Origin of the sequence: Clostridium tunisiense TJ (assembly GCF_000300195.1) — a bacterium.
Classification (GTDB): Bacteria; Bacillota; Clostridia; order Clostridiales; family Clostridiaceae; genus Clostridium_J; species Clostridium_J tunisiense.
In genome coordinates, this window is sequence record NZ_AMQH01000012.1 from 230,686 (window position 1) to 288,356 (window position 57,671).

At 30.6% G+C, this 57,671-nt stretch carries 49 protein-coding genes, 3 pseudogenes and 1 other annotated feature (1 of these 53 running past the window's edge); of the genes and pseudogenes, 43 read left to right on the top strand and 9 right to left on the bottom strand.

Features of this window, described 5'->3' with window-relative positions; translation table 11 throughout:
* A protein-coding gene (locus C661_RS21845; RefSeq protein WP_017415735.1) for a DUF2953 domain-containing protein crosses the window boundary here: on the bottom strand, nt 1–186 show its 5' portion. It extends 405 nt beyond the left edge of the window; only the first 186 of its 591 coding nucleotides appear in the window; the start codon lies at nt 184–186; the stop codon falls past the left edge of the window.
* 105 nt (nt 187–291) lie between these two features.
* On the opposite strand from C661_RS21845, the gene C661_RS21850 reads away from it, so the two are divergent.
* The 3 genes and pseudogenes from C661_RS21850 to C661_RS0112870 all read left to right on the top strand — a co-directional run.
* On the top strand, nt 292–1,395 hold the full coding sequence (locus tag C661_RS21850) for a D-alanyl-D-alanine carboxypeptidase family protein (RefSeq protein WP_017415736.1): 1,104 nt from the start codon (nt 292–294) through the stop codon (nt 1,393–1,395).
* Nucleotides 1,396–2,246: 851 nt separating this feature from the next.
* Nucleotides 2,247–3,242: a sulfide/dihydroorotate dehydrogenase-like FAD/NAD-binding protein gene (locus C661_RS0112865; RefSeq protein WP_017415737.1), complete on the top strand. Its 996-nt coding sequence runs from the start codon at nt 2,247–2,249 to the stop codon at nt 3,240–3,242.
* A pseudogene (locus tag C661_RS0112870) lies at nt 3,239–3,496 on the top strand (FAD-dependent oxidoreductase); the annotation flags it as partial. The gene C661_RS0112865 and the pseudogene C661_RS0112870, both read left to right, overlap by 4 nt.
* Before the next feature lie 42 nt (nt 3,497–3,538).
* Here C661_RS0112870 and C661_RS0112875 read toward each other — a convergent pair.
* The 3 genes from C661_RS0112875 to C661_RS0112885 all read right to left on the bottom strand — a co-directional run bounded on the left by C661_RS0112875 (nt 3,539) and on the right by C661_RS0112885 (nt 6,282).
* Nucleotides 3,539–5,128, bottom strand: coding sequence for a recombinase family protein (locus C661_RS0112875; protein WP_017415739.1), 1,590 nt, complete (start codon nt 5,126–5,128; stop codon nt 3,539–3,541).
* 265 nt (nt 5,129–5,393) lie between these two features.
* Complete coding sequence (locus C661_RS0112880) at nt 5,394–5,819, bottom strand: ImmA/IrrE family metallo-endopeptidase (RefSeq protein ID WP_017415740.1); 426 nt, start codon at nt 5,817–5,819, stop codon at nt 5,394–5,396.
* 25 nt (nt 5,820–5,844) lie between these two features.
* Nucleotides 5,845–6,282 (bottom strand): helix-turn-helix domain-containing protein, encoded by a 438-nt coding sequence (locus C661_RS0112885; protein WP_017415741.1) that lies wholly within the window; start codon nt 6,280–6,282, stop codon nt 5,845–5,847.
* A gap of 557 nt (nt 6,283–6,839) precedes the next feature.
* On the opposite strand from C661_RS0112885, the gene C661_RS0112890 reads away from it, so the two are divergent.
* The 6 genes from C661_RS0112890 (at nt 6,840) to C661_RS21855 (ending at nt 10,110) form a co-directional block, all read left to right on the top strand.
* Nucleotides 6,840–7,040, top strand: coding sequence for a helix-turn-helix transcriptional regulator (locus C661_RS0112890; protein WP_017415742.1), 201 nt, complete (start codon nt 6,840–6,842; stop codon nt 7,038–7,040).
* Between the two features lie 192 nt (nt 7,041–7,232).
* Nucleotides 7,233–7,979 carry a phage antirepressor gene (locus C661_RS0112895; protein WP_017415743.1) on the top strand — a complete coding sequence of 249 codons (747 nt, stop codon included), beginning with the start codon at nt 7,233–7,235 and terminating at the stop codon, nt 7,977–7,979.
* A 45-nt stretch (nt 7,980–8,024) separates the two neighbouring features.
* Complete coding sequence (locus tag C661_RS23675) at nt 8,025–8,186, top strand: hypothetical protein (RefSeq protein ID WP_017415744.1); 162 nt, start codon at nt 8,025–8,027, stop codon at nt 8,184–8,186.
* Between the two features lie 345 nt (nt 8,187–8,531).
* Nucleotides 8,532–8,690, top strand: coding sequence for a hypothetical protein (locus tag C661_RS23680; RefSeq protein WP_017415745.1), 159 nt, complete (start codon nt 8,532–8,534; stop codon nt 8,688–8,690).
* Nucleotides 8,691–8,692: 2 nt separating this feature from the next.
* Nucleotides 8,693–9,637 (top strand): YqaJ viral recombinase family nuclease, encoded by a 945-nt coding sequence (locus C661_RS0112910; protein WP_017415746.1) that lies wholly within the window; start codon nt 8,693–8,695, stop codon nt 9,635–9,637.
* A 2-nt stretch (nt 9,638–9,639) separates the two neighbouring features.
* Complete coding sequence (locus C661_RS21855) at nt 9,640–10,110, top strand: recombinase RecT (RefSeq protein WP_017415747.1); 471 nt, start codon at nt 9,640–9,642, stop codon at nt 10,108–10,110.
* Here C661_RS21855 and C661_RS0112920 read toward each other — a convergent pair.
* Nucleotides 10,107–11,302 (bottom strand): IS3 family transposase gene (locus C661_RS0112920; RefSeq protein ID WP_085959904.1). Its coding sequence is split into 2 segments (ribosomal slippage): nt 10,107–11,002 and nt 11,002–11,302, totalling 1,197 coding nucleotides; the frame shifts between segments, so codons are not numbered across the junction. The genes C661_RS21855 and C661_RS0112920 overlap by 4 nt on opposite strands.
* Nucleotides 11,303–11,603: 301 nt before the next feature.
* On the opposite strand from C661_RS0112920, the gene C661_RS0112930 reads away from it, so the two are divergent.
* Entirely contained in the window at nt 11,604–11,846 is a 243-nt protein-coding gene (locus C661_RS0112930) for a hypothetical protein (RefSeq protein WP_017415750.1), read from the top strand.
* Between the two features lie 388 nt (nt 11,847–12,234).
* Entirely contained in the window at nt 12,235–12,459 is a 225-nt protein-coding gene (locus C661_RS21860) for a hypothetical protein (protein WP_192812665.1), read from the top strand.
* A gap of 942 nt (nt 12,460–13,401) precedes the next feature.
* On the opposite strand, the gene C661_RS0112945 is transcribed toward C661_RS21860, so the two are convergent.
* Both C661_RS0112945 and C661_RS0112950 read right to left on the bottom strand, forming a co-directional pair.
* Nucleotides 13,402–13,620 carry a DUF2922 domain-containing protein gene (locus C661_RS0112945; protein ID WP_017415753.1) on the bottom strand — a complete coding sequence of 73 codons (219 nt, stop codon included), beginning with the start codon at nt 13,618–13,620 and terminating at the stop codon, nt 13,402–13,404.
* 60 nt (nt 13,621–13,680) lie between these two features.
* A complete protein-coding gene (locus tag C661_RS0112950; protein WP_017415754.1) occupies nt 13,681–13,908 on the bottom strand; it encodes a DUF1659 domain-containing protein in 228 nt (75 codons plus the stop codon).
* Between the two features lie 1,640 nt (nt 13,909–15,548).
* On the opposite strand from C661_RS0112950, the gene C661_RS24250 reads away from it, so the two are divergent.
* From C661_RS24250 to C661_RS0112980, 3 genes are all read left to right on the top strand, one after another.
* Entirely contained in the window at nt 15,549–15,686 is a 138-nt protein-coding gene (locus tag C661_RS24250) for a hypothetical protein (RefSeq protein WP_242825998.1), read from the top strand.
* A gap of 437 nt (nt 15,687–16,123) precedes the next feature.
* Nucleotides 16,124–17,917 (top strand): hypothetical protein, encoded by a 1,794-nt coding sequence (locus tag C661_RS0112975; protein WP_017415759.1) that lies wholly within the window; start codon nt 16,124–16,126, stop codon nt 17,915–17,917.
* Nucleotides 17,918–18,291: 374 nt separating this feature from the next.
* Nucleotides 18,292–19,791, top strand: a complete 1,500-nt coding sequence (locus tag C661_RS0112980; protein WP_017415760.1) for a hypothetical protein — start codon at nt 18,292–18,294, stop codon at nt 19,789–19,791.
* A 240-nt stretch (nt 19,792–20,031) separates the two neighbouring features.
* Here C661_RS0112980 and C661_RS0112985 read toward each other — a convergent pair whose 3' ends face one another.
* Nucleotides 20,032–20,613 (bottom strand): sigma-70 family RNA polymerase sigma factor, encoded by a 582-nt coding sequence (locus tag C661_RS0112985; RefSeq protein WP_017415761.1) that lies wholly within the window; start codon nt 20,611–20,613, stop codon nt 20,032–20,034.
* A 68-nt stretch (nt 20,614–20,681) separates the two neighbouring features.
* Between C661_RS0112985 and C661_RS0112990 the strand changes: the two genes are divergently transcribed.
* From C661_RS0112990 to C661_RS0113010, 5 genes and pseudogenes are all read left to right on the top strand, one after another.
* Nucleotides 20,682–21,401, top strand: coding sequence for an N-acetylmuramoyl-L-alanine amidase (locus C661_RS0112990; protein ID WP_017415762.1), 720 nt, complete (start codon nt 20,682–20,684; stop codon nt 21,399–21,401).
* A gap of 986 nt (nt 21,402–22,387) precedes the next feature.
* Nucleotides 22,388–26,164 carry a YobI family P-loop NTPase gene (locus tag C661_RS0112995; RefSeq protein ID WP_017415763.1) on the top strand — a complete coding sequence of 1,259 codons (3,777 nt, stop codon included), beginning with the start codon at nt 22,388–22,390 and terminating at the stop codon, nt 26,162–26,164.
* Between the two features lie 302 nt (nt 26,165–26,466).
* A pseudogene (locus C661_RS21870) lies at nt 26,467–27,492 on the top strand (FAD-dependent oxidoreductase); the annotation flags it as partial.
* Between the two features lie 144 nt (nt 27,493–27,636).
* The gene (locus C661_RS21875) at nt 27,637–28,023 is read left to right on the top strand and encodes a hypothetical protein (RefSeq protein ID WP_017415765.1); all 387 of its coding nucleotides are present in this window, start codon (nt 27,637–27,639) and stop codon (nt 28,021–28,023) included.
* Nucleotides 28,024–28,446: 423 nt separating this feature from the next.
* Nucleotides 28,447–31,878 carry a GNAT family N-acetyltransferase gene (locus tag C661_RS0113010; protein WP_017415766.1) on the top strand — a complete coding sequence of 1,144 codons (3,432 nt, stop codon included), beginning with the start codon at nt 28,447–28,449 and terminating at the stop codon, nt 31,876–31,878.
* 39 nt (nt 31,879–31,917) lie between these two features.
* Here C661_RS0113010 and C661_RS23985 read toward each other — a convergent pair whose 3' ends face one another.
* Complete coding sequence (locus C661_RS23985; protein WP_192812666.1) at nt 31,918–32,106, bottom strand: hypothetical protein; 189 nt, start codon at nt 32,104–32,106, stop codon at nt 31,918–31,920.
* 856 nt (nt 32,107–32,962) lie between these two features.
* Nucleotides 32,963–33,237: a binding site (T-box leader), on the top strand.
* A gap of 192 nt (nt 33,238–33,429) precedes the next feature.
* On the opposite strand from C661_RS23985, the gene C661_RS0113015 reads away from it, so the two are divergent.
* From C661_RS0113015 to C661_RS0113130, 24 genes and pseudogenes are all read left to right on the top strand, one after another.
* Complete coding sequence (locus C661_RS0113015) at nt 33,430–33,648, top strand: hypothetical protein (RefSeq protein WP_017415767.1); 219 nt, start codon at nt 33,430–33,432, stop codon at nt 33,646–33,648.
* A 14-nt stretch (nt 33,649–33,662) separates the two neighbouring features.
* Nucleotides 33,663–34,655 carry a ketol-acid reductoisomerase gene (ilvC, locus tag C661_RS0113020; RefSeq protein ID WP_017415768.1) on the top strand — a complete coding sequence of 331 codons (993 nt, stop codon included), beginning with the start codon at nt 33,663–33,665 and terminating at the stop codon, nt 34,653–34,655.
* Between the two features lie 12 nt (nt 34,656–34,667).
* A complete protein-coding gene (gene ilvD / locus C661_RS0113025) occupies nt 34,668–36,323 on the top strand; it encodes a dihydroxy-acid dehydratase (protein WP_017415769.1) in 1,656 nt (551 codons plus the stop codon).
* 20 nt (nt 36,324–36,343) lie between these two features.
* Nucleotides 36,344–37,990, top strand: a complete 1,647-nt coding sequence (ilvB, locus tag C661_RS0113030) for a biosynthetic-type acetolactate synthase large subunit (RefSeq protein ID WP_017415770.1) — start codon at nt 36,344–36,346, stop codon at nt 37,988–37,990.
* A gap of 25 nt (nt 37,991–38,015) precedes the next feature.
* On the top strand, nt 38,016–38,837 hold the full coding sequence (locus C661_RS0113035; protein ID WP_017415771.1) for an aminotransferase class IV: 822 nt from the start codon (nt 38,016–38,018) through the stop codon (nt 38,835–38,837).
* Nucleotides 38,838–39,139: 302 nt separating this feature from the next.
* Nucleotides 39,140–40,354: a threonine ammonia-lyase gene (gene ilvA, locus C661_RS0113040; protein WP_017415772.1), complete on the top strand. Its 1,215-nt coding sequence runs from the start codon at nt 39,140–39,142 to the stop codon at nt 40,352–40,354.
* Nucleotides 40,355–40,534: 180 nt separating this feature from the next.
* On the top strand, nt 40,535–40,687 hold the full coding sequence (locus C661_RS23990; RefSeq protein ID WP_192812667.1) for a hypothetical protein: 153 nt from the start codon (nt 40,535–40,537) through the stop codon (nt 40,685–40,687).
* Nucleotides 40,681–41,307 (top strand): RHS repeat-associated core domain-containing protein, encoded by a 627-nt coding sequence (locus C661_RS23135; protein WP_017415774.1) that lies wholly within the window; start codon nt 40,681–40,683, stop codon nt 41,305–41,307. The genes C661_RS23990 and C661_RS23135 overlap by 7 nt, the downstream gene beginning before the upstream one ends.
* A 116-nt stretch (nt 41,308–41,423) precedes the next feature.
* Complete coding sequence (locus C661_RS0113055) at nt 41,424–41,636, top strand: hypothetical protein (protein WP_017415775.1); 213 nt, start codon at nt 41,424–41,426, stop codon at nt 41,634–41,636.
* 633 nt (nt 41,637–42,269) lie between these two features.
* Nucleotides 42,270–42,767 (top strand): hypothetical protein, encoded by a 498-nt coding sequence (locus C661_RS0113065; RefSeq protein ID WP_017415777.1) that lies wholly within the window; start codon nt 42,270–42,272, stop codon nt 42,765–42,767.
* A gap of 72 nt (nt 42,768–42,839) precedes the next feature.
* Entirely contained in the window at nt 42,840–43,382 is a 543-nt protein-coding gene (locus C661_RS0113070; protein WP_017415778.1) for a hypothetical protein, read from the top strand.
* On the top strand, nt 43,358–43,510 hold the full coding sequence (locus C661_RS23685) for a hypothetical protein (RefSeq protein WP_157785690.1): 153 nt from the start codon (nt 43,358–43,360) through the stop codon (nt 43,508–43,510). The genes C661_RS0113070 and C661_RS23685 overlap by 25 nt, the downstream gene beginning before the upstream one ends.
* Before the next feature lie 201 nt (nt 43,511–43,711).
* Entirely contained in the window at nt 43,712–43,900 is a 189-nt protein-coding gene (locus C661_RS0113075) for a hypothetical protein (protein WP_017415779.1), read from the top strand.
* 295 nt (nt 43,901–44,195) lie between these two features.
* A pseudogene (locus C661_RS21885) lies at nt 44,196–45,232 on the top strand (IS256 family transposase); the annotation flags it as partial.
* 845 nt (nt 45,233–46,077) lie between these two features.
* Nucleotides 46,078–52,026 (top strand): RHS repeat-associated core domain-containing protein, encoded by a 5,949-nt coding sequence (locus tag C661_RS24255; protein WP_017415781.1) that lies wholly within the window; start codon nt 46,078–46,080, stop codon nt 52,024–52,026.
* 50 nt (nt 52,027–52,076) lie between these two features.
* The gene (locus C661_RS23690; protein ID WP_017415782.1) at nt 52,077–52,247 is read left to right on the top strand and encodes a hypothetical protein; all 171 of its coding nucleotides are present in this window, start codon (nt 52,077–52,079) and stop codon (nt 52,245–52,247) included.
* A 302-nt stretch (nt 52,248–52,549) separates the two neighbouring features.
* Nucleotides 52,550–52,726, top strand: a complete 177-nt coding sequence (locus tag C661_RS24260; RefSeq protein WP_439328877.1) for an RHS repeat-associated core domain-containing protein — start codon at nt 52,550–52,552, stop codon at nt 52,724–52,726.
* A gap of 14 nt (nt 52,727–52,740) precedes the next feature.
* Complete coding sequence (locus C661_RS23385) at nt 52,741–53,241, top strand: hypothetical protein (RefSeq protein ID WP_157785691.1); 501 nt, start codon at nt 52,741–52,743, stop codon at nt 53,239–53,241.
* Nucleotides 53,242–53,299: 58 nt separating this feature from the next.
* Complete coding sequence (locus C661_RS23150) at nt 53,300–53,767, top strand: transposase (protein WP_017415785.1); 468 nt, start codon at nt 53,300–53,302, stop codon at nt 53,765–53,767.
* Nucleotides 53,768–53,826: 59 nt separating this feature from the next.
* Nucleotides 53,827–54,285, top strand: a complete 459-nt coding sequence (locus tag C661_RS0113110; protein WP_017415786.1) for a GNAT family N-acetyltransferase — start codon at nt 53,827–53,829, stop codon at nt 54,283–54,285.
* Between the two features lie 443 nt (nt 54,286–54,728).
* The gene (locus C661_RS0113115) at nt 54,729–55,445 is read left to right on the top strand and encodes a hypothetical protein (protein ID WP_017415787.1); all 717 of its coding nucleotides are present in this window, start codon (nt 54,729–54,731) and stop codon (nt 55,443–55,445) included.
* A gap of 209 nt (nt 55,446–55,654) precedes the next feature.
* Nucleotides 55,655–55,927 (top strand): hypothetical protein, encoded by a 273-nt coding sequence (locus C661_RS0113120; RefSeq protein WP_017415788.1) that lies wholly within the window; start codon nt 55,655–55,657, stop codon nt 55,925–55,927.
* A gap of 364 nt (nt 55,928–56,291) precedes the next feature.
* Entirely contained in the window at nt 56,292–56,747 is a 456-nt protein-coding gene (locus C661_RS0113125; protein WP_017415789.1) for a pyridoxamine 5'-phosphate oxidase family protein, read from the top strand.
* Between the two features lie 411 nt (nt 56,748–57,158).
* A complete protein-coding gene (locus C661_RS0113130; protein ID WP_017415790.1) occupies nt 57,159–57,620 on the top strand; it encodes a DUF3888 domain-containing protein in 462 nt (153 codons plus the stop codon).
* Nucleotides 57,621–57,671 lie beyond the last annotated feature (51 nt).

Consider the following 57,671-nt stretch of genomic DNA (forward strand, 5'->3'; position numbering starts at 1 on the left):
AATTTTTTCATTAGCTTTAATTGAAGCTTTTTTTATTTTTTTCTTCATTCTTCTAGTTACATTAATTTCTTTTCCATATATTTTTAAGTGAGCTTTTTTACCAGAATAATTCAGTGTTATTTTGAGAGGAATAGGTAACAATAATATTGTTAATATTATAAATAAAATTACAAACAAAGTTTTCAAAATTAGCCCTCCAAAAATTTTATATTTAATATTATATCCATTAAAGTATGGTGTATACAAAATTGGTAATTTTATCATGTTAAATTTGATGTAAGGAGTGAAATTATGAAAAATAAATTTTTAAAGTTTTACTCAGTGCTTATTATGGTTTTTTTATTAACTAGTTTTTCAACTGAAGTTTATAGTAAGCCTTTGCGAGTTAATGCAGTATCAGCTATTGCTATTGATGGTAATACTGGCATAGTTTTATTTGATCAAAATAGTCATAAGGTTATTCCTATGGCTAGTACCACAAAAATCATAACTTGTTTAGTAGCACTGAAATATGGAGATTTGGAACAGAAGTTTGAAATATCCAAAAATGCGGCTTCAATTAGAGGTTCCAAGGTGGGATACAAAAGCGGGGAAAAGATTTCTTTAAAAGAACTACTACACGGGCTAATGCTAAAATCAGGAAATGATTGTGCTATTGCAATTGCAGAAGGACTCAGTGGATCTATTGAGAATTTTTGCAAACTAATGAATGAATATGCACTTGAAATTGGTCTTATGGATAGCCATTTTGAATCACCTCATGGTCTGGATAGTATGTACCACTATTCCTCAGCTTATGATTTAGCTATCGCAACTATGAAGGCTAAAGAAATAAAAGAGTTTAATGATATTGTTTCAGCAAAATTAGTTGATGGTGTGGAAAATGGATTTACTAGAAGTTTTCAAAACATAAATAAAATCTTATATCAAGTCCCAGAAGCTAATGGCGTCAAGACTGGATATACAGGAAATGCAGGAAAGTGCTTGGTAAGTTCTATTAAATATGAAAATAGTGACATTATAATTGTAACTTTAAATTGTAATAATAGATGGGAAGAAACAAAAAGAATTTATGACTTTGTAAAGGAAAACTATAATTTTGAAAAAATAGTTTCTAAAGATGAAGTTTTAGGTCAAGTTTGTGTTAAAAACGAAAAAAATAAAGTGGATCTTATTAGCTCAAAAGATATTGTAGTTCCAGTTAGAAAAAATCAAGTTATAAATAAAGAGATACAAATTCCTAAACAGCCTTTAAAAAAGGCTATAAAAAAAGATGACAATATAGGTATGTTACTAGTTACTAGTGAAAAGGAAGTGCTTATGAAGTATCCCTTAAGGGCTAAAGATAGCTTTGAAAGTAAGAGCATGATTGAATATATTAAAGATGTTTTTTAATATAAAAATCTATAAGTTGTAACAGTATTCTTACATTACTTAATAAATTAAAAGCAAGTTGTATGAAAGAGAGTGCAAAAGTAGGGTTATTATTAGTGGAGTTTCTTTATTACATCCTATATATTAAATAATCAACAAGTTCATTCTGTTAACAACTTTGGAAGCAGATTTAAACTAAACAAATGGAGTGTGTGAACAAATATACATTTGTTACGCCAAAGTAACTTATCTAAACTGAGTAACTACCACTTTAGAAGGTGGAAGCTTTAAAGCTTCTAAAATGTTATTAAAATTTGTTTATCAAAGCAGTTTAAAGAATAGGTGTATACTTCAATAATTATAAATATGAAGGAAAAATAAGCTGTTAACAATCAATTGTTAGCAGCTTATTTTATTATATAGGAAACTCAATTTTTGTGTTAAAAAAGTGCCTCAAAGCCCTAGAAATACTAGGGTTCAACATGAGTAAAAATATGCAAGTAGTTGCTGGTTATTTAAAAGGTCATGTGAATACACGCTTTTGTTCTGTGAAATTTTAATGGCATAAATTTATAATATGTAAGAGTTTTAAAGAATTATATGGACTATTTTTAAAAAATATAAAACACTGGCCCTGGCTATAGAGTTAAATTCATAAGAGTTAATAAGAAATATAGGCTACTAGGAAGGGTTTTATTTAACTTGTTTCTAAAGCTTGGAGTTAATTCCAAGGTAGTTTTATGTAAAGGTTAAGATTTCATTTAGGGTACTAAAGCCCATAACTATAATAGCCTAGGTTAACTATTGGTTTGCAGTAACATTTATAAGGAACTTAAATATTCTAATAGTATAGTAAGCTAGGAGGGCTAAGCATGAGTTATGAACCATATAATTGCATAGATTGTGGCAGTGAATATTGTCCGTGTCATCTAGCTGAGTCAGGTAATTGTATTTTGTGCTCTCATTTAGATGGTAAGGACTTTTGTGACTGTTGTAATTGGAACGGAGTTTGCATCTATCAAGAGTTTGTTCAAAATAATTTCAAGGCGAAGGCAGGAAGAAAGTATCAATGCTGTAAAATCCTTAGTAAAGAAAAAATAGAAGACAAAATGTTAACTTTTAAAATAAAGGTTAGTGACAAGTTGATAAGTGATTTAGTAAATCCAGGTTCCTTTGTATTTGTAAGAAGACCAGATTGTGGATCTACCTTCGATACTCCTATATGCGTTATGAACTGTGATACCGCAGAGGAAACTATTACCCTAACTATGGAGATAAAAGGGGTAAAAACTAAGACCTTAGATGAATTAGAGGTTGGACAAAATATATTTGTGAAAGGTCCATTTTGGAACGGAATATTAGGACTTAAAGCCCTTTTAGAAACAAAGAACAAGGTTTGTTTACTTATTGCAAGGGGAATAGGTCAAGCTCCTATGGTACCAGTAATCGAAAGATTAAAACAAAATGGTAATGAAATAATAGTGATTGTTGATAAAAAGCCCTTTGAGAATATTTTTATTCAGGATATCTTGAAGCACAACGATTGTCAGGTATTAGAATGTAATACTTTACTTCAAGGTGGAATTTTAAGCCAGGAGTGTAGAAAACTTCTTTGGGAAATTATTTCAACTAAAGATATATCACTAGTTCACTGTGATGGAGCAGATATTCTTAATTATCAAGTAATGAAAATTGTAGAATCACTAAATAAAAAAATTCACTTTTCTTGCTGTAACAATGAGAAAATGTGCTGTGGTGAAGGAGTATGTGGGTGCTGCACAATTATGAACAATGATGAAAAGTTAAGAAGACTTTGTAAGATGCAAACTGACCCTAAATATGTATTTGAAGGGAGGCGACTATTTTGAAGGTAGTAGTAATTGGTGGAGGATGGGCTGGTTGTGGTGCAGCCATAACAGCTAGAAAAGCAGGGGCCGAAGTGATATTACTAGAAAAGACTGACTTATTACTTGGTGTAGGAAATGTAGGCGGAATCATGAGAAATAACGGTAGATACACTGCAGCTGAAGAACTTATAGCTCTTGGAGCAGGAGATTTAATAAATATTACAGATGCCACTACAAGACATAAAAATGTAGATTTTCCTGGACACGAACATGCTCGCCATGTAGTATTGATGCATTTATCCTAACCTATGCTAGGACTACTGTTTAGCCCCAGCGTAGGTTATATCTATTTTATTAGTATTACCATCCCAGGTTATTTTGGTTATTATGGTTTCGAGTAGTCTTCGCTTGTTATTTATATCGGGTATTTTATCGTAGTATTTTAGAAATTCGTCTAGAGCATTGGTTACTAGCTCTATGTTATTCTTTTGGGTTTCTCTTATTTGTTTCTCTATTTCTTTTTCCGATAGTTTAGTTTTTAGGGTTGATATATCCTTCGATAGTTCGTTTACTTTGTTCATTATAAATTCTGCAGCTGGACCAGTTGCGTTTGCGAGCTGCTCTAAGAGGTTACTCATTTGCTTTGTTTTTTGGTCTAGGTCAATTTGTATCTTTTGAGAGATATCTTCTTTTTTATTATCCTTCTTTAAATTCTTCATGTGTTCCCGTATTTTTTGCTTGCTGCTTGATTTTATATCATTTATCACTGCATTTTCTAGTAATTCACCTTTAACATTTGGGTTATCGCATCTAGTTTTGCCACTATGAGCTTTCATAGTACAGGTATAGTAATAGATTTTTGTTCCATCTTTTCTAGGTCTGTTGTAGACGATTCTCATAGGGGAGCCACAGTGAGCACATTTTAGCACACCAGTAAGTAGTGCTTTTTTAGATGTTCCCAGTCTTGGATTATCTTTTAATTTATTTTTATCTAGTGCCATTTGAACTTTCACCCAATCTGAGCCTTCAATGACTCCTTCATGTTTAGCAACGGCAGCTATCCAATCCTTTGTATCTCTTGTGGTGCCTTTAACATCTTTTTTATTGTAAGTTAAAATTCCAAAGCCATTGGGTTCACCGAGTACAAGCATTCCTAAGTCGCTGAGATAATCAAATACTTCCTCAGTAGATTTAACATAAACAGGGTTCCTTAGGATATCATTTATGCTCATGGAATGAAGTTGACCACCATTTTTACCTTTTATATAGTGCTCCAAGCAATACTGAAGAACTTTATGGATTGAAAAGTTCTCTAGATATAAGTTAAAGATGAGTCTCACCGTTTTGAGTTCTTTTTCATTGGGGATAAGAACAGTTAAGAATTTTTCATTAAGTTCATGGTCTAGGTAAGATACTCTTTCAGAATCAAAACCAAGAGGTAATTGGCCACCCAACCAACGACCGCCTTTTGCCAGCTCTAGCATGTTATCTCTAATTCTTTCAGCTATAGTTTCACGCTCAAGTTGGGCAAATACTGAGGCTATGTAAATCATAGCTCTACCCATGGGGGTTGATGTGTCAAATTGTTCCTTTATGCTTACAAAGTCAATGTTATATTTTTGTAAGGTTTCAAGGGTAGTAGAGAAGTCCGCTACATTTCTACTTATACGATCTAATCTATAACATATAAGTACATTGAATTTTTTAGACTTGGCATCTCTAAGAAGCTTTTGAAACATAGGCCTGTTAGTGTTACCGCCACTAAATCCTTCATCTTGGTAAATTGTAAAATCATCTAAACCTGGAAAGTGGCTTTTAGCATACTCCTTACATAATTGAATTTGATTTTCAATGGATTCTCCTGTATCCGTTAGCCGTGATTTCCTTGAATATATTGCTGCTTTCATAATCCACCTCATTTTTTAAATAGAATTAACTGGTCAAAAATATGCTTTCCATAATTTACGACATTTAACCAGAGTAATGGTTATTCAAAATTACCTTATAATGTAGAAGCCCTATTGAAAGTTACATATAGAAAAGCTCAATGTATGCTTATCTTGAAATTTAACATATAATTGTGCAATTAGAGCTATTAATCAAAATACTGCATTTCATCTAAAATTTTAAGTCTTATATATTTATTTTATGTAGGAGTGCTTGTCTATATTTTTAAGTAAGAAATTTGGTTATTAAGTCTTTAGCTCTAGTGGGAAGTAAAAGTTCGTTGATGTTATCTTTAGTTATGTTGTTATGAAGTGTAAAAATGTATGCAGCAAATAAATCAGCTTCATACTCTTCTTTTCTGCATTTAGTAGAAGGGCAGTTAAGGAGCATCTCGCCTTTATGGTTTAGAACGCAGTGACCAAGTTCATGATATAGTGTAAATTGCTTTTCATAGCCTTCTAAATCTTCATTAACTGCCATAATTCGCTTCTTCTCTGAAATAAATGTGTAAAAACCTTTAATGTTTTCACTAAGTGATTCATATTCAAAGGTTAGATTTTTTCTACTTTTTATAAGTTCTTCAGCATCAGTAGTTCCTTGCTGTCTTATTAGTTTATTGACCACATTTTTTATATAATTCTCAATATACAAGATAGCATCCCCTTTAACCCTTTGCTTATTTATCTTTATATTTTTTGGGAGTATATTTTTCTTTATTTTTCTTAGCCATTGTTTCAAGTAGATTTCTTGTGCTAATTAGTAATACTTCATAGTCCTTTTCACTAAGATACTCTTTGTTCTTTGAAAGAGACAGTTTTAAGTCATCAATCATCTTATTAGCATCCTTATCTAACTCTTCGGATTCCTTTGAAGTTAATGAGCTTGGGTTAGATTTTTTTTGAACTGTTCTAACATCGGTTCTTCCAAGAAGATAATCTACTGAAACTTGAAAAAAATTAGCACATTTATGTGTAAACTCATTCTTAGGTTCTCTAAGATTATTTTCATATCTACTTAAGGTTGCTTTAGTTGTCCCTAGTATTTCTGCCAATTTATCTAAAGTAAGATTTTTTTCGTTTCTGACTAATTTTAATCGTTCACCGAAAGTTGCCATAACTACACCTCCATATTAATAATTATAAAACAAGTTACCAAAAAGAAAACTTTAGTTACCAAAAATGCAATAAAATTTTCAAAAACAGTTGACTTGTTACCAAAAGTATAATAAAATAAAGTTACCAAATAGATAACAAAATACTTAAGTAACAATTCTAGCTAATAATAGCTGAGGATAAACTACTATATAACACTGAAGTTTAATAACTTGTAATTAGTTTAACCAAAGACTAAAGAAAGTTATAAGGAGCTAAAGAGAGTGTAAAAACATTGTGGTTTTTGTGAGAGAATTTTAACTTGTTCATTATAAATGAAATCTATATTCATAATGAATAAGGAAACTAGGTGAGGAACCATCCCTAAATTAAGTTTTAATTCTGGCTCATTAGACTAAGAAGTTGCTGAAAGTAACATAAAAAATATCATTTTAAAATTATTGCCAAAAGGTCTTTATAGATCTTGAAAGCAGTATTAAGGCCTTAGGGTTACTACTCTTACATTAATAAAAGTAAAAAACTTTTAATTTTTAATATAAAGAAGAAAGGGGGTGATGGAGTGAAAAATCCTAACTTTAGTCTTAAATCTTTAAGAGTGAAGCACCAGTATACTCAACAATATGTAGCAAAGATACTAGAAATAGCTGAGACCACTTATAACAGAAAAGAAAATGGAGTTACAGACTTTACTGTTGCTGAAGCAGAAAAACTTGCTAGGCTTTTTAAGGTATCACCAATGGATATTTTTTTTAACAACTAAGTTACCAAATAGATAACTAGTCTGTTTTATAGTTTAGCCAAGTTTCTTATTTTTATAAGGAAGGAGATTAAAATTTTCACTGGGTTACTTATTTTTTAAAATGTTGTGCTTATATGGAGGAGATATTGGGAGTTACTATGCTGAGGGTTTTATATTTTTGAAAGTAAAAAGTTTTTAAAGGGGGTAAGAAGGGTGAATAAAATAGAATCCTTTGATAATAAGGAGTTTGGGGAAATAAAAGTAATTATGAGAGAGGGAGAGCCGTGGTTTGTAGCTAAGGAAGTGGCAGAGATATTAAGTTACCAAAACACTCAAACCATGACAAGAAGGTTAGATGAAGATGAAAAGGATATGCAAATTTTGCATACCCTTGGTGGAAATCAAGAAATGACAGTTATAAATGAAAGTGGTTTATATAATGCAATAATTGGTTCCAAGCGCGTTGCAGCTAAAAGATTTAAAAAATGGGTTACCTCAGAGGTGTTACCAAGTATACGAAAACATGGACTTTACGCAACTGATGAACTTCTTGAGAATCCAGACCTTCTTATTTCTGTGGCTACAAAGCTTAAAGAAGAGAGAATAGCAAGACTGCTTGCAGAAAAGAAACTTGATAGTTTAAAGCCTAAAGTGGAAGCTTATGACACCATGCTTAGTGCTGGTAATTCTCAAACCATGTCAGAGGTTGCTAAGATTTTAGGAATTGGCAGAAATAAGTTGTTTGCTTTTTTAAGAGGTAAGAAAGTTTTAAGAAATAACAATGAGCCTTATCAACTTCATATTGATGCAGAAAGATTTGAAGTAAGGGAAGTAACAATAATTCATAGTGATTGGATTGAAAATAGAGCTCAAACCTTAGTTACACCTAAAGGAATTGATTACATCTATAAGCTTTTAAATAAGGGAGCTTTGGATGAAATAGCTGTAACTAAAAGTTAAGAGCTTTCATATTATGAAGGGAAGTAACAAAAAGGAGAGATCAGAGTGAGGGCAAAATCAAAGGAAATTACTGTGGTATCTCATTATCCAGAGGATATGGAAGCTTACTATGAATTACTAGCTGAGGCATCAGCAAGAGCATTACTGGTTTCTTTAACGGAAGAGGAAATTGCTGCAATTTTAGATGATTCGGAGTCAGAAGAATAGCTTACTAGAGGTTTTTATAAAGAAGGTTTAACAAAGGATGTAAAGTGAGAAATCTTATTTTTTTAAGGCTTTTTCTAAAAAAGAGCCATAAGTGTCCAATATATACTATGCTGCTACTTTAAAGAAAATGACTAAAATAGAAATTTTATTTCTAAGTGATTAAGGAAGTTATTTTCATTATTCAGGGTGAGGGTAAATTTAAGATGATAATGCAATTTGAAAGTTTTTAGGCTAGTTGTTATAAAAGGAAACTAAAAATAAGGTGATAATATCACTTTTAACACAAAAGCATAGAAGTTTGATTATTTAATATATAACTAAAAAATACAAAAGGAAGTGTTTAGTTTGTTTAACCCAAAAGAAATAGTAGAGGAACTTAAGTATATTACAAACCATCACAAGAACAAGATTTTTGATGCGGATAATCCAGAGTTTTATATTAGCGAGATTTATTGGTGTGATATTGATGGGTGTTTTAAGTTTAAAACACAGTGGGAGGATTAATTATGGATTGTGTAGTCTTTGCTAAAACAGGGGAAATGGAAAGAGAGCAGTGGCTTCAGGTTAGGAAAAATGGTATTGGGGGAAGTGATATACCTGCAATATGTGGGCTTAATAAGTATAAGTCTCCAGTGGATATTTACTTAGATAAAATTGGTGCCTTAGAGCAACCAGATGTGCAAAGTGAAGCAGCTTACTTTGGTAGCTTATTTGAAGATACTGTAGCTAAAGAGTTTGAAAAAAGAATAGGAAAGAAGGTGAGGAAGAGAAATGCTCTGCTTCAACATAAGGATTACCCTTTTATGCTAGCCAATGTGGATCGTTTAGTTATAGGGGAAAGAGCGGGGCTTGAATGCAAGACTGCTAGTGAATATAAGTTAAAGCATTGGGAAGAGGATAAGGTGCCACAGGAGTATATACTTCAATGCCAGTGGTATATGGCAGTAACAGGGCTTTCTAGATGGTATATTGCAGTGATAATTGGGGGCAATAAATTTATAACTAAAGAGATACACAGGGATGAAGAGATTATAGATTATCTCATAGAAATAGGGAGAAACTTTTGGGAAAATCATGTGATGAAAAATGTACCTCCACCTGTGGATGGAAGTGATGCTTGTACAGAGCTATTAAATAGCCTTTATCCAAGAAGCATAGAGGGAGCAGAAATTTCTCTAGATGAAGAAGCTTATAACCTAATAAGTAAAAGAGAACAATTAAAGTGCTTAAGTAAAGAGTTAGAAACTCAAATTAGTCAATGTGAAAACAAGATAAAAGATATGCTGAAAGACAATGAAATAGGGGTTGTGAAGGACAGAAAAGTTATATGGAAGTCTTGTGTTAGAACTTCAGTAGATAGCAAGGTTCTAAAGTCAAAATACCCAGAGATTTATGAGGAATGCATTAAAACTTCAAGTTATAGAAAATTCGATATTAAGGAGGAAAAATAATTATGACTACAAAAGCTAATGTAACATCAGTGAAAAATGCATTGAAGGAGCAAATACAAGTACAACAGGTGGCAGCTCAAACAGATACATCCTTTCAAGGAGTTTTAACAAAACAATTGCAGCATCAGTTTAAAGCAATTCAAAGTTTGGTACCAAAGCATGTAACTCCAGAAAGACTTTGCAGAATAGGGATTAATGCAGCAAGTAGAAATCCACAGCTTATGAATTGTACTCCTGAAACCATTGTTGGAGCCATAGTGAATTGTGCAACCTTAGGACTTGAGCCAAACTTGTTAGGTCATGCTTATATAGTGCCTTTTTATAATAATAAAACTGGAAAGATGGAAGCTCAATTTCAAGTAGGTTACAAGGGAGCCTTAGATTTAATTAGAAGAACTGGAGCAGTGTCTACTTTAAGTGCCCATGAAGTTTATGGACCTAGGTCAATATTTTGGACACAATATTTTTATTAATTAGCTGCTCTAGCTAAATCTTCTTTCATTTGAGGTGTAATGTACCCAATAGAGCCATGAATTCTCTTTCTGTTATACCATCCTTCAATAAATTTGAACATTGCCAATTTAGCACTATCAAAATCATAGTACCTTACGTTGTTTACTTCTTCTTTTTTTAACACGGAGTGAAAGGATTCAATACATGCATTATCATAGGGACATCCTTTCATACTGTATGATGGGCGTATATTATATTCTCTTAGACGTTTTGTAAACTCAACACTTGTATATTGAGTTCCTAAGTCTGAGTGAAATATAACTTGCCGATCAGGCAACTGTGTTCTATATGCATTATCTATAGCAGCTAGTACTATCTGATTATCCATAGACTTTGAAAAAGAGTAGCCTATTATTTTTCTTGAGTGTAAGTCCATAACTGAAGCTAAGTAGCACCATCCATGCTTTAATGTATGGATATATGTTATATCTCCAACCCATTTTTCATTTATAGTTTCAGTTTTAAAGTTTCTTTGAATAATATTTTTGCGTTGATATATTTCGCTATCGCTACGGTAAGGTTTAAATTTTTTGCATACAATAGATCTTATACCTAGCTTTTTCATAAGTCTTTGAACGCGCTTAATGCTTATGCTAACGCCATTATTAAGAAGGACTCTGTGGATTTTGGGCGCTCCATAACGTTTATTACTGTCTTCATATATAGAAAGTATCTGTTCTTCATAGCTTTTATTTTCTAGTGATCTATTAGACTGACTTAAATCATGTGCTTTATAGTAGGTGCTCCTTGGAATATTGAGTACTCTGCACATCATTATAATGGGGTATTTTGACTTGTTATCGTCTATGAATTGAATTATAGATTTTGATCCTTTGAGAATATGGCGATAGCTTTTTTTAATATTTCATTCTCCATTGAGATTCTCTCATTTTCTTTTTTTAGTCTTAGAATCTCATCCTTATCTGCATCTATACTTGTTTCTTTATCTTTAACCTTAGTCTCTTTTGGTACTTTAATTATAGGTTTCTCAGATACCTTGGCTTTTGGTTGAAGTTTATTTACCCAATTATTAACTGTTACATAAGTTACGCCATATTCTTCGCATATTTCTTTGATAGGTTTTCCAGTATTGTAGACTTCAACAATCATTTTTTTGAAATCATCGGTATACCTTTTACCTGTAACTCGCATGTGGACACTCCCTTTCACATATATTAATCTTAATATTTTATATCTGAATGTGTCCACAAAATTATACTAACACCACCATAAGTATTCTTAAGAATATATATTTTTATATTTAAAAAAACATATATTTTCATAGGAAAATACACTACTTAAGCATATATACTTATTGAAGATTCATGAGCTGAAGCTTTGTAAGTCAGCAAGTTCAAAGGTTTAAGGGATAAATAATTAAAGAGCTTAAATCCTAAGAGTAGATTAAGAGCGCATGAATTTATTCAGTAAATATAATGAATGAGGTGTTAATGTGATTGAAGATAAGATTTTAGTATCCAGTGATGAAGGGCAAAGTTTTGACAAGATGCAGATAGCTCTTGCTATTAGGAACTCAACTTATGAAGATAATTTAAGTTGTTTTTTATTAAAGAATGGGGTACTAAAGAGCTGTGAAAAGTGTAGCTTGCAATTTTTCTGTGAGAAACTAGAGGAACTAGCAGAGGAATATATAACTATGACTTCTACTGTGGTGAATACTTTTAGTTTTAAATAAAATAAGAGTGTAAAAGAATCTCATAATATTTAATTTAACAGGGCAGCCACTAAGAAAAGTATACAAGGAGCTAGGATGCTCTGGAGTAATTTTCTCAGTGGCTTATTTTTAGGTGTCTTAAAATATAAACTCAACCAATAGGTAGATAATTTCCAGCTAAAGCTCTGAACTCATTCAAGTATTAGTTGGAATTTGACATTGATTTTAATTTTATTGTAGCAGTGAAAAAATAGGTATATTATTACAGTTGTTATATGATAAAATGGTACTAATAGAGAAATGCAGAAGATTTTATTTAGGTCAAACTAGTAAAAGTTTGCGAATTGAAGATTATTTATATTTTAAAGTTATTGAAGTTAATAATTAAGTTAAAAATCAAAATTTTAAATTGGAGGTGCGCACTATGAAAAAGAAAGAAGATTTTTATGAAGAATCATGGACTGGTCCATGTGCAGATTGTAATGGTACTGGAATAGTCGAATGCGATGTATGTGAGGGAGAGGGTGAATATAATTCTGAAGTATGCACGGCTTGCAACGGTGATGGTGGAAAGAAATGTCCAGATTGCGGCGGTTCAGGTAAAGCCACATATCACATGGGGCAAAAAATATAATTCATGGTGGAATTATTGATTAACACACAGTATAAGCATTTTCAGTAGCAAAACTACTGCGTAACATTCTTAAGAAGCTGCTTAATTATAGTATTTGAATGTTTTTAAATTTAATATCCTTACTAAAAGATAAGGCCACTAAGAAAACATAAAGGAGCTATATGCTCTGGCGTAATTTTCTCAGTGGCTTATTCTCATTCCTCATAAAATCCAAACTCACCTAATCTGTAGACTATTTGGGATTAAAGCTTTCTCTACGTTCAAGTCTTAATCCTAAATAGTCCTTTAATTTATAATCCAAGTTGAAGTAAATACTTCCAAGGGTTTTATAAATCATTACAAAGGTGATTTTTTCAGAGAAATCCTTATCCTGCAATTTAATGAATTCTTTATAGATTTAATTATGGATGGAATAGGTAATATGGAATTTAAGGAAAACATGAATTAGCTGTTTATAAGAAAATACACAATACCAAAGTATATTTAGCCTTATCTTCCTTTCCACTAGGTTTCATTCCAGCTATGGCTAAAAATACTTTGAAACTAAAAGGAGATTTTAGACAAGCTGTTCAACTTAGAACTTAATAGCATTTAGAATCCAATATATACGTTCAAAAGCTTGTCTAAAATTAATTATTCCAAAAGCTACAAAGAACTTAAAGGTCCTTTGAAACTCCATGTCTCCATGCATTTATGTGCTTCTTTATAACCATCTTTCTATATATTAAGGATTACTAATCACCTGGAGAAACCCAATAACACCACCAGATATTTTTCACTCCGCCCACCCACCCCTATGAAAAATACCGACTGATGATTATTATAGGCCTTCTTAAATTTTCATATCTAAGAATAAGAAACTACAATGTTAGAAATAGCTAATAGTCGTTCACACCAATAAGTCCTTATAAAATAAAAAGAAGGTACCGAAGTACCTTCTAACTAAAACTGATCATATATAGTTTTATTTGTTTCAACTACTGCTGCAGATTCTTTCTTGGTAAGCTCGCCATTCTTGCCACTGAAGAGTTTGGAAGCTATAACTGCATCCATGGCTATTGCAATTTCATCCTGAGTTACAGGATCCTTAATATTCTTTAATATAAGATTAGACTTCTCACCACGAGGGTCAGAGAAGGTCATAACTAAATCCTTGGCCATAATAATTCCTCCTTATCTTATAATTTTTCTAGAACTTTCAATGGATAAATTACTTTTAAACTAAAAACTCTCAACTATACTGAAATCATCAGTTTTTCTCACTTCATGCAATGGGTAGGCTAATAGAGTTTCCATTGATTTTGACAAATTATTAATAGCTTCATCAGTTGCTGACTTATTAATTCTAGAGAACTTTTGAGAAGCAAATATATCTGATCCTTTCTGGTCTACTCCAATCTTGTAAGTTAAAACAAAGGCTGATGATTTTTTAATTGAACTAACTGCCATACTAACAACTCCTTTCATATATTAAATATGCCTATAGGAGATATTTTTATGGGGCTTATTATTAACAATTTATTAATAATTTATTAATAATTGCATTAAATATTAAGTTCAGAAACTAATTTTGCATTGGACAAATTGACTAACGCAAAATTAGTAATCTAATTCTAGTACCATTTTTGCACGCGACAAATTGACCTGTGTAAATTTCTTAGTATAAGTGCATCATGTAAAATCAAAGTATATATAGAGCTGCCTTTCACTACAGTTCCTTTCATTCCAGGAAGCTCTAAACATACTTTGATAAAGTCTAATAGGAAGATAATGTAAAGCTAAAACTTTCGCTATGCTGCAGTATTAGCTTTACATTATCCCTAAAAAATCAAATCATGAATTACAAACTTTCATCATTACTTAAATGACAGTAATAGAGATTGGAACAATAATAAAATGGTACTAAATGAAAATTTAACGGCAATACAGATTTAAACATTTATAGTAACATACTAATTAAAGTAACTAGTAAAGAATCCTAAAATAAGAAGATTCTATTAGCTGTAAGAGTGGAATGTACATTAATAGTTAGCATTTCTACAACCCTTTTTACTTGGGCACCAATTCCATCACCCAAAAAAGGACAGGTCATCAGTAACAGTTTCTAAGGCTCTAAAGGTCTTTCACTTCTTCAAGCCCTTTATAACCTAAGAAACTGCAAACATTAGACTAGTCCTTTCTTCGGGTACCCGATGGGGTGCATTAATCATAAAATTTGAACTTTAATAAAATATCTTTAGCATTTCAATTTGAAGATAAGAGACATAATCTTTGAACTTAAGTCCACGGGAGAATATAAAAGTATATTTAGCCCTGCCTTGACCTCCATTCCGCTTCGCTTCATGTCACTTCAGTCAGAACTAAGAATACTTATATATCTCAAAAGGAAATTTTAGACAAGCTGTTCAGCTAGGGGGACTTAAAATAAGAAAATCAATAAAAGTAGCTCAAAAGCTTGTCTAAAATATTTTATAAATTTCATTGAATAGATACATCTAGCAACAAATTTTTACATTACAAAACCTTTTCGATATCTTTCGTTCCTCCCACCCAACCCCCTTCGAAAGTCACCGAAAAGGGGACTACATTTTCTTGGCTCGATATTTTTCGAACCACCCACCTAAGCCCCTACGAAAAATAACGACCCGGGGTAATAAAAAAGTCTTTGAATAGGCTGGACAATGATTGACTTAATAAAAGATACATAAAATCAATAGAAGGACTATTAGATTTTAAATGGTCTTTTGAAAATATTGGAACTACACTTGAGTTTAAAGTATAATAGTAGCAAATCATTAGAACTATAGGGTCAGTATTTGACATGCAAAGTTGAAGGGAACGTAATCATGGACAAGAATTTTACAGTTTCTATATTTATAGTATATAAAGATAAAGTATTATTATATTTACATAAAAAGGCTAAAAAAATACTTCCTTTGGGGGCATATCGAATAGAATGAATTGCCTGAAAAGGCATGTATTAGAGAAGCACTAGAAGAAGCAGGCTTAAAAATAAACCTATACAATCCAATAAATAATCAACTAAAAGTTCATGCGAATTGGTAGGGGAAGAGTTGTTAACTAATCCCATGCATACAATCTACGCTGAAGTAAATCATGAACATTATCATATAGACTTAGTTTTTAAGCAACTACAAAAATCCTTTAATGCAATACCAGGGTGTGAAGAGTCTAATTTGCTTAAGTGGTATAATAAAGAAGATTAAAAAAATGCCTATGACATTCAAGGTAACATTTTGACAATGGCTAGTGAAGCGTTAGAATTATTAGGTGAAAGCTAGAATTGTGAGTAACTAAAGAACTTTATAATAGCTTTGTTATCATAAAGATAAATAGGAAGTTAACTGTAAAAATATAAATGAAATCCGAGAGCAGTATCTCGGATTTTCATAATTTTCTCTACAAATTATGCAGGATAACAACTATATGTAGAATTAAGATTTATTTAAGGAACTAATAGGAAATAGGTTATTATAGCTATAATGGGAATTAGATGGCCGGGGGAATCTTAAATTTTAAGTAATTTATAATATTGCAATATAAAACATGTAAGAGTAGAAAGTTTGAATTGCTAGTAATATAATGTTCATAGGATGTTTGCGTTAAAGTAACTAACAAATTTTAGATGGGATGGTAAGGAAATATGGAAAAGTGTATTATTTTAGGGAATGAATTTGTGTTAAGACAAGCAAAGAAGTTTGAATTAATGGATGGACTTGGGTGTGCAGAAGAAGATGTTGAAAGTGAGGTAGAAGAATATCCAAAAGTGGAATTGGTATATGCAGAGATTTGCTCCGGAATAGGAGGAGAAGAAATACAATTAACTAAAAACCCAGGAATATATTCTATTTTAGGTGAAGATGAACTAGTTGCCATATCAGGAAGACTTAGCGTGCATGGAGAAATATATGAAATCAGCGTTTTTGAAAAAAGTTATGGTGAAGTAAATGATATTAAAACAATAGAGATTGAACTGAATAAAGAACATGAAATCGATGTGTTTGATGAAGGTTTTTATGATATAAAAATTAAAATAAAGGAATGTATTAAAGACTATTATAAAGAAGTGTACTTTATTGAGGATACCCAAAATGAAAAGATATGTATTGAACTGTATAAGATGGTTTACAATAATGAGAATAAATTTAGAAGTATAATAAATAAATACATGGTTATCACATTTGGTGCTAATTGGTTTGATAAAATAATTGATAAAGCTTATAAGGATTCTGTTTTAAATCTAAATAAGTGGTATAGAGAACAGCGAGGAGCAGAATTTAAAAATGTTAAGGGTGAATTGTATAACTTGCTGATTGATGATTTAATTGAGATGTTGAGAGAGAGTCAAATAGATGGGGTAGCTATTAGCGAGAGAAAAAAATATAACGAATTTTTGAATTCATTTGGTTCGGACTCTAGGTTGAAGCGAATATTAGAAGGAGTAGATATAAATACAGAAACTGTTTGGGACGTAAGTTTTAGGAAGTATATAGATGAAAATTTCTATCAAAGCTGGAATGAGTACAAAAATATGAGGAATATGGTTGCTCATAATAAATTGATATGTAGAAATGTAAAAAATAAGATAATTGAGCATAGTTTGCAAATTTCAACAAAACTTAATGAACTTAGTCAACTTTTAGAACGAATATATAAGAATAATGAAAGGGCGTATGTAAAAGAGGTATATGCTCAAATAAACGAAGATTTTTATATAGAAGAAGCAGGTGGAGATAAATTACCAGATGAAGAAAATGTGCTTCTTGGCATAGAAGAAAATGATTGTTATGCTAACATGATGAATGAGATTGATGAAAAGTTAGTTGAACAAAAAAATAAATGGGAGGAAATTTCTTGGCAATTAGAACAAGTTGTAGGATATTATGAGGACGAAGATAATACTATTGAAAAATCAAAACTTTATAATCTTTATTTAATACTTGAAAAGTTTAGGGTGGAAGAAGATGACTTTAAAAGAGTATGTGTGAGTGAAATTAATGCGCAATGCGTTTTAAATAGATTTGTACCTGAAGTGATAGAAAACCTATATAAATTAATTGAGAGATTAAGGGACAATAGCTATTTCAAAGTGGATTCATTTGATATTGGTAAGTTAGTTGAATATAAGGATATATATGGGGAGGAAACAAGGTTAACTAGTACTGGAATGATTTCTCCGCGCAGAGGAGAAATAGATACTATAGAACTTAATATGCACGTTGAAGATAGGTTAGTTGAAAGTGGTATTATAGAAAAACAGTATTTTGATTATTGCATTCATGAAGATCAAGGGTATGCTATGCCTGAAATAGAAGATTATTTAGACGTTAAAGTAGATAATTTGAGTAGTGAAATACTAAATAAGTTTGAAGAGGAAATACAGGTATTAGACGAGGTGATTCAAATTCTTGAAGGGGAATTTGCTGAGTTTTTCTAGTAATGAATAACTTTTAAGGGGGATTTTGTAGAAGGCTAATTGTAGTATGTTTATGAATATTAATGCATAGGTCTTAAAAATATAGATATAAGTAACCAATGAGTATGCTTTTTATTAAGGCGGAGTTTCCTTTCATTCATGTAACCATTAGGCTAATAATGTGAATTTAAGGTTTATTTATATAAAATATTAATTTATTGAGTTGTTTATTATTAAATTATGAAGAAAATTTATAAAAATGAAATCTACAAATCAGAAATTGAAATATAGATTTTTTATAAAGTAACAAGCTAGTGACTTTTTTCTTATTTTAAAAAATCTTGGGATTATCTGAACAAATCTAATTATTTGTCGAATTAAGAAAGGAAAAAAATATGGGATATTTACGTGAAGTAGAGAGCTTTTTTGATTCTATTCAAAATAATAGTGCAAGAAGTTTAAGCTACGATCGACTAATCAAGAGCTTTCTTCAATACATGGGCCAAGAGTATGGGTATGGTGAAGAGTGCTATCGTAAAGATTTTAATGAAGAAAATTTAGACTATAAAGATTTTAATGAATATATTTATAAATATTATATGGGTCTTAATAGAGATTTACGGGGGGAATATGAAAATGTTGAGAGAGAAGCCAAGGAGCGCATTAAATTGTACGAAGAATGCGTCAATAATCTGAGTAATAAGGTGAAATCTATTTCATCAAGCGAAAAATACACAAGGGAAAAATATAAATTTTTTCTTAATATAAATGTAGAGTTGTTGGAAAAAGCAAAGAAAGCCAGAGAAAAAGCAAATATTTTTCAGAGGGCACTAACCAATTGTCGCGAAAAACCAGGTTGGGGTTGGAGCATTTGGTCCTATGATAATACTTTTAGCGATATTCAGCAATATGTTCATATTGATTGGAAATCAAAAATCAATTTTTTAGAAGCAAGTATCAAACAAGGAAGAGAACTTACAGAAAAAAAACATTCTGATTATGAACAATATTTAATTTTATTCAAAAACTATATTAATGAGCACAATATTTTGGAAAAACTTTTATGTATCTCATCGAGAAATTATTATTTACAAAACAGGCAAGAGATTATAAAGGAAGCTATCGATCTATTTGAAGCTGGGAATTATACTCCATTTGTGTATATGCTTGTTCCTCAAATAGAAGGATTGTTTGATGTCTATAAAACTGTATTGGGAATAAATAATGAAGAAATGCATAATGGTCTTGTAGACAAATTGAACGTAATTAATGATCAACAAAGACTCTGGGGATATGTATATTATGCATTCGAGTTTCCAGTATTACGCAATAATATTGCACATGGAAACATGGTGACTATCACGGCTGAAATGGCATACGATACGCTAATGGACATTTTCTACTTATTTCACGAGATAGAATCCAATGATAGAGAATACAAAATCATTCTAGATTTTTTAGAAACATTCACATGCAAACATTTCGATAAAGACAATGCTTATGTATTAAAGTATTTTAGTAGTGATTTGCAATGTGAAGAAAACTTAAGATGGTTAGAGAAATGTTTAGACGGAAACTATGATAGTATGCTAGCATGGTATAACCATGCAGATACTTTGAATAATCTCAAAGAACTTTTCAAATCTGATAAATTTAGAATTTCAATATATGATTATGAGCCTCTTGAAACAAGTGGTGAAGAAGAGTTAGAAGGAAAACAATATAGCAGTATAAGAATCAACAGAGAATTGGAGAATTATATTCCTCTTTTAAATCTTTTAAAAAACTATATAAATTTTCCTCAAAGATGGATGTCTGATGTCGAGCAAAGGATTCATGATATTAGTGAGAAAGATAAAGAGAGTGATCAATTAATAAGTAATTTGGGCTTGTAGAAAAGTATTCCAATTTGAGTTGTTAAATTGATTATAGCTAGCATAACAGGAGGCTCCACAAATTCCAATTTGTCTCAGAAATCAAGAATCGTAATTTGTTTTATAGTTTTCTCATAATGTTAATGAGCAATTATATAAATTATTTAAAGCATGTTAGCTTTAAAGAACTAACATGCTTTTTAAAGAAAAAAGTTATTCTTTAATGCATCTAAGTTTATATTTTTTCATATTAAAAATTAGTTATATAATACAATTTTCTTTAGTAATGGTCTCCTTTAATTTACTTAGCACAGTATTTTTCATATTAGTAGCTTTTACATAAGAAATACCTTTCAAGTCAGAATACAGTTTTAGTGAATGCGTTTTAAAATATACAAACTCTATAAGTTCTAGTTCATCTCTATTTAGATTTTTAAGCGCTACTTTTAATTTTTTATTAAGGGCAGATTTATATATTTCATCTTCAACAAAGTCCATATCATAGGATAGGACATGCTCTAAGTTGTCATTCAAAATTAAGGTCTTAGGACCTTCTCTATTATCTCTTCTTATAGAAATTCTAATTAAATTATTTATGGAATTCTTTATGGCATTGGTGGCATAGGCTACAAATCTATGTTTTTCGGGGGAGTATACTTTTACACATTTAAACAGGGTTTGGTAGCATTCATTTTTCAGGTCTTCAAATTCAAAGCCGTTGACATGGGATTTTTTACATAGGTTTAATATAAAGGGCTTAAATTCCTTTGCAAGTTCTTCTTTGGCTTTTTCGTTACCAACTTTTGAAAGTAGCACTAAGTTCTCAATTTTTGAAAAGTTCATTTTGATTCTCCTCTCAACATGAAATTTATGCTCTAGTGGCATATATCTTTTCAGAGGAGGTTGATAGTATGAGTAGCACAATAACATTAGCTATAGATATAGGCCATAATGCTCCTTATGATATTGGAGCAATGGGGATAGAGAGTGAGGATAAGTTAAATCTTGAAGTGGGTTCAAGACTTATTAGAAAATGTATCATAGCCGGAATAAGAGTTGTAGATTGCATGGCTAAAGGTGTCACTAGTCATGGAGAGTCATTAAGAAAGAGAGTTTTAGCAGCTAATAGTGAGGATGCAGACTATTTTATATCCATTCATCACAATGCTTGCCCAGGGGGATATGGTACTGAGGTACTTTGCTATCCAGAGGAAAGAGCTGAAAACTTCGCGAAGGCTATTCTACCTGAGATTGTGGAACTTGGCTTTAGAAATAGGGGAGTTAAGCATAGACCAGATTTATATGTGCTTAAGAAAACCAAAATGCCTGCAATATTAGTTGAATGTGCCTTTTGTGATAGTGAAATTGATATGAAAAACTATAATACAGAAGCCATGGCTGAAGCAATTTTTAGGGGGATTTGCAAGTTCTTCAATATTAGTATGGAATATAAAGAAGAGAATCCTAAGCAACAAGTTATTGATAACAGTATTTATCACACAGTAGTTTCTGGAGACACCCTATGGGCATTAACTAGAAAATATGGAGTTACCCTTTGTAGCATTATAGAATTAAACAATATTAAGAATGTAGACCTCATCTATCCAGGGCAAAAGCTAAGAATAAAATAATATATGGTACTTTATTGTAAGTAGCAAATGGTAAGTTTCGATTATGTAGTAATAAGCATTAATTTGTTTAATGTCATGTAGAATGGTTAGGTAAGTAGTAAAACTACATTTGGTTTTTCAAATATAAAACTTCATAAAAAAGCTTTCTGTAAAGTCAATGGAGGATTGCTCTTGGGTAGAGCATATTGACTTTACAGAATTTCCCCTATAAGGTGGGTAGCAGGCGATAGAAGAAATAGTTAAATTTAAACTTTCTTCATCGCCTTGTTTATTTTATAGGGAAAAGCGCTAAGGAGGCCCTTGGACATAGGCTCCTGAAGAAATTGAAGTAGGATGCAGCTTTAATTATATGAGGATAATTATTTGGATTTCTATACTATAATTATAGAGTAAATATATGGAAAATTCAAACTAATGTTTGCATTTTTCTATGATATTTAGGTATGTTAATTTTATAAAGATGAAACTAGATATTAAGAATTAGAGTTTGCTTTAATTTATGATTTCGTGCACTTAACCACGCCTTGAGGCAAAAGGTTGTTCAAGGTGGACTTGCCCTGGGCATGTCCAAGTGGTTTTTGTAGGGGGGGATTTATAATAATGTAGGAGCTATATCAAAGAACATGGTTTAGACAAGCTTTCGTTGTGAGGATTTTTATTGGAGTGTATTAATATTGTGGTGGAGAATTTTAAAGGTGGGTTTGGTAAGAAAAGTTACAGGAGCATGGACAGCTTGTTTAAAAATTCTACTGTTGCAGGTTACATTAAATTGCACACGTTTATAATAAAGATATATTTTTATAATTCATGTATAATTTATAAAGGAATATATACTTATTTGTAGAATAATGGAATTAGAAGTAAATACTAACACAAAGTGCTATTACTTGTAATAAAATGTAACAATATGGCTAAGCAGATAAATTATTTTTAAAAAATTATTGAATTAAGTTAAGTTTTAATATTAAATAGGAGAGATAAAATTAATGATGAATATAGAACTAACAAAATATATTAATAAATATAAAAAAAGGATTATGTATTTTAAAAATTTTAGAAATAAATTTATTAAATTAACAAGGAGAATAATATTTAATTTTAGGAAAAAAAATATAAATACATATTATTCTGATTTATTACCCAAAGATGAAGTAAAAGGAGTTGAGGCATATCATGAAGCACTAGACTGGGCAATTAAAAAGAATAAAAAAATTAAAAATATTGCTATATCTGGTCCATATGGTGCCGGTAAAAGTACTATAATTGAGAGTTATGTTAAAAAAGCGAAGATTAAAAGTAATAAATTATTAAGAATTTCATTAGCTACTTTTCAGCCTATAGATAAAGATGATCTTGAAAAGAAAAAGCTTATAGAAAAAAGCATTCTGGAACAGATGATTTACAAAGTTGATGGAAAGAAAACACCATTTTCAAGATTTAAAAAGATAAGTAAAATATCAATAAGTACTGTTTGGTTTAGTATGGTAGTAATAGGATTATTAATGCTGAGCAAATGGATGCTTATGAATAAGAGTATTATTTCAACAACTCAAGAGTATTTATCTAATCTTAAGATTGACGATGTTTTTTCATTACTAAAAGGTAGCTGGTTACTAGTTACTACTTATGTGACTTTTGGAGTTTCGCTGATTATTGTACTATATTATTTGATGAATTATATACTTAAAAGTATAAAAATTTCTAAGATTAAATTTACTAAAGTTGAGATAGAGGTAGGAAAAGAACCTAATGAATCTATTTATAACAAATATTTAGATGAATTACTATACTTTTTTGAGGAAACAAAATATCAAATTGTAATATTTGAGGATATTGATAGATTTGATAATTCAGATATTTTTATGAATTTAAGAGAAGTAAACAGTTTTATAAATAACTACGAAAAAATTCGAAGAAGAGTAATATTTTTATATGCAATTAAGGATGATATGTTCTGTGACAGAGATCGTACAAAGTTTTTTGATTTTATAATACCAGTTATCCCATTCGTAGATGCTTATAACTCAAGGCAGGTGGTTTTAAATGCGTTTGATAAAATATTTACCTTAGATATTAGAAAGCCATCTGAAAGATTAATCAAGGATATTACTATATTTTTAGATGATATGAGAATGTTAACTAATATAATAAATGAATATATAGTTTACTATAAACAAACAAGTCCTTTACTGGATCCAGACAAATTATTTTCGATTATTGTATACAAAAATACATTTCCAGAAGATTTTCATAAATTACAGTACAACAATGGGTATGTTAAGAATGTTTTTGATAAAAAGAATGTTATTATTGAAAAAGAAATAGGAAATCTTGAGCAAAAAATTATACATATTGAGAAACTAATAGAAACTTCTAATTCTATTGTTTTAAGGCGCAAAGATGATATAATAGCTTTGTTTGTGAGAAGCTGGAAAAGTAGAGGCATTTCATCTGTTAATTTAAGTAAAAATAGTAATGATTATGTTGATATTGAAAGAGATGATTTTATTAGTAGAATACAAGATTTCGATTTCACTCAGCAAATTAATGTTTACGGAAATAGTAGACATACTTCTTACTCATATGATGAATTTTTTACCGCATTTGGAGTTTATGATAATTTATTTCATATGATTGAATCAATAGAATTAAAAAATGAAGAAACTATGCAAAGAAAAAAGGATGAGTTAAGGGGATATATAGAAGAAAAAAATGATCTTAGAATAATTTCACTAAAAAATCTAGTTAATAAATATGATTGTAATGAAATTTTTGATGAAGTTAAGAATTTTGAAATACTTATGTTCCTAATGAAAAAAGGACACATTGATGAACATTATCGACTATACATTTCATATTTTCGTGAAGGAGCTATATCATTCAGGGATATTCGATTCATCAGAGCTATTAAAGGTTGTATGCCAACATTTGAATTTAATTATGAACTAAATAATATTGAGGAGATAATTAAAGAAATTTCAGACGATGAGTTAAAATCTGAAGCAGTATTAAATTATTATCTGGTAAATTATATTCTGAGTAATTTATCAACTCAAAGAGGGAGATTTAATATAATTCTTAGGGAGCTTGTAAAAAACATTGACTTGAGAATAGAGTTTATAGATCAATTTTGTATAATGTCTACTTATGCAGATATTCTTATTAAAGAGATATGTAAAGAATATTATGGGTTTTTCAATTTCATAGTTAATAAATCTAATTTTGATAATAAAAAAATTGATCAATTTTTCGTATATATTGTAAAATCATGTGAACTGAGTACACTTATATCACTAAATGAAGGACAAGTTTTAAAACATTATATTGAAAATACTCCTCACATATTGAAGCTGGTTTATACAAATGATGTGTCAGAAAAGTTTAAAGAAATTATCAAGAAACTTGATATAAAATTTAGTTTGTTAGATTATCAAACAATGCGAGATGAAAACGATAACAAAGAAACACGAAAAGATATTCTCATAAAATATATTTTAGATAATGAAATGTTTATGATGAATGAAAGTATGATAAGGTTTTTTTATATCCATTTTACAAATTGTAGTCAAGAAAGTATGGAATTATTTGAAGCAAAAAATTATTCAGCTATTAAAGGGCTTGAAGACAAAACTTTATTTAACTACATCGAGAATAATTTATCAGAATACCTAAATAGCGTATTTTTAAAGTTACAGAATAACTTATACGAAACAGCAAATGTAGTAGAAAATTTCTTAAAAAATGAAGATATAGAAGATAAAATAAGAACACTAATCATTATTAGAGTTAAGTTTGTTATTAATAATTTCAAGTGCATTCCAACATTTTTATGGGATACTATAATTGAAAACGCTAAATGGGATATTAACTGGTTCAATATTATTAGCTATTTTGAAAGATTCGAAGAGCTTAATAATACAATTATTTCTCTGCTTAATAAAAAGGAGGTTTATGGAAAATTACTTACTACTAATATAGGTGAAATCCAGGGAATTCAAGAATTTTCTAAAGAAGTTTTAGAAAGTTTATACCAATACTTATATGAAAATGAAAATCTCAGTGACGAGTTTTTTAAAAAAATTCAAAGTGTTATTCCTGTTTATTATAAATATACGGGAGGTAAGATGTTATCTCATAGAAGAATGGAATTAATCATAGATGGTGAAAATATGGAGTTTACAACTAATAACTTAAGTTATCTCAAAGAGCACTATGGTAAGTTATTCCAAAAGTGGACATATTGCAATATTGATAAGTTCATTGAAAATATCCAGGATATGCAATTGGGTATTGAAGACATTATAATTTATTTACAAGAATTTACAATTAACAAATCAGCCAAAGTGAAGCTTGTTAATTCTAGAAAGGAATTAATACTGGAAAACTTGGACGATGAGATACTTATAAAATCTATTTTTGATTTAAATGATCAAGAAATAATTAATGAGATGGATCCATTAGTATTAGAGGCATTAATTGGATGTGAAGAGTTTTTTGAAGATAGAGTATTTTTGCTAGGTAATATTATAAATAACTTAAATTTGAGTGATATAAGTAAGTATTTAAGCAAGTTTGGGCAACCATTAAACTTATTATCAGAAAAAGGAAATGAAGAATCTAAAGATTTACTACTTGATAAAAGCAAGGACATTGCAGATATTTTGGAGAAGTTGGTTAAATGCAACTATTTAAAATCCTTTAAAGAAACTAGAGAAGGTTATTCTATAGTGGTTAGCCAAAAAGAGGTAATGGTTAAGGATTAGTAGTAGTAGAGTAATTTATAGTAACTTGATATAGCTTGAAAATAAATCAGACTGGTAGATTTTAATCTTACCAGTTTGATGTCAGTCGCTATATAAAAATAATACTTTTTATACATTCACACAGCTTTTTATTCATTTACTCTTAAAGTAAGTAAAACCATGGGTTAAGCATAGATTTAACTATATAGATTTGAACAGATTTATACGTACCTTTTCAAACACAGAACTCGTCTTAAGGATTTTTTAAAGTTATAATGCTTAGATGGGTTTCTTAATTATGCATCAATACAGTAAGTCGAGTACATGCCTGGTTATATGACGTAAATAAAATTGAGTCTGCAGTTAGAAGACATCTATTAAGTTTAGGAATAAAACTAAATATGGTTACTAGGGTAGTAGATGTAGAAAGATATGATAATAAAATAAAAGGTGTGTATTTATCAGATGGAACCTTTGTAGAAGGGGATGTGTTTGTTGAAACCACAGGCTCCACAGGACCAATGGGAAACTGTTTAAGATATGGTAACGGATGTTCAATGTGTGTGTTAAGATGTCCTGCCTTTGGACCAAGAATAAGTGTTAGTTACAGAGCTGGCATTGAAGATATAAAAGGTGAAAGAGATGAAGATACTTATGGAGCTTTCAGTGGTTCCTGCAAACTAGCAAAGGAAACTTTATCACAGGAAATTATAAAAGAATTAGACAAAAAGGGTGTAGTAGTTTTAAAAGTTCCACAGGAGGACATAAACTTAGATAAGCTAAAACAAAAGGTATGTCAGCAATATGCACTTAAAGAGTTCGCTGAAAATATAGTACTACTAGATACAGGGCATGCAAAACTTATGACTTCCTATTATCCTTTAGAAAAGCTTAGAAAAATCCCAGGACTAGAAGATGCTAAGTTTGTAGATCCATACGCTGGTGGAAAAGGAAACTCTATAAGGTATCTATCAGTAGCTCCAAGAACTGATGACTTAAGAGTAGTAGGACTAGATAACTTGTTCTGCGGAGGAGAAAAAAGTGGGTTGTTCGTTGGACACACAGAAGCCATTGCAACAGGCTCTCTAGCTGGTTATAATGCAGTGAGAAGTCAACTAGGAATGCCACTACTCATATTACCAAGACTTCTTGCCATTGGAGATATAATTGCTTATGCCAATGAAAAAGTAATGACCAAAGAAGGCAGAAGAAACAGATACACCTTTGCAGGAGCAGAATATTTCCAAAGGATGAAGGATTTAGGATTATACACTTTAGATAGTGAAGAAATCAAAAACAGAGTGAAAAAAGTAAACTTAGATAATATATTTAATCAAAAGTTAATATAAGAACTTAAAGGAGCAGAAATGTTAGGAGTTTCTGCTCCTTTAAGTTTGTTAGGGAGGGAAATAACATTATAGAATTATCATAAATAAGGAAATCTGAAAGGCTACTGTAAATTAAAGCTTGTAAATTTCTTTAGTTTCAAATAAATGAATGATATAATTAATCGTATAAATGGTAATTACATAGTAGAAAAAATCAACTTAGTAGAAGATATATCTAAACAGGATATTATATCTCTAAGTTTTACTCCAATTATGGGTGGAAGTTTATCTAAAGCTGACAAAATACTTAAAGCAATAAAGCTAGTAAAAAACATAGATAAGGAATATAGATATGATATACAATCTATATTATATGCCTTTGCAAATAAATTCATAGAAGGAAAGGATTTAGAAAAAGTAAAGGATGAATTGAAAGTGACTGAATTTGGAAAGAGCCTTATAGAGGAAGGCGGAAAAACTAAAGCAATAGAAATTGCAAAAAACCTATTAGATATCCTTTCCATTGAAATGATTGCTAAAAAACAGGATTAACTGTAGAGAAAGTTTGCAAATTAAAAGAAGAATTAGAGAAGAAACAATAGCAGAAAAGTCGCTGAAAGCTCAGCGGCTTTTTATTAACTAGTGGTATTAACATCGATTGATAGTAAAATCTAATTAAACACTATAATTGAAAGTGTTATGACTTGTGAGAATGTGAAAGTTTGAACTGTTAAATTAGTTGAGTTATAGCTAGGAGAAGGGTTTATGTTAAAAGGTATTAGTGTTTTACAAATAATAAAGCCAACAGCATCGTTTTAAAATACAAATAAATATTATTTAGGAAGTGTGTAACATAATAATTTTAAAATAGCTGGATTTCTTGTTTTAAAAAGTACCTTAGTTAATACAAAGGTTAAGTATAAGAAACTAGATGAAGATATTAAATTAGAAGATGTTGGGGTAACTTTCTTCTCTTTGGAGTTAAGACTTATCTATAAAAAAACTATTGAGTTAATTGAGGAGAAAGAGGTTTTAATTTGCGATAATAAAGCTAATGTTCAAAAGGCCGGGGATAGAATTGTAAATTATGAAGTTGCTTTTAAACATATAGAAAATATTATACAAGATATAATTTTATCTGAAGATAAACTAGAAGAAATCTATATTATTGACAGTATCTTGAAAGTTAATCACTTCATCAAATTTTGTGCTTTGAGCACAGCGAAAGGAATGATTGGTTTTATGAATAATATTAAGATTATAGACTATACACCACATTATGCAAAAGAAATTGCAAGGATGTGGACAATGAGTACTGAAGGATGGAATGGAAGTTATGCAAATATAACTGAGGAAAGTATCCTAGAGTCACATAAATTTAATACCAATCTAAATACTTTTCTTGCTGTTAATGATGAAGAGGTTCTAGGCTACTGTGCTTTATTAGATGAAAAAGAAGCACTTAAGATAAATCTACTAAATACAAGGTACGACTGTCATGGTAATGGAGTAGGAAAAGAAATTATCAAAGCTGTAATTAATAGAGCCTTAGAACTTGATTATTCAATGATAGATCTTCATACGTGGTCTTCAAATAAAAAGTCTATACCATTTTATAAGCGTTGTGGATTTTTCCTGGAAAATGGCCAATGTTCTCATTGTATAAGCTTTATACCATATGTTTTAAAAACAGAAGCTCTTAAAGGGTACTTCGAAAATCAGAATTGGTATAGTGGTTTAAAGCAAAATATGGACATGGAGCCTAGTGAAATTGAAGAGAATGGATTTGATTTTTATGAATATAATTGGGAAAGAAATAATAAAAAGCTAAGGCTACAATTTGAAAGACGTGGTAGAGGATTAAGACTTATTGAAACAGATGACTATTTAGTCTCTGTAATAATTAATGATGAAACTCTTATGTTTGGAAAGAAATACAAAGTATTCTATGAAATAAGCAATAAGACAGGAAAAGCGCTAAAAATAAAAATAAAAGGCGAAGATAATAAGAATATAAAGTTTCAATTAAACAAAGAAGTAAATGTTTATGAAAGGGAAATAGTTGAGGGTGAGTTTTATATTAATCATTCAAATGAGGAAATCAATAATGAAAAAGTACATCCATCAATTGTATCACAAGTTTCCATTAATAATACAATGGCTTTGTTTAGATTTGGAATATTACCAAGATTACCAGCAGAAATAAATATTTTATCAGAGAGTATTGAAAGATTTTCTGGACAATCCTCAAAATTTTATATAAACATTAAAAATAACTTACGTGAAGAAGCTACTTTTGAATTTAAACTTAATAAAAATGATAACATAGAATTTAAGAATAGAGATTTTAAAGTTAAAATTAATGATAATGAAAAAACTTCAATAGAAGTACCTTACACTCTTAAAAAACCCATAGTTTATTCAGAGTCAATTAATGTTACGGCTACTTTGAAAAGTGGAGAGAAAATTAAATTTAAAGCTAATGTAATAGAGTTTTTTAAGGGAAGAGAAGGTAAATTTGGGGGAGAGACAAATAATAGTTATGTTATTGTAAATGGTGCGTATTCAGTTATTTTAAATAAAGATGATAACTGTATACAATTCAGAAAATTTAAAAATCAATTTAGAGAAATGGTTTTATTTGCTCCTAAAATTGAAATGCTTAACCGTAATGAGTTTGTGAGTAAGAAAATAGAAAATGTTTGCTGGTATGAAGAGGATGAACACATGATCCTCAAAGGAGATTATTTTTTTAATAATTATAGTGAAATGAAGTTAACTTTAATAGTAAAACTTCACATAAATGGCATTGCTCAGAGTTATTTTGAAGTATACAATTTCAGTGACATTAAAACAGAAGAGGAAATATCCATAAAACAACAAATATATCATGATGAACTAAGTAGAGGAGTAATACCTTATAATAACAAATTCATTAAATTATCAGATATGTCTCTAGAAAGTACAATTCCATTTAGAAGTGAATTATTAAGTGAAAATTGGATTTTTTCAGGAGATGAGGATAATACACGTAGCCTTTGGTGGGATAAAGGGAAACTTTTCTATTTTGGAGAGTGGCCCTACATGTACATTGAAGAAAGTATTGGCATAGTTAATGGAAAAAGTAAAAAAACTACTAAATCAATTTTTGTAGCATTAACAACTTTCGAAACTTGGCAAGATTTGAGAAGCTTTACTATGAAGACATTTCAGAAGGGGTTAATATACACCACTAAAGGTGAGGATTTAAAAGATAAAGAACCTATTAATTTATGGACAACTAATGATTGTGAGGTACTTATAAATAAGGGAAATCCTTTTATTAAAGATGAGGCTTCAATAGAATTAAGAAAATATAATGAAATTCCAGTTAAAGGCAAAATAAAAGTTGACTCAAAAAAAGGATCAGTATGCAGTATAGAAAAAAGTTTTAAAAATATAACATTAGTTATGGAAGTTTTTACATCAATGACAGGTGAGTATGATTATGATATTATTTCTGTTAAAACAGATTTAGGATTACTGCTTTTTGAAAAAAATGCTGCCTTATTTAGAATTAAAGATATAGATTTTAAAACCCAGATAAAAAAATATAAAGGATTTAATATTTACTCAATAAGTAATGGGGTAATAACCATTAAGTCTTCTCCAGAATTTACAAGTGGAATATATTCATTAACCCATAGAGATGAGGAATATCTCCATAGTGAATTTACAAAGTCAGAAATGCGAACATGGTATAATCCATGGTTTGGTGGAATGCAGACCGTACCTAGAAATTGGTACGTTGAATCTACAAGTTTATTAAATGAAAAAGTTATAACAAACTTTGTTAAAATCACCGATACATGTGGAAATCAGTGGCAAGGAATAAAAACCTCCTTGAATATAACTGAAAATGAACAATATAAAGGTTTGAAAATTAATGAATACTATTTGATGCTGCCAGGAGTTCCTGTATTATGTCATACTGCTGAAATTATTAATAATACAGGAGAGTTTATGAAAGATATGCTTTTGGGTCATAGAAATTTCTTTAATATTGGAAATGATATGATGAAGAACTTTATCACTTTTAAAGATTCTAGTAATGAAATAAAAACTTATAGGGTTGGAGTTGAGTTTTGTGATATTTTTCCAAGTTCATCACTAACTTATGGAAATTATGACGTGGAGAATAAAATTCAGATATATGGAAAAAAGGAAAACTCCATGGCAAGGGCCACTATAAGTGTAGATGATAATGTTTATCTTCTTACAAGGAGTTTAGATATAGTAAGTGACCAAAATATATTTACAAATCCAATGTTCTATATTTTAACAGATAATCTTATAGATGAAATGATGCTAGATAGCTTTAAAAATATTAGATTTAAAGGTGAAAATATAATAAACTATGAAGAATAAGTTAATTTAAGAGCTCAAAAACCACTAAAAATCAAGCAGTTAGGTAGATTTGATAAAGCCATCAATGTCATTTTCAATTCCATTAATAAAACTATTGATATCTGAAAGGTTGAGAAGCTTTGTTTCTTCTATCCAAGTATTTAGAACTTGTGAATTTTTACTAAATAAAATTAAAAAGGCTACGGTAAAGCAGTTTTGCCGTAGCTGATTTACTTGATAGTTAGACAAATAATAAGTATAAACTACAAAAACAAAGAAGTATACAACTGGTTAAAGCATTAATTTTAGATAAACTGTTTACGAACTCAATTTTGATGGATAAGAAAGAGCCATAACTTCCATTTATAAGAGTACAGTTAAAAATATAAAAATAAATTCAATAACAATATTATTTTTATTTTTTTTATTATATTGTTCGTCATTTCTTTGGACATATCATATAGAGGAAGTTAAATTAAATTTCAGTATTGATTTTAAACAAAACAATTTAAAAAATAAAATATTAGGTAGACTGCAGTTTTAAAATTTATTAGTATTTGTAAAATGATATACTAACGTAAAAACTGTTGTTATTCTTCCTACATTAACAAATAGGATTTATTTGAAAATAATAACATTATTTAAGCACTATACCTTATATATAGGGAACCAGAGTTTAAACTTAACTTATACACGAGTTCTACCCTGGTTACATTAAGGGTTTATGAAGCTGAATAAGTAAAAATTCTATCATTGAACTCTATAAAGAGGGTAATTGAAAATTATATATCTGGTATGAACTTTGATGTTTATGGGTGGAAAAATTTATTACAGGAATAATTTACTACACCCTATAAGGAGTCATAAAAATCATAAATTAAATGAGATAAAATGATAAAAAGAAATTTTTATTATTTGAAAACAAGGTTATATTGCAATATAAAACAGATTACTTTTGTGGGTATATGTTAATATAATGATTTACAAGTTATATCGAATAATAAAAAAATAAAATGTTAAAAAATCAAAAAAATATATTGACAAATAATTTGGCAGATAATATACTTACTTACAAGATCTAAAAAGCAATTAAATAATTAAATAATTAAATGCGATGACGGAGACAAAAATATTCGTCTTATTAACTACAGAGAACCAACATTTGCTGAGAGTTGGTGTTAATGTGAGTATAATGATCACTCCAGAGCTTCCCAAGTTGAAAGAGTTTCCAAGTAAACAAGGGCGTATACCAGCGATACATGGTTAGGGTTACAGGAAAATGATTCATTTTGAAAAGCTTTTCTCGACCTGATAAGAGGTAATCAGTTATTTGATTGCAATTAAGGTGGTACCACGGAAGTATAGTCTTTCGCCCTTATAAATATATTTGTTATTTATAAGGACGAAAGGCTTTTTTTATTTCAAAAATATCATGCGCAGGATATTTAAAAGTTAAAAGTTCAATTGTTATAATGCAAATATAAATGGTCCTTATACTGAATGTTCCTAATATTCGAAAATTGACTTTTGAAGTTAATATTTAAGGTCCGTAAAATTAAAAAGGTGGTTAATATGCAAGTAAATGCTAGATTAAGTGAAGGTATAGTTAGCTTCGTCAGAATAGTAAACTATCTGAGGAGAAAAGAAATTGAAATAAAATCAATAAATATGAGGTCGTCGGATGGTTCTATTATTTATATAAATATGGATTTTAGCGATGTACATTCAGCAAAGTATATCATAAATAATATTTCAAAGCTTAAAGATGTGGAAGCTATAGAAGTGATTTAAGGAGGAGTTTTATTATGGCAAAAATGTTTTATGAGGAAGATGGGAATCTTGAGATTTTTAGAGGGAAAAAAGTTGGTATAGTTGGATATGGAAGCCAAGGGCATGCTCACGCTCTAAACTTAAAAGATAATGGTATAGAGGTAGTTGTTGGGCTTTATGGAGAAAGTAAATCCTGGGAAAAAGTTAAGAGAGATGGCCTTGAAGTAAAAAGGGTTGATGAAGTAGCAAGAGAAAGTGATGTAATTATGTTCCTATGTCCTGATACAACTCAAAAGGAAGTATATGAGGAATGTGTAAGGCCTTATTTAAGAGACGGTCAGGGCATTGCTTTTGCTCATGGCTTTAATATTCATTATGGTCAGATAGTGCCACCGCTGAATGTGGATGTGTTCATGGTAGCACCAAAGGGGCCAGGACATCTTGTAAGAAGAGTATTTGTTGAAGGCAAAGGAGTACCAGCATTATTCGCGGTTCATCAGGATTCTACTGGAAAGGCTAGAGAATTAGCAATGGCTTACGCTAAAGGAATTGGAGCAACAAGAGCAGGTGTTTTGGAAACTAGTTTTAAAGAGGAAACTGAAACAGATTTATTTGGAGAACAGGCTGTATTATGTGGCGGCGTTACAGAACTCATAAAAGCAGGTTTTGACACTCTTGTAGAAGCAGGTTATCAACAGGAAATAGCTTACTTTGAGTGTCTCCATGAGATGAAGCTTATTGTTGATTTGCTGTATGAGGGTGGCTTTGAAAATATGAGATACAGCATTAGTGATACGGCAGAGTATGGCGATTATGTAGTAGGAAAAAGAATTATAAATGAAGCCACCAGAAAAGAAATGGGAGCTGTTTTGAGGGAAATACAAACAGGTAACTTCGCAAGAGAATGGATATTGGAAAACCAAATAAATAGACCAGTATTTAATGCTCGTAAAAAAAGTGAGCTGGAGCATCCAATGGTGCAGGTTGGTAAAAATTTGAGAGAAATGATGAGTTGGATTAAAAAGTAAGGGAGGGTTATTGTGAGAAGCGACAAGATAAAGCGTGGTGTAACCAAAGCACCACATAGAGCACTTTTAAAGGCGGCAGGTCTTACAGATGAAGAGATTAATAGACCTTTAATTGGAATCGTGAACTCCTTCAATGAAATAGTACCTGGACATATTGAACTTAGGCAAATAGCAGAAGCTGCTAAGAAAGGAGTTTTAATTGAAGGGGGAACCCCTTTAGAATTTCCATCTATAGCAGTATGCGATGGAATAGCTATGAATCATGAAGGAATGAAGTATTCTCTAGTAAGCAGAGAAATAATTGCAGATAGTATTGAGATAATGGTAAAAGCTCATGGTCTAGATGGAATGGTTCTCATACCAAGCTGTGACAAGGTTGTACCAGGTATGTTAATGGCAGCTGCGAGAGTGAATATACCTGCAATCATAGTAAGTGGTGGTGCGATGCTTTCTGGCAAATTTAATGGAAAAAAGGCAGACTTGATTACTGTTTTTGAAGGAGTAGGAAAGGTCTGCAGTGGCACGATGACCAATGAGGAATTAAGTTCTCTAGAAGAGAGTGCTTGCCCAACTTGTGGGTCTTGTGCAGGTATGTTTACTGCAAACTCTATGAATTGTATCACAGAGGCCCTCGGTATGGCGATACCTGGCAATGCAACTATTCCAGCAGTTTATTCAGAAAGAAAAAGATTAGCTAAAAAAACAGGAATGCAGATTATGAAACTTTTTAAGGAAAATGTACTTCCTAGAGATATCATGAATGAAAAAGCCTTTGATAATGCACTAACTGTTGATATGGCTCTTGGTTGTTCATCAAACACTGTTTTGCATTTAACTGCAATTGCTCATGAAACTGGTATTAGCCTTGATTTGGATAAGATAAACCAGATAAGCAATAGAACTCCAAATTTATGCAGACTTAGTCCAGCAGGACAGCACCATATAGAAGACTTGTACGATGCTGGAGGAATTGTAGCTGTAATGAAAGAGCTATCGAAGGAGGATTTGCTTAATCTGGATTTAAATACAGTTAGTCTCCGATCCTTAAGAGAACTAATTTTAAAAACAGAAAAGCCAAATGCTGAAGTGATTGCAGATATTAATAATCCATACAGTAATACAGGTGGAATCAGGATCTTAAGAGGAAATCTTGCAGAGGATGGAGCTGTAGTTAAACAGTCAGCAGTAGACAAAGATATGATGCAAGTAATTGCAAGGGCTAGAGTGTTTGATTCAGAAGAAGATGCAGTAGAGGCAATAGCTGGAGGGAAGATTTACCCTGGGGATACAGTTGTCATTCGCTACGAGGGACCTAAAGGTGGTCCGGGAATGAAAGAGATGCTTACACCAACTTCAATGCTTGCTGGAATGGGTTTAGATAAAAGTGTAGCTCTCATTACTGACGGGCGTTTCTCCGGTGGAACTAGAGGTGCTGCAATAGGTCATGTCTCACCAGAGGCCGCAGAAGCTGGAACAATTGCTTTAGTTCAGAATGGTGACTCAATAAAAATAGATATTATAAATGGTATTCTTCAGCTCATGGTAGATGAAGAAGAACTAATGAGAAGAAGAAGCAAGTTAAAGTTAAAACAGAAAAACCTTTCAGGATATTTAAAAAAATATTCAAAACTGGTTTCATCTGCATCAACAGGAGCTGTATGTGATTAGTAAAAGAAGGAGGGAATATAATGAACGGAGCGAAAGCATTACTAGAATCTTTGAAAGAGTGTGGAGTTGACACCATATTTGGTTATCCGGGTGGAGCTGTAATTCCTTTGTATGATGCTTTATATGAAGATGAACATTTATATCATATAAGAACAGCTCACGAGCAAGGTGCTGTTCATGCAGCTGACGGTTATGCTAGAAGTACAGGAAAAGTAGGAGTTTGCTTTGTAACTTCAGGACCGGGAGCTACTAATACGGTTACAGGTTTGGCAACTGCATATATGGATTCTATTCCATTAGTTGTTATTTCAGGACAGGTGGCAACTCCATTGCTAGGCAAGGATTCCTTTCAGGAGGTGGATATAGTAGGCATTACCTTTTCCGTTACAAAACATAACTATCTTGTAAGAGATGTTGAAAAGATTGCTGAAACTGTAACAAAGGCTTTTGAAATAGCAAAGAGTGGAAGACCAGGTCCAGTGTTAATAGATATCCCAAAAGATATTTTTCTTAAAGAATACTCTTATGAAAAAAGTACAAGGATTAAGGAGGAGTATAGAGAGCCAAATTTTAAGGATAGTGATGTATACAAAATAGCTCAGTTAATAAATAAATGTGAAAGACCAGTTATTTATGCGGGCGGAGGGGTAAAAATATCCCATGCTGAAAATGAACTTTTAGAATTGGCAGAAAAAGCTGATATTCCAGTTGTTAATACTCTTATGTCTCTAGGAACAACTCCAAGGGATCACCAATTGTCACTAGGGTTAGTTGGTATGCACGGTTTAAAGGAGAGTAACCTTGCAGTTGTAAACTGTGACTTGCTTTTGGCTATAGGTGCCAGATTTAGCGACAGAGTAGTGGGAGATGCAACTAAGTTTGCTTCAAAAGCAAAGATAGTTCATTTAGATATTGATTCCAGTGAAGTTCATAAAAATGTAAATGCAGATCTAGCTGTAATTGGAGATATTAAAACCATGCTTAAAGCTCTTACCGAAAGAGTAAATCCCAAGGATAATAGTGATTGGAAGAAAGAGATTGCTAGTTGGAAAAGAGAAATAGATAATAAGGACAAATTTAATCCTAAGAATATCTTGGAAAGTTTTTATAAGAAATTGGGAAAGGAAGCTTTTGTAGCAACAGATGTAGGTCAACATCAAATGTGGACTGCTCAGTACTGGAGGTTCAATGAAACTAACAAGTTTATTACTTCTGGCGGGCTTGGAACAATGGGCTTTGGTCTTGGGGCTGCTATTGGAGCAAAGGTAGCAAATTGCGATAAACCCGTTCTATTGGTTACCGGTGATGGAAGTTTTAGGATGAATTGTAATGAACTCTTTACTGTTGCAAATTACAATATTCCCTTGATTATATTATTAATGAATAATTCTGCTCTAGGGATGGTAAGGCAGTGGCAGCGGATGTTTTGCGGAGGAAGATATTCTGAAACCGATATAAAAGAATGTATTGATTATGTAAGATTGGTAAGTGCTTACGGGATAGAAGGCCATAGTGTGGATTCGGTAGAAGACTTAAACAATGTGCTAAGTAATGTTGAATTCGGCAAAAAAACCGTTTTCATTGAATGTAAAATTTTAAAGGATGAAAGTGTGTATCCAATAGTTCCACCGGGAAAGTCCATTGACACATTGTTAGTTGAAGGATAAAAAGCAAGAAATGAGGGTTATAAATATGGAAAAAAGTTATGTATTTTATCAGGGAGAAATTATTGAGGAAAAGGATGTAAATATAAGTATAAGATGCAAAGCATTCAATTATGGGTTAGGGTGCTTTGAAGGAATAAGGGCATACTGGGATGAAGAAAGCCGACAATTATACTTATTTAGATTAAAAGAACATTATGAGAGACTGTTGCAGTCCTGCAAGGCCTTGTGGATAAACATACCCTATACCGCAGAGGAACTTTGCGAATTTACTTTGGAACTTTTAAGAAAACATAATTTTAAGACTACAGTTTATATAAGGCCGGTGGCCTATAAAGGCTCCAACGCATTATTTCCAACTTTGTATGATGATGATAATATGATTCCTGCTAGGACCAAGCCTACGGGAGGATATCTAAATTCTGCCCTAGCTTCTTTAGAAGTATTGCAAAATGGATATGATGAGGCTATATTACTTACAAATGAGGGCTATGTATGTGAGGGACCAGGAGAAAATATTTTTATATTTAAAAATAATCAGTTAATAACACCTCCTCCATCAGATAATATTCTGGAAGGAATAACAAGAAAAACTATTATTGAATTGGCAAGTAAGGAACTTGGTATTGAAGTTGTTGAAAGAAGTATAACTAGAACAGAACTTTATTCTGCTAAAGAAGCTTTTTTTAGTGGGACAGCAATGGAAGTAACATCAATCGTAGAGATTGACAATAGAAAAATAGGAGATGGAAAACCCGGGGAAGTGTGCAGAAAAGTCAAAGAGTTATTCTTTGGGATGACAAAAGGTAAAAATCCGAATTATTCTGCATACTGTACAGCAGTATATTAAAGACAAACAACCTCTAAAATAAATCTTTGTAGTATATAAGGATTAAATAAGAAATGAATGTTAGTAAAGGATAGAGGTTGCAAAGATTAGAACTTTAAATGTGTATATCTTTGGAGAAACCACTTCTTTAATAAAAATACTTTTAGTGTTGAAGTGGTTTCTCAATAGGGTTCAATCATAGAATTTTAACTTATTCATCTTCATGAACCCTTAAGGGAATCAGGGTAGGACTAATGTATAAGTTAAGTTTTAACTCTGGTTCCTATAGAAAACGATGAAGAAAAATATGTAAGGAGGATAAAATGTACTTAAGAGCACTAACCTTGGACGATATATTAGAAGCTAGAGAAAGAATCAGAGATATATGTGTAAACACAAAACTAATCTACAGTTCAGACTTTAGTAAGGAATGTGGAAATGAGGTTTATATAAAGCCAGAAAACCTCCAGCTTACTGGAGCCTTTAAGATTAGAGGAGCCTTAAATAAGATAAGCAAATTAACTGATGAACAGAAAAAAAGAGGACTTATTGCTTCTTCTGCTGGAAATCATGCACAAGGTGTTGCATATTCTGCAAATAAGCTTGATATTAAATCAACTATAGTTATGCCGAGAACAACACCTCTTATAAAAGTTCAAGCCACAAGGCAATACGTTACAAATGTGATTCTTAAAGGAGAATGCTACGATGAGGCCTATGAAGAGGCAAAAAGGCTTGAGAAAGAAAAAGGGTATATATTCATCCATCCTTTTGATGATGTGGAAATAATGGCAGGACAAGGGACCATAGCACTTGAAATACTTGAAGAACTTAAAGATACAGATGCTATTTTAGTACCAATTGGCGGTGGAGGACTAATAAGTGGAATTGCTGTTGCAGCGAAGTCTGTTAATCCAAACATCAAGGTAATAGGAGTTGAACCTGAAGGAGCAAAGGCCATGAAAATATCTTTAGATGAAGGTAAGTTGATTAATCTCCTTGAGGTTGATACCATAGCAGATGGAGGCGCAGTTAAGAATCCAGGCCAAATAGCATTTGCAATAATAAAGAGATATGTAGATGAAATAATAACGGTAAATGACTTTGAACTTATGGAGGCAGTATTTATTTTACTGGAGAAGCATAAGCTGGTTGTGGAAGCAACTGGAGCACTCACTGTATCAGCCTTGAAAAAGTTAAAATTAAAGGGTAAAAAAGTTGTAGCTTTAGTAAGTGGTGGAAATATAGATGTTGTCACGATGGCATCCATGTTAAATCGTGGACTTCTATTAAGAGGAAGGATTTTTTGTTTTTCATTAAAACTTCAGGATACTCCAGGGCAACTGTTAAAAATATCTGAAATATTAGCAACACTAGGTGCTAACGTAATAAGGCTACAGCAAGACCAATTCAAAGCTATAGATAGATTAAAGCATGTAGTGTTAGAAATTACTGTAGAAACAAATGGCAGTGAACATATAGAAGAAATAACTAAAGCATTGAATAGAGATGGTTATAATGTTTATAAAGTTTACTAGAAAAATAGTGGTGTTAGTATAATTTTATAGACACATTAGGTAGAAATAGAAGGGTGACAGAAACATATATAAAAAATCAATTACAAGAAGGTATTGCTGGTGAACAAATAAGTTAAAGATAATTTATTGCCCACTTTACTGGTGGGGTTGACTTAATGTCTAAAGATTTTTTATGAATTATTGAGAATAGATACAATGACAAATGGAAAGTCCTGTGGAGATAAAGTAGACTTTGAAACAAATAGTACAGATAATGTATATTATACTTATGACAGTGCTGGTAAGCTCGTGTCTATGAATATAAGCACAAAATTTTCTGGAACTACTTGGTAACTCCTACAGAATACTTCTATGTAAGAAATGCCCAAGGTGATATAATTGAATTAATAGATAAGGCAGGAACTCAAGTGGTATCTTACACCTATGACTCATGGGGTAAGTTAATATCTATAAAGGATGCTACTGGTGCGAATATAACAAACAATACAACCCATGTAGGATATAAGAATCCTTATAGATATAGAGGATATAGGTATGATACCGAGACTGGATTGTATTATTTGCAGAGTAGATACTATAATCCAGAGTGGGGAAGATTTATTAATGCTGATGGTATTATAGGACAAACTGAAGAACTTCTTGGACATAATATGTTTGCTTATACAAAAAATAATCCTGTTAGAATGAGTGATAGAAATGGATTTAGACCTGTGTACACTATGCGTGAAGAGACAGAGGAAATGTATAATAACTTCTCTGAAAAAAGTATAGATAAATTACTTACTGAAGTGTTTTGCACTGCGGTAAAATATATAGCGGTTTCACAATTAGCGCAAGTACAGGGAGTGCTAATGGCATGGGATCCAGAAATTACATGGTTAGATGAGAATACGGTTGCTAGGCCAAAAGGAATACTGCCAAAGCGTCTACCAGATGAGGATATAAAAAAATGAAGTAGAGATAATTATACTAGTAAAGAGCAATTGCTAAAATAAATAGTGGTACAGATGATTAAAAATTACTCTAAAAGTAATTATAGTATAAACTGTGAGTTTAGGAGATGAAAATTATGTATAAAACTATTTCAGTAATATGTATTCTTCTTTTATTTATAGTAGCAATGTTAACTAATTTTTCTTTATTATCTAATTCTTTTAGTACAGTACTGATAGTGTTATTAATGATAGCATATTTTATTGGGATTGTGTTCATAAAGTTTGATTTATTTAATAAGGTGATTAGTAAATACAAAAGAAGAAAAAAGTCAACTAATGAGGAATAGTGTCAAGTTCACTCTTTGAGTATGTAAATTAAAACTACAGATTATAGGTGAAAAGTAATTTATGTGCAAAATTATACTAACGCCAAAGTATGGGATTAATTAATCCTGCCGTAGGTGAAATCTTGGAATATAATGACAACAAAATATCGTTATTTATAGGCAGCAAGGTAAGTGTGGAATTACAGGAAAGACTCTTGTAATAAAAAAAATCGAGGGACATAATTTGATTAAGAAAATGAATTCACCTACAGAGTGGACAAGTAGAAAGGTAGTTTTTTATGGCAAATATACCAATATTGATATATGTATTTACGGTGTATGTGATAAAATAAAGCAATATTTAGTGGAATCAAATGGATTATTTGAATGGAAATATTCATATATTCCATATGAGTTATTCTTTTTTAAGAGTAAGAATTACTGATTTTATGCAGTTTCACATAAAGGATACGCTAAATATAATTTGTACAATTGTATTAAACAAATAGGTTATATTTTACATTTTACGTAGAAAGTATAGTTTATTATAATGATTTGACAATGGAAATAGTGTATAAATAGCAGATTTATAATAGCTACAACATAAAACTGAATGGGGTATTCAATCATTTATATCAAAGTAGGAGGGATAATATGTCATATGATTTAAAATTATTAGTCATTAAGCAAGAGCGATTATATCATACAGATTTTCAATCTTCAATACAACTTAAGAATGAAATTGAAGATGAGTTCTGTAGATATAGAGAGATTTGGCCTTTCATGATGGGTACTGATGGTGCATTGTATTCTATGGTAAAAGAAAGTGATGGTTTATTTAATGCTTACACCATTTGCGATTCTGATTTTGAGAAAGATGAAAGAGATATTGAGATGCCGTATTGGATAAAGGATGAGGATGTGAAATATGATTTAACACCTCTAATTATAAGGAGAGAATATCGAGAAGATTTTGAGAAAATAGTTAGAAATTTAATTAACACCTCCCAAACAAAAACAATAATGATATTGGCAAATTATCAAAGCAATAATAAAGAAATAGTTTGTGGAACAATATCTTTCACGGAATACTTAAAATTATTAGATGAAGGCAAAATATTATTTAATATATGCTATATAATACGAGATTAAATATTTTAAAAACTAAGACACCAACGAGCAATAGTTTTGGAGGTCTTCTTTTATGAATTTGAGGTAAGAGTTATGAAAAAAGCAACATTTAAAAACATTATGAAGGAATATGCTAACAAGTTTGATTTCGATGGAATTATTGATTTAGCAGTATTAATTTTATTCTCAAGTTTTATTATATATCGTGTTTATGGAGGGACTTTTAGCTATACAGCAACTTCTTTAACTTTTTTGATAGTTTCTGTAGCAATGAAAGTATTTAGCAAGAAATATAAACCAAGTAAAATAATTAATTATGCACCATTGATATTAATATTTACTGGAGCTGCGATTATAATAACTATATTTTTATCTCGACCTCAATATACACTAAAAGATGCTCGTGAGATTGTAATAAAAGATGCTAAATCAAGGATAACAAATACAATTGAGGTTAATCAGTCATATAAACAAAAAAAACAAGTGCATACAAATTACTTTGTCAAATATGACTATGTGATTAGGATAGAATATAATGAAAAGTGTTATGAGTATGTATTTGATCCGATATCAGGACAATACTCTGTCAGAACATTCGATATGTCATTGTTGTGGATGGTAAAAAAACTGAACTAGGTATTTTAAAGGTTGATGATGCTGAATTTGCAGTCCCAAGGGTTATGGATTTATGGACGTATATGGGAATACCAGAAGGAATAATTAATAGGTTTGCTGAAGGAAAAAATTTAAAAGTCCAAGATTAGGTTCATCAAAGCACAGCTATTAAATGGAAATCATTTTGGTGGATATACCTATAAAATAGATGATTAACATAGTTTATATTAATTCGTTACAAAGAAATTACCATAATTTTTGTAATTGGATATAATTGGGGTTAAGGGTTAAGACAACATTGTATTTTATGCGAAGCAAATTAATTGCTAGAAATGGAAGGGGAAGAGGATATGAATAAGTGTGAGAACTGTAATGTATTAATGGAACAAGGCTTTACTATTATAAATGATAATCTTCATGGAGGGTTAAAAATAGCTAAACAACAAAAGGGCTTTGAAAAATTAGAAAACAAAATTTATGTTGAGATTTGCCCTCAATGTGGACAAATAAAACTATACTCAAAAATAGAAGTTAATTAATGTTTTTCTTAAAGTATGTATTACCCATAGAATTATGATTAATTTAATATTATAAAACTATGAAGGTTATGTAGCATCAATATAGTATTTATACCAATGAATAAAGCTTATATAAGCTATCTAAAATACTGTGAAGAGTTTACTCTCTTAATGAATAAATCTTAGTAATATATAATTTATATGAGGTTGTTGACTATCTTGTATTCAGGATAAATACAGAGTGTGTAAATAAGTCTGTTTAAACCTTCAGATGGCTATAATTAAAATAGTTATCCAAAGGAGGACACAGACTTTTATGGTTTTAAGAAAAGAGTTATTAAGAGAATTTATTAAGGAAAACGACTTAACTACAACAAAAGAGATTCAAAATGCTTTGAAAGAGGTCTTCACAATCACTCTGCAAGAGATGCTTGAAGCGGAGCTTGATGACCATTTGGGTTATTCAAAGTATGATTACAAAAATAAAGAAACAAAAAACAGTAGAAATGGAAATTCATCTAAACGAGTGATTTCAGATTTAGGAGAGCTAGAAATAGCTGTGCCAAGAGATAGATATGGAGATTTGAACCGAAGGTTGTTAAAAAGTATCAAACTGATGTATCAGGCATAGAAGATAAAGTATTAGCAATGTACGCAAAAGGAATGACTACTAGAGATATAAGCTCCCATCTGGAAGAAATCTATGACATAAATGCTTCGCATACATTAATTTCTAAAATAACAGATAAGATAATACCTTTAACACAAGAATGGCAAAGTAGGCCACTTGAGCATGTTTATCCTATAATTTTTCTAGATGCAATCCATTATAAAGTTAGAACTGATGGTAAGGTAATTAATAAGGCGGCATATATAATTTTAGGGATAAACTTGAGCGGTAATAAGGAAATCTTAGGTATTTGGGTTGGTGAAAATGAAAGTGCAAAATATTGGCTAAGTGTATTAACAGATTTAAAGAACAGAGGTGTAAAAGACATACTAATAGCTGCCATGGATGGATTAACAGGCTTTAAAGATGCTATAAAAGCTATTTTCCCATATACAGAAACTCAACGCTGTATTGTTCACCAAATACGAAACTCAATAAAATATATACCTTATAAAGACAAAAAGGAATTTTGTAAAGATTTAAAATTAGTTTATACCTCACCAAATGAAGAGTGTGCATTGTTTGAGTTAGATAACCTAGAGTCCAGATGGGGAGATAAGTATGCTATTTCAATAGCCTCATGGAGAAATAATTGGGAAGATCTATCAACATTTTTCAAGTATCCTGGAGAAATAAGAAGAATAATTTATACCACCAATGCTATAGAGAGCTACAACCGTCAATTTATATAATGTTGCGCTTGTTACACCATATTCGCTACATAACTCAATCACTGGCTTGCCTGAGTTATATACCTCCATTAACATTTTCTTAAAATCATTTATATATCTCTTACCTCTACTCCTCATACGGACACTTCCTGTCAACAACTTTATATTAACTTGCTATTTAAACTTGTGTCCATAAAATTTACTAACACTATTTTTCTCTCTGTTAGAAAAGATTTTAATAGCTCATTATCCATTTCTAATTGCTTGATGCCTTCTTCGAGTGTTTGATACGCATGCTCTTGATGTTTTTTCTTTGGTCTACCTTTAGCTTTAGACTTAAGTCTCCTTCATACCTATACTTTCTATATGATCTAAACCAGCCTTCTAATTGAGTATCATTCTGAATACCTAACTTGTATAATATTTGTGTTTTAATTACACCTTATTCGAGGAATATTTTAACGCTTTTATTCTTATCTCTAAGGAATAAGTTTTCATTCCTTTTTTTCATCCATAACAAAAACCGCCTATATTAGATATTCTATCATAGAAGGCTCTTTTATTTCATTGTCTAAAAAATAGGGCCTAGTTCATTCAAACGCTACCTTTTTTATTATGAATGTAATTTTAAATTTGATCTAATATTTTTACTTAAGAAACAATGGTATAGTTTGTCAATTGCAAATAGTGATAAAAATTGTGAGTTTTGATATATATTAAGTATTATTAATATTAGTAATAAAAAGTTAAATTTATGTATCGAAATAATGAAGAAATTGTTACTAAATTATCGTTACGTCGCCAAAGAAATTTATGTATACTTAAATAGTAACAAAATATGTAAAAGGAGAGATATTATGAGGAAAATCTACAGATTAATTGCGTGTTTTTTGTTAGTAACAATATTGACAACTTTCATGCCTATGCAAGTGTTAGCACAAGGTATAAATAGTAAAACTAACAAAATATCAACAGAAGATAAGAATGAAAAAGAAAATACTTCCTCGATTAGAAAGATTTTAGGAGAGGTAGAAGAGAAACGTGAAAGTAATGTTAAGCACTTTTTAAAAGAAAATGGGACTTATGAAGCTGTTGTCTATTCACAACCTGTTCATTATTTAGAAGATGGAAAGTGGAAAGATATTGACAATACTCTAATTGAAAATGGAGATATAATAGCAAATTCACAAAACGATTTAATGATAAAACTATCAAAAAAATTAGAAGGCAATTTAGTAACAATAAAACAAAAGAATCACGAAATAGGATGGAGTTTAGTTGGTGGAAATGTAACGAATGCATCCATTGAACCTATTGATTCACAAAAAGTAAAAAATGAGATAAATAAAACAGTAGACACCATATTTAAAAGTAAAAAAGAATTTGAGAAACTAGAAAATAAAGATAAACAGAACTTAAGAAAGATACTTGAAGAGAATGAAAAAGCTAAAATGATAACTAAAAATCAATCCTCAATGAAGTATAATGATATTTTTCCAAACGTAGATTTACAATACATTCTTAAGGGACAAAGTTTAAAGGAAAATATAATTATAAATAAGAAGACAAATATTCCAGATATTAAATTTTTATTGAATTTAAAGAATGTAAACTTAAAAGTTGAGGCTGATAATAGTATTGTTTTTTTCAATGAAAACCAACCATCTCAGACAATTTTCCAAATGGAAGCTCCATTTATGTATGATTCAAAAGGAGCTATTAGTAAAAATGTTAATATTAAACTAGAAAAGGAAAAAGATAATTATTTTTTATCATTATTACCTGATGAAAACTGGTTAAATTCAAAAGATAGGGTTTATCCAATTGTAATAGATCCATATATTATAGCACCACAATATACTATTATGGGCGGATTTGCTTCTAATACTACTCAAGATAATAAACTTGTTAGTGCATCTCCTATAACGGTAGGTTATGATCCAAAGGCATACTATACTAAAAAAGCATTTATTAAATTACCATTACCAACATTGTCATCTAGTGATATAGTAACTAAGACTGAGTTGATACTGACTCCAACAGCAAATCCAATTAAATTAGGTTTTGGAGCAATTCCATTGCCTGAACCAGTTAAAAGTTTTGCATTCCATCTAAATGTAAGGAATGTAACTAGTACTTGGAATTGGGACACAACTGCAATACCTCAGTATGATACAACTACAATTGCTAGCTATGCCAATGGTTTTTTTAAGGGCGATGATGGAGTACAAACAGATTCTATAGGTTCATCAACAATACACAAAAGTTCACTATCGCAAGATAATGCATTACTAATTGATAATCTTGGATTATCGACATTTGGGCAAGAACCTGTGCCTATAGATATTACAGTTTTAGCAAAAGATTGGTATAATAATAAGAATTACAATGGCATAGAGATAGAAAGTAGTGGAACTCTTTGTAGTTTTATTGCGCCAGAAGATCTTTCAGGAGCAAATCCTTATATTACACTAGAGTATATTAATAATTCTGGATTAGAAAGTTACTGGACATATCATTCTCAAGAATTGAGCAGAGCTGGGACAGGATACACTAATGATTACACGGGGAATCTTGTGTTTGTTCATGATGATCTAATGATGAATGGAAATAGATTACCAGTAGATATTAAACACATATATAATGCAAATATCAAAACTAATATCGGTTATGGAATAGGTTGGCGTTTGAATCTAAATCAAAGGGTAACTGTAGGTTCATCAAATAATTACTCATATATTTATACAGATGAAGATGGTACAAATCATTACATTAAAAATAATAATGGAGTATATAATTGTGCTACAAATCCGAGTATTAAATTCACAGTTAATAGTGATGGGACATATGTAATTAATAAAAATAATAATAAGTTAGTGTTTACATCAACAGGTTACTTATCAGAAATTGCTGATAATAACGGAAATAAATCTTACCTAACATATAATGGAAATATTTTAAAGTCAATTAAAGATGGTGCGGGAAGAACTGTAACATTTGATACTGATGCTTCAGGAAACCTATTAGGAATTGTTGACCCAAGTGGAAGAAGGACAAGCTTTCAATATACTAATGGACTACTAAAAAATATAACTTATTCTGATGGCAAACAATCAACTTATACCTATGATACATCACATAATTTATTAACTGCCCAAAACTATGATGGTCTCAAATTGTCATACACTTATAGTATCGGATATGGTACTCACATAGCTAGTGTAAATGTGTCAAATGGTAGCACTATAGGAAAACAATTAAACATGACATATGGTTATAATACTACTATTTTTACTGATGCTATTAAAAGAAAAACAATATATCAATTTAATATGAGTGGCAACACTACTTGTGTAATTGATGAGGAAGGAAAAGCACAATACTACCAATATAATAGTTCAACAGACAGTAATGCAGTTACTTTAAGCTCTACAGCGAATAAAACTATTGTAAACCATATTCTAAATCATAGTATTGAAACTGGTGACAGTTGGACAATCAATAATGGCACGTTAATATCTTCAGGTTCCAATACCTTTGCAACAGATGATAAGTATTATGGAACCAAGTCTCTTAAGATAATAGAAACAAATGCCCAAAATAGACGTGAATTTAGCCAACAGGTATCACTAATTAAGGGGAAATCCTATACCTTGTCTGGTTATATAAAAACAAAGGATGTAAACCTAACAACTTTAAATAATGGTGGCGCATCATTATGTGTTACTTATAAAGATTTAAATGGATTAAATAAAATTGCTAGAACAAAATTTGTGTCAGGAAATAATGCTTGGGATAGATATGAGACGAATTTTACATTACCTTCTGATGCATTATCTAGCACAGTTTCAGTTTTAGCAGAATTTCAAGGGGCAACTGGTACTGCATATTTTGATAATCTACAATTAGAAGAAGGTTTAGTTTCAAATAGATATAACTTGGTTGAAAATTGTGATTTTAACTATGGTTCTTTAACACCTAACTATTGGGTTAAGAAAATGCAATGTGATGCAAATGATAAAATTATATCCTTAAGTGGACAATCTCCACAAGCCTTAAGTCAAAATAATTTTAGAATGAATGGAAACTATGCGACTGGTAAGCAACTTACACAAACTATAAATGTAAGTGGAAAAGTTGGAGAGAAGTTTGTTGTAGGAGGATGGGCAAAGGGAAAACCGGTAAGCAGTCCAAGTGCTCAATTTCATCTTAGTATTGGAATGCGTTATATTGATGGTACTTATGGATTTAAATATGTAAATTTCAATAAAGATTACAATGAATGGCAATATGCATCTGATATGATGACAGCGGAAAAAGATTTTACCTCTGTTGATGTTACTTTAAACTACTCATCAAACGAAAATACAGCATATTTTGATGGAATTCAATTATATAAAGAAGACTTTGGAACTAAATATGCTTATGATACAAATGGTAATTTAACTAATGTTGTTGATGTTACAAATCAAGCTACTCAATATGAATATACAAATAATGACTTGACAAAGGTAACTGAAAATGGTGTTTCAATATCTGCAAATTACGATGCAAATCATAATTTATTAAGTGTACAATCGACAGAAAATGTTGTTAGTTCTTTCACTTATGATAGTTATGGTAATATGCTAACAACAAAAGTTGGAAATGATACATTATTCACTTTAGACTCAAGCACTTATACTACAAATGGTAACTATATCAAGACAAGTACAGATAGCTCAGGAAATACTACAACCTATAATTACAATGAAATTAAGGGTGTTTTAGACACTGTTATTAATGCTAAAAATGAGGTTGAAAACTATAGTTATGATAATATGGATAAACTTATTTCTGTAAACAAAACAGTAGGAAATAAGATAATCACAAATTCCTATGGGTATGAAAATGATAGGCTAAAAACTATAAGTCATAATAATTTTAATTACAACTTTGGATATGATCCTTTCGGGAATAATACCTCAATATCAGTGGGAAACCAGAATATTATTAACAATATATTCGATAGTAATACAGGTAGAATTTTAGAATCCACTTATGGAAATGGGAACAAGGTATCCTATAGTTATGATATTGTTGATAGGATTACATCAAGGAAATACAATGGGGTTGAGAAATTTAAATATGAATATGATTCCTATGGAAATATTGCATTGCTTCAGGATATAGAAAGTGGTATAAAGTATAAATATACCTATGATTTATCAAATAGACCTATAAAGAAAAACGATTCGTTAGGGAATTCTACTATCTACAGCTATATTACAAGTAGTGGAGATAAAAAAATTACTGAAGTAGTAAATGGTCAAACTTTTGAAACAAATTATAAGTTTAATAATGATAATAAACCTAGTAATGTAACATACAATAGGAACTCCACTAATGCTGTATCTTATGAATACGATATTCTAGGTAGAAAATTAAGAAATGTTGTTAATACTGGAAGTACAACTTTTAACACAAATTTTGAATATACGCAAGGTGTAAATGGAGTTACTACTGATAAAATATCAAAGGTTATTAATAATGGTGAGGCCATTGAATACACCTATGATAAAAACAATAATATAGATACTGTAATTTGTGGTGATAAGAAAATTAAATATTATTATGATGAATTAAATCAGCTAATTAGAGAGGACAACCAAGTACTAAATAAAACTATAACCTATAGTTATGATGGTGGAGGAAATCTAATTAATAAAATCGAATATGCTTATACTTCAACATCGCCAATAAGTCCTCTTAAAAATTTTGTATATAGTTATAGTGATACTAATTGGAAAGATAAACTTACTTCATTTGATGGAAAAAATATTTCTTATGATTCAATAGGAAATCCACTTACTTATGATGGATATAACTTTATCTGGGAAGAAGGAAGACAACTAAAAGCACTTTCAAAATCTGGATTAAATATATCCTATAAATATAATGATAGTGGTATCAGAACCGAAAAAAGTGTAAATGGTGTAATTACTAAGTTCCATTTGGATGGAGACAAAGTAACCTATGAGTTAAAAGGAAATGAGGGTATTTACTACACTTACGACAGTGAAGATAAACTTATAAGTATGAATTATAAAGGTCAAGAATACTATTATATTCGAAACAATCAAGAGGATATTATAAGATTATTTGATGGAACAGGAAATAAAGTTGCATCATATGTTTATGATTCATGGGGTAAACTTATAAACATTAAGGACCAAAATGGTATCGATGTAACAAATAATTCTGAGCATGTAGGTAATAAGAACCCGTATAGATATAGAGGATATAGATATGATACCGAGACTGGGTTGTATTATTTGCAGAGTAGGTATTATAATCCGGAGTGGGGGAGGTTTGTTAATGCGGATGATGCACAAATCCTTAAACTAATGCAGGGGCAATTACACGGAGCGAATATGTTTGCGTACTGCTTTAATAATCCTGTGATGGGTAGTGACCCTGAGGGGTATGCTTGGTGGAATGATACCCGGAACTATTTAAGGTCGAGGGATTTTGTTTCAGGGGTCATTAACTTTGCGCTCGGCGTTATATTTGGAGGTGTTGTCGGTGGAGGAATTATTAAAGCGTTGAAAAAAAGAGTAGCGCAACAAGGTAGAGCAGCAGCAAAGGAATATCTTTCATATGAGTTGCGTCGTCAATTAAAGAAATCATCACTTAAAGCAACAACTCAAGTTGCAATAGTTTCTGGCGCTATAAAACTCGTAGATATGTTGAATAATATACTTAATCCGGGAGGCTGGATTTTTGATAACTGGCTAGATAGAGATCGTAACGGCTTGTTAGATTAATTTTTATATTCAATAATTAGTTTATGTGTAAAGGAGAGTTTATACTAATTATGAAAATCACATTTAAACAATTAATAAAATATGCTCTTTTTGTAATAATTCTTTTTGCTGTATGGGTAAGTATTGATTATCTAGTAGGCAAACCTATTGGTTTTAAGAGTATTATTACATTTGTTGCTGCCTTGTTAGTTAGTGCAATTGTAGTTAAAAAAAATCAATAATATACAAGCATAATGACAGCGGTGTAAGGACACTAAAAACAGTCGAGAGTGTTACAACTAATTATCATTTGGTAATCAATAAAATAACCTATGAGAGTATTACTGCTGGGATACTACACTTACGATAATTCAAATAAGTTGTTAACTATGAGCTTAAATGGTGCAGAATACTACTATATAATAAATGCCAAAGGGATGTTATTGGACTATTTAATAGTGCAGGCTAAGATGTAGTTTCATATATCTATTATTCTTGGGATAAGCTAATATCCATAGATGGAGCTTTGTAGGATAGCGTAAGAATAAAGAATCCATGTAACTACCGATGGTATAGGTATAATACTGAGACTGGATTGTACTACTTGAATTCAAGATATTATAATCCTGAGTGGGGTAGATTTACCAATGCTGATGCTGTAGGGATTTTAAAGATGATACAAGGACAATTAGGTGTGGTAATTTATTTGTTTATTGCTTGAAAAATCCTATTAATATGGAAGATTCGACAGGATATCTTCCTTGGTATAAACATGTATACTATGCGCTTACAACCATTGATGTAATACTTATGTATCTACGTATAGTGAAAGGATTTTATTGGATCACGGTCAGCTTAAAGTATACAATAATGGCCAGTGTTCTTTCTGCTAAAATATCTTTAGCAGCGGGTCAATTTTTGCTAGCTGTTACAAATATAGTAACAGTTATTGGATTAGCTGGCAGTATCCCTAGGTTATATCTGGACTACTTAAGGCCTCTATATTATCATATCGTGAGAGTTAATCCATGGCATAGATGTAGATTGTCAAGTAAAACTGACCCCTTTTTAAGATCATACCCTAATTTAGAAATAGTATCTAGAGATGGCTCTCAGACATATGTTGCAGCTATAAGACAAGCGCACCCAAAAGTTATTCAAATAAGTGATAGATTTTATCTATTAAAGAATTTAACAGATTACTGCAAAAGTATTATCACTAAAACTTTATTTTAAAAATATTGAAGAGTCTTTAAGGGCCACCTGATATACTGGCTCAGCCTCTGCTATTCGCATGTATACCACAAGAAAAAGACGACTAATACAAGAAACACATGAATCAGAAAATGATAATTATAAATTCATTGAGCGTAAAAATCTTATAAAACTCTTGTACAAGCCTATAAATAAGGTTAAAGAACTATCACCTGGAATACTGAATAGAGTAATAGATGAATATCCAGTTTTATCTAGCATTTATACAATTTTTCAAAAATTTAAAGAAGCTTTATTTAGCAAAAATCCAGAAACTCTAAATAATTGGATAAAAGAAGTAAAGCTTCTTAATATTTTAGATATTAATAGTTTTATTAATGGAATTGAAAATGACATTGAAGGAGTTGAAAATTCCATTATTTATGAATATAGTAATGGATTAGCTGAAGGCAAGGTTAATAAGATTAAAGTTATCAAAAGAATAATGTATGGAAGATGTAAATTTGAGACATTAAGAAACACCGTTCTTTCCTTAGAGAATTCTTGAAATTCAACTATCTCTGGAAAGAACCCAAGAGAAACAGCAATTTGAAGGGGGAATAATTTATGGAGATAGTTAAGTTTAATTTAAAGGATAAAAATGAATTATTAGAGTTAGATAAAGAGTGTTTTGGAGTAAATAGCTGGGATAATGAATTATGGCAAACAATTTTAGGGGATTTAGAACATAATATTATTTATTTAGTAAAACAAAATACTGAATTAATTGCATACTTAATGATATACAACTGGGGAAAAGAAAAAAATTACGTTAAAATTACTAATATAGGAACTAAAAGTTCTTTTAGAGGACAAAAATTAGCTCATAAATTATTTGAAACAATGATAAATGAGATGAAAAAAGAAGGAATGAAGGATTTTAGAGGAGAGACAAGAGTTACAAACTATCCAATGCAAAAAGTATTTAGTGATTTTGATTTCAGAAATGTAGAAACTTTTAAGGGATATTATGATAACCCTACTGAAGATGCACTGAGATATCATTTAAGTATACAAATGTGTTAATAAATTTCCAATTTCAAGAGTTGGAGTATTTGGTTTTAACTTTTCCTTGTTTTTTTAATATACACTTAATGGCATCCTATTAATGTAATGGGTGCTGTATATAAACTTGACTAATGAGAAAATTTAAGCAGCCACTAAGAAAAAGATATCCAAGCATCTTAAGCGCTAGGACACTTTTTCTTAGTGGCTTATTTTTGTGTTTCTTAAAACTTAAACTCAACTAATAGGTAGACAATTCCTAGCTATAGCTTTCACCAACTTTAAGTCTTAGCTGTAAATTGTCTTTGATTTAATTTTTATGAAAATGATGAGAAGTTACAGGTATATTATCACAGTAATTATATGGTAAAATAGTATTAAAGAGGAGCTGTAGAAGAGTTTATTTAAGGCCGAACTTGTAGAATTTCGATTAATAACAAAATTTAAATTATTGGAGGAGCAAAATGAGAAAATGGGTTATATTTATTTGTCTATTATCAGCAGTGCTCATTTTATGGGGATGTAATTCAAGTGTAGGTAATTCCCCTAATTCTTCAGAAGTTACAATAAATAAGGATAAAAAGATAGAGGTATTTCTCCCAAAATTATGGGATGCTTACAGCTCTGTATATGAGCATTGGAATGAGTTAAATCTTGATAAAATTACCCTTATGGATAAACCGATTTTAGGATCCAGCGATATTGAAGCTATGGATAATAATACGTTAAAGACAAAAAAGAATTTTATAATAGTTAATGGGACTGGCTTAGAAGATGCATTAATATATAGTGATAAACGGGATGGAGTTTTAAAATTTGAATACAAGGGAGAAGAATATAAAATTGATAGTAAATCACCTGAGTTATTCTATAATTACACTATTTACGATATATGTGTAGTAAAAAAAGGTGATAATAATTTTCTTGTTAAGCAAAGGGATTTTAAGAAGGAAAAAGATGCTGATCGTAATGAGCTTTCAGGAATAGAGTACAAGAAGGGGATAATTGGAATACCCTATGTCATTGTTGTGGATGGTAAAAAAACTGAACTAGGTATTTTAAAGGTTGATGATGCTGAATTTGCTGTTCCAAGGGTTATGGATTCATGGACGTATATGGGACCACCTGAAGGAATAATTAATAGGTTTGCTGAAGGAAAAAATTTAAAAGTCCAGGATTAGGTTCATCAAGGTACAGCTATTAGATGGAAATCATTTTGATTGATATACCTATAAACTATATGATTAACATAGTTACGATAACTTGTTACAAAGAAGTAATCATAATTTTTGTAAGTGGGTGTAATTAGGGGTAAGGGTTAGGACAACATTGTAAAAAATTGTGACTAAATAGTAGTTTATGGAATTTCTATTATACGAGGGGGGAAGTAATGGACAGCTTTTATACAATTCTGACTATAAGTTATCTTTTAGGTATGGGGTTTGTTATTATCGGAAAAATAAGATTAAAAAAAATTGATAAAGAGTTCAGCAAGTCAAATTGTGATATATCGGAGATGGAAAGAATAAAACGTCTCCCATATATGATATCGGAGGTGGAAAGAAAAAGGCGTCTGCCTTATGTAATATGTATAATTATAGGATATTCTATCCCAGTAATTGTTTCAATCATTTTAATATTAGGTTTGTTTGATATTATCTAACATAGCCGAATATAAAGCTTAATATACTTGCGAAAAGATAAAGCTACTAAGAAAAGTACTCAAGGAGTTATAAAGCTCTGGAGTAACTTTCTCAGTGGCTTATTTTTATATGTCTTAAAGTTTAAACCCCACTAATAGGTAGGCATTCCTAGCTAAAGTTTACACGGTGTTAAGAGTTCGTTGGAAGTTAGCTTTGATTTAATTTTAAGTGAGTAATGAAAAGGTTAAGGTATATTATTACAGTAATTTTATGGTAAAATTGAATTACTAGAGTTATATAAGAGTTTAATCTAAAGTCAAACTATAGTAATTAAGTGTGAATTATCATAAAAATTATGGACTAAAAGGAAAGAGGTAGATAACAATGATTGAAATAGACTATGATAATACTAAAATTGAATTTATTCAGTATCTAAATAATCAAAATAATATAGTATTGTCAACTTGCTCAAATAATAAGGTGACTTCACGAACTATGTGCTTTGTAAGCGATGGGTTTGTTCTCTATTTATTAACAGGAAAACGTTCGAATAAATGCAAGCAGATTGAAAAAAATGAAAATGTATCACTATGTGTAGAAAACATGCAAATAGAAGGTAAAGCAAAGATAATTGGAAGTCCAATGGAAGATAAAAATATTGAAGTTAGTAAAATATTTAGGAATAAGCATAAAGGATATTTTGAACGTTTTGCTCATTTTAAAGTTGCTACTTTTATTGAAGTAAAATGTGATTATTTAAAGCAATGGAAAATTGCAAATGACAAAGATTATTTTTACTGTATTGATGTTGGTAAAGAGAGGGCTACAAAACATACATAAGAAAGTAGAATTAATTTTACATTACATGACACTATAATACTCATAGTTCTAAAAAAGCGACTTAAAGGGTTAATATTAATTCACCCTTTAAATTTACATATTACTTCAACACTGTTTTAAAACATAGCCTAAACATTAAATTTATAAGCTAATTTTGCATTGGACAAATTGACTAACGCAAAATTTTCAGTTTAAGCTCAGCGCCATTTTTGCACCCGTCAAATTGACCTGTGCAAATTTCTTAGTATAAGTACATCATGTAAAATCAAATTATATATATTGCTACATTTTAGGTGCTTTCTTTCTAGGAAACTCCAAATAACCTTCATTGTAAAAATAGCTTAGTAGTTAATATAAAGAAAGGTAATGTTAAATACTATTAAGGATAATTATAGAAAGAAGTGAAGCAGGATGAAGAAGGTATTTATAATTTTATGTATAGTAATTTCTATATCATGGGTTTCTACAAGTGTTAAAGCACTTACTTTAAAACCAACTAATGATGTAAAACAAGGGATTCCTTATAAATATATCCCAGCAGAAGGATCGGTTGAAGAATTATATAAAGATATTATTGTAACACTTATACAACCATACATTACAGAGGAAATTTCTAAACAATATGGCATGCTTCTTTTATATGACTTGTCATCTATAGAATTTTTAGAAATAGAAAGATCAGAGTATCGTACTTTTAATTTTCTAATTAAACTTCAAGTTGAACCATTTTTGGGAGCACACAATACAGTTGGTCTTGATGAAATAACAATAAAAATAGCAGGAGATAATCCTAAGATTATAAGTTTTAAACATATAAAAAGCTTTCCATTACCACCACAATTAGAGGAATACTATAAAGATTTAAAATTATAAATAGGACTAACAATTTATAAATTCAAGTGGGTCTATACCTATATGTCCTTA

Excerpts from the sequence above, each read along its gene's own strand:
- C661_RS21850 (WP_017415736.1), top strand. The coding sequence starts at position 292 with ATGAAAAATAAATTTTTAAAGTTTTACTCAGTGCTTATTATGGTTTTT.
- C661_RS0112865 (WP_017415737.1), top strand. The coding sequence starts at position 2,247 with ATGAGTTATGAACCATATAATTGCATAGATTGTGGCAGTGAATATTGT.
- C661_RS0112875 (WP_017415739.1), bottom strand. The coding sequence starts at position 5,128 with ATGAAAGCAGCAATATATTCAAGGAAATCACGGCTAACGGATACAGGA.
- C661_RS0112885 (WP_017415741.1), bottom strand. The coding sequence starts at position 6,282 with ATGGCAACTTTCGGTGAACGATTAAAATTAGTCAGAAACGAAAAAAAT.
- C661_RS0112910 (WP_017415746.1), top strand. The coding sequence starts at position 8,693 with ATGGATTGTGTAGTCTTTGCTAAAACAGGGGAAATGGAAAGAGAGCAG.
- C661_RS21855 (WP_017415747.1), top strand. The coding sequence starts at position 9,640 with ATGACTACAAAAGCTAATGTAACATCAGTGAAAAATGCATTGAAGGAG.
- C661_RS0112945 (WP_017415753.1), bottom strand. The coding sequence starts at position 13,620 with ATGGCCAAGGATTTAGTTATGACCTTCTCTGACCCTCGTGGTGAGAAG.
- C661_RS0112950 (WP_017415754.1), bottom strand. The coding sequence starts at position 13,908 with ATGGCAGTTAGTTCAATTAAAAAATCATCAGCCTTTGTTTTAACTTAC.
- C661_RS24250 (WP_242825998.1), top strand. The coding sequence starts at position 15,549 with ATGCATACAATCTACGCTGAAGTAAATCATGAACATTATCATATAGAC.
- C661_RS0112975 (WP_017415759.1), top strand. The coding sequence starts at position 16,124 with ATGGAAAAGTGTATTATTTTAGGGAATGAATTTGTGTTAAGACAAGCA.
- C661_RS0112980 (WP_017415760.1), top strand. The coding sequence starts at position 18,292 with ATGGGATATTTACGTGAAGTAGAGAGCTTTTTTGATTCTATTCAAAAT.
- C661_RS0112985 (WP_017415761.1), bottom strand. The coding sequence starts at position 20,613 with ATGAACTTTTCAAAAATTGAGAACTTAGTGCTACTTTCAAAAGTTGGT.
- C661_RS0112990 (WP_017415762.1), top strand. The coding sequence starts at position 20,682 with ATGAGTAGCACAATAACATTAGCTATAGATATAGGCCATAATGCTCCT.
- C661_RS0112995 (WP_017415763.1), top strand. The coding sequence starts at position 22,388 with ATGATGAATATAGAACTAACAAAATATATTAATAAATATAAAAAAAGG.
- C661_RS21875 (WP_017415765.1), top strand. The coding sequence starts at position 27,637 with ATGAATGATATAATTAATCGTATAAATGGTAATTACATAGTAGAAAAA.
- C661_RS0113015 (WP_017415767.1), top strand. The coding sequence starts at position 33,430 with ATGCAAGTAAATGCTAGATTAAGTGAAGGTATAGTTAGCTTCGTCAGA.
- ilvC (WP_017415768.1), top strand. The coding sequence starts at position 33,663 with ATGGCAAAAATGTTTTATGAGGAAGATGGGAATCTTGAGATTTTTAGA.
- ilvB (WP_017415770.1), top strand. The coding sequence starts at position 36,344 with ATGAACGGAGCGAAAGCATTACTAGAATCTTTGAAAGAGTGTGGAGTT.
- C661_RS0113035 (WP_017415771.1), top strand. The coding sequence starts at position 38,016 with ATGGAAAAAAGTTATGTATTTTATCAGGGAGAAATTATTGAGGAAAAG.
- ilvA (WP_017415772.1), top strand. The coding sequence starts at position 39,140 with ATGTACTTAAGAGCACTAACCTTGGACGATATATTAGAAGCTAGAGAA.
- C661_RS0113055 (WP_017415775.1), top strand. The coding sequence starts at position 41,424 with ATGTATAAAACTATTTCAGTAATATGTATTCTTCTTTTATTTATAGTA.
- C661_RS0113065 (WP_017415777.1), top strand. The coding sequence starts at position 42,270 with ATGTCATATGATTTAAAATTATTAGTCATTAAGCAAGAGCGATTATAT.
- C661_RS0113070 (WP_017415778.1), top strand. The coding sequence starts at position 42,840 with ATGAAAAAAGCAACATTTAAAAACATTATGAAGGAATATGCTAACAAG.
- C661_RS0113075 (WP_017415779.1), top strand. The coding sequence starts at position 43,712 with ATGAATAAGTGTGAGAACTGTAATGTATTAATGGAACAAGGCTTTACT.
- C661_RS24255 (WP_017415781.1), top strand. The coding sequence starts at position 46,078 with ATGAGGAAAATCTACAGATTAATTGCGTGTTTTTTGTTAGTAACAATA.
- C661_RS23690 (WP_017415782.1), top strand. The coding sequence starts at position 52,077 with ATGAAAATCACATTTAAACAATTAATAAAATATGCTCTTTTTGTAATA.
- C661_RS23385 (WP_157785691.1), top strand. The coding sequence starts at position 52,741 with ATGGAAGATTCGACAGGATATCTTCCTTGGTATAAACATGTATACTAT.
- C661_RS23150 (WP_017415785.1), top strand. The coding sequence starts at position 53,300 with ATGTATACCACAAGAAAAAGACGACTAATACAAGAAACACATGAATCA.
- C661_RS0113110 (WP_017415786.1), top strand. The coding sequence starts at position 53,827 with ATGGAGATAGTTAAGTTTAATTTAAAGGATAAAAATGAATTATTAGAG.
- C661_RS0113115 (WP_017415787.1), top strand. The coding sequence starts at position 54,729 with ATGAGAAAATGGGTTATATTTATTTGTCTATTATCAGCAGTGCTCATT.
- C661_RS0113120 (WP_017415788.1), top strand. The coding sequence starts at position 55,655 with ATGGACAGCTTTTATACAATTCTGACTATAAGTTATCTTTTAGGTATG.
- C661_RS0113125 (WP_017415789.1), top strand. The coding sequence starts at position 56,292 with ATGATTGAAATAGACTATGATAATACTAAAATTGAATTTATTCAGTAT.
- C661_RS0113130 (WP_017415790.1), top strand. The coding sequence starts at position 57,159 with ATGAAGAAGGTATTTATAATTTTATGTATAGTAATTTCTATATCATGG.